Raw genomic sequence first — 55,642 nt, 5'->3', positions numbered from 1 at the left:
TGGTGTCCGAGCTGGGCGACCAGATCGAGAACTTGGACCTCGGAGCCGACAGCGCGGCCATCGACGCGCTGGAAGCGCAGCAGCAGCGGGCCGAGGCCGAGCGCGAGGCGATTGAGCAGACCCTGCAGCAGATCGACCCGCGCGATCTGCCGCTGGCCGGTGCGGTGGTGTATGTCGATCAGCGCGGCGAACTGGCCGTGCTGCGGGGGTTGGTGCGCGTCGAGGACCGCAAGGCACAGGCTGCGCAAGGTGGGGCAGTGGCATCTGGCAGCGCCAGCACGGGCAGCGCCACCTCACCCAAGCCGCCCAAGGCCGAATTTTCGGAAAAGCTGCTGCGCCAGTTGTCGGCGCACCGGACAGCGGCGCTTCGCGCCATGCTAGCAGGTAACCCGAGCGTGGCGCTGCGCGTGCTGGCATGGCAGCTTGCATTGCGAACCGGCCTTGCATCCCTGTACGGCCGGGAAGACGATCCGGTCGAAATTCGTGCCGACGTGACGGATATGCGCAAGGAAGGTCCCGATCTGGCCGAGTGCCGCGCACAGCAGGAACTGGACGCTCACCGCCAGCGTTGGAGCGAGCGCCTGCCCCGCCAGGCGCAAGACCTGCTGGCTTGGCTGCTGAAGGCCAACGATTCGCAGGTGCTGGACCTGCTGGCCGTGTGCACCGCGTGCACGCTCAACGCGGTGCAAAGCCGCGAGGCGCCGCAGCCCATCGCGGACGCCATCGCCGCCGCCGTGGACCTCGACATGTCGCATTGGTGGATGGCCACCGGCGAGAACTACTTGAACTCGGTCCCCAAGGCCAAGGTCATCGAAGCGGTGCGCGAGGGCGCAGGCGCTGAGGCGGCGTCGGGTCTGGAAGGGCTGAAGAAGGGCGACGCCGTCGCGCTGGCCCAGCAGCGGCTGCAGGGCAAGCGGTGGCTGCCGCCCGTGCTGCGGGCCAAGGGCTGAAGCCGCGCCGGCCCCTGCTGCAAGACGGGGAGCTGGGCCGCCCGGAGATGCAGCCGGCCGCATAGCTCACCGCCTGCCGGCGCTGTCCAACGAGATCGATGTCACCGCACGCTTAAAGACGGGCAGCAACGCGCTCGAACAGCGCGTCGAAGTCTCGATGAATCGCTTGAGACCTCACTCCGTCTCTGGCCGCCACCGTGGCGCCAGAGGGCATCGTCAGCATAGCCTCCGCCCCTCCCGCACGTTCAGCGACATCGACCCGTTCGACACCCCGAAGCCACAGATATAATGGCGACAGGAACCGGGGGCGGATTTCTTAAAGAAACTTTATGCACTCGTTCCTGCATTCCCCGGTCATTGCCGCGCTTATCGAAGCGGCCGGCCTCGTCGTGGCGGCGCTCATTCCAGCCGTTGCCGGCGCACCATCTGCTACCCCTGCAGCCTTGCCGGCGCCCCCTCCCGTTGTCGTGAATTGTTCGCCTATGTCGCAGCAAGGCAGGCCGGCCGGGACGTAGTAAGGCGCGCTGTTGGCGTGCAGTTCCATGGACAGCTTCACGGCGCGATTGCTCGCCCGCTCGAGCTTGTCCGCCACCACGGCTTTGAACACGCTCAGCACCAACGGCGGCGGCGGCGCCGCCATGGCAGGCCACGTCCGCGCCAGCTCCTCTAGCACTTCGGCCGGCGTCAAGCTCTGCGGCTCCGAGTGGAAGACGGCGCCGCAGGACCAGTTGCTGATGGGCGTGAGCCGCGCCCCGACAGGAGGCCGCCGCACCCGCTGTGGCTGCAGGCGCTGGCCCAGAGTGCCGCACGTCAATCAAGGTGAGAGCCTCATCCAGATCGCCGCGCCACACCAGAGCCTGCGCATCGTAAAGCTCATCGGCTACGACTGCGGCCGCGCAGATTTGCGCCGCTCGCACAAGGCGCCGGCCAGCGACCGCAATTTCGACTACCTGCACCTGCTGCAGTTGATTGGCTGGCACCGCCAGGATTGCGTGCGCGCGATCGTGCAGGTGCTGGGGCCGGCGATGGTGCCGATCAAGTCGGCCTGCTTGATGTGCCCGGCGTCCAAGGTCTGGGAGCTTTGGTGGTTGGCCGGCAAGCATCCCGAGCTGCTTGAGCAGGCGCTGCAGCTGGAGCGCAGGGCGCTCACGGGCAAGCACTCGCGCTTTGATGAAGTCGAGTTCGGCGCAACGTGGGACGACTTGGTGCGCAACGCCGACTCGTTCCCGTCCAGCAACACGACGGTCGGGCTGGGTCGCAGCTTTGCGTGAAATCAATGGGCACGCGTCAACGAAGTGGTCGATAGCGACTTCCGCGTGCGCCGCGACAAGCGTGCAGCGTTCTTGGCCATGGCCGAGAGCCTGCGCAATACAGACAACGCCCTCGATGCTCGCAGCGGGAGTGATCTAGCCAGCGTGCAGGCCTCGCCCAGCGCCCGCCGTCCGCACAGCATCAACGTGGCCGTACTTGCCTAACAGGCCCACATGGGCCGGCATCGCTGGTCTAGCACGCTTGGCAGGCCCGCACTGCGCCCTACTGGTGCCACGGAACTCCGAAGGAACACCACTCGATGCAATCCGCCGATGACGCACTGATCTGCGTGTTTATCGGCGCTCTCCTTGAAGGTCAAAACGTAATAATGCCGCCCACAATGCAGTCCCCCAAAACCCTAAAAGCTCCCCGACAGGTCGCTGGCGCTGCTGAGCCAGTCGTCACGGCTCCAGCAGTCGAGCCCGTAGAGTTCCCGCACTTGCATCCCCTCCCGGGGATCGAGCTAGTGCTTGCTGACGCGCTCCAGTGGATGGCTCAGCGCGACGAAAACTCCGTGCACGCCATCGTCACCGACCCTCCGTATGCCCTGGTCGAGTACGAGGACAAAGACCACGACAAGATGCGCCAGGGTCAAGGTGGCCTCTGGCGTATCCCGCCCTCGTTCGACGGCTCCCAGCGTAGCCCACTGCCTCGCTTTACTGTCCTCACGCCCAAGGAACGCGAGAAGCTAAACACCTTTTTCAAGGCGTTTGCGTACCAAACTCAGCGCATTTTGGTGCCTGGCGGTCACTTAGTTATTGCTGCCAACCCGCTGCTTTCAACGACAGTGTTCTATGCCTGTGAAACCTCAGGCATGGAGAAGCGCGGCGAACTGATCCGTATCGTCAAGACACTGCGCGGTGGTGACCGCCCCAAAGGCGCTGAAACCGAGTTTTCCGACGTTTCGGTCATGCCTCGCTCCAGTTGGGAGCCTTGGGGACTGTTCCGCAAGCCCATTTCCGAAAAAACCGTAGCCCAGAACCTGCGCAAATGGGGCACGGGTGGCTTTCGCCGTATCTCTGACGATGAGCCCTTCCGCGACATTTTTGAGGCTGCACCAGCACGCTCCCCAGAGCGTGACTTAGCCCCGCATCCTTCGCTCAAGCCACAGAAATTGATGCGCTACATCGTCCGTGGCGTTTTGCCGCTATCCCGTGGTGTTGTCTATGACCCGTTTTGTGGCAGCGGCTCAACGCTTGCAGCGGCTGCTAACCTCGGCCTTTCCGCTATCGGAACCGAGCGCGACGTACAGTACTTAACCATGGCCCACCAAGCCATTCCCAGGCTGTCGCAGATCAAAATCAGCACCTAATAAAAAGCAACGTGTCCACCGCCGACGAGATTTTTGAAGAAGTAAGAAACAGCTTTCTAGAAACCAACAGTCGGCGACGACGGCGTTTCCTGCCAGGCCTTCTCATTGCGATGATGAACCTCGTTCGTGGCGTTCGCGGCCACGACGGCCGCTTTTCATCAATGGCCGAGTTCTACGCTGCATATCCGCGCCAGACGGTCACCGCTGATGGGGGTCGGGCTAATACGCTCATCATTTCCATACCAGGCGAGAACCGAACGCAAAGTATTCGCCCGTACTACGAGGCTTTCGTTCGGTGGCTTCGCATTGACAATAAGCGGCTGGATTACCCAAAGGCAGCGCCTCATGCTACGCAAGCTTGGGGTGACTATCAGCATTGGTTGGAAAGTTTTCTGCCAATGACTGATGAAAGTCTAGATACGTTGGAACAACGCGTCAAAGCTTTCGTTTTAGAGCAACTACCCGCACACGTTCGCGATACTTCTGCGCTACGCAGAGAACCACTGCGTTTCTCATTATTTCTTCAAAATTTTGATTTATCTACTAGCCGCCACCGTGGTGAGAAAAGCGGCGCAGCATATCAAGGCACAGTTTTCGGCTATATCCGCGCCGACGCCGCACACCTGCAGATTGAAACTGCCCGGGTACGCAGTGCAGGCAAGCGCGAGGGGCGCATCGGCGACATCGATGCACTTAACGGCCAACAGTTGGTGATTTCCGCTGAGGTCAAGCAGTACATCATCAAGGAAGATGAAGTGCCGGATTTTGAAGATTTCGCCACACAGGTGGCGAATGAGGGAGCGCTTGGCCTAGTGGTTGCCTTGGACTTTACGCCTACCGCTAGGACGGCTTTGAAATCTATGGGGCTGGAGCCGCTATCGCGGTCCGATATGCAGAGCCACGTGCGGCTCTGGGACGCGCTTAAGCAACGCGTGGCCGTCGAAGCGCTGCTTTACTACGTCACCCGCATCGAGCAGAACGCTCCGCTCCGAGACCGCGTGATGGCCTTCTTTGCGGACATAGAGGCCCAAACTGCAGCTGCAGCAGCGGGAACGGCTGAATTACCAGAACCAACTGCCGACTTGGAAGTAATAAGTGAACCCGCTGCAATTGAAGCGCCGGCCGTTACTGCCGAACCTGCGGAACAGCCCCCCAGATCTGAGCAAGGCTGAACGCGCTGGTCGAGAAATGCCTTAATTTCGGGCAGCGATAAAAACTCCTGCCGATTCAGCCACTTGTTGCGAGCCACGGGCACTTGCAAACAGACCTGTGCACAGGATTTTGGGGGTAAGTAGGTGGGACAGGTAAGGCGGTGCCAGCCAACGCACCAGCCTTACACAGCACCCGCCGTCTGCGCAGGAAGCAGTGCGGCCATGCTGGCGCGATTCGCTGTTCTGGTCTGATGTTACTGGTCTAGCATCCGTCTCTGCCTCTCCGCCACCACCGGCCATTACCGGGAGTTTCTTCATGGCATCCGACGACTACTCCAGGCTTCAGCCGCCGGTCACGATGACGCTGCAGATTCCCGCAGAGCAGGTGGCCGAGTTCGAGCAACTGCTGAAGGACTTCACCAGCGGCAAGGTGCGCGCAATCGCACCAGCATTCGATTTCGACGCCCACGACTATCGCGGCGCGGCGCAAGCCCTGGTTCACGACCCCGATACCACCTATGCGCTGCGCACCCGCATCCTCGAAGACGATAAGCGCGATCCAGCCGCGGCGCTGGCCGACGCCGAGCAGCTACATGCGCTACAAGCCAAGCGCTTCGCCGAAGCAAATTCCACCGCTTCGGTGGCCGACCGGCGCGAGGGCTTGGAGGACGTAGGCATCCAGGCGCTGCAACGCCTGTTCAAGACCGCCAAGGGCAACTCAGGCCAGTGCGGCCGCGTCGCGCGTTTTTTGCTCGGGCTCTACAACGGCAGCCGGTTCCAATTCGATCTCACACTGCTGCGCGGCGTGGACGAAGCCATCTTCGAAGACTGCGTGCGCGTGCTGCGCATGGACGCGCTGCTGGTGCGCCGGGAGGTCCACGAATACCTGGCCAACGGCGGCGCCGAGTTTGAGCGGCTGGTGGAAACCTGGCACATGCTCGACGTGTACAAACTAAAGTGCATGGTCAAGGAGCTCGGCTGGCACACCGCCGATGGTGAGTCCCATGCCAAGGCCGTGGACGAGGTTGTTGAATACGTCGAGAACTACCACTGACGCCGCCACACCGGACTGCTCTCGCATGTTCCAGAAAAGCCACGGTTTCATACAAGCCATCGCCTGGGTGAACTTCGCCTTCAAGGCCAACTCCGCCGGCCTAGTAATGCATTACAAGAACATGACGACATAGGAGGGAGCCGTGGAGTTGACAAGCATTCGACGCTGGGCTCGTGCCGCAGCTGCCCTTGCCGCCACCGTGCTCATGGCCGCCTGCGGCACGGGCAGGCTCGTCGATGGCGCCGCGCCGGTGGACCGCCTCACGCCGGGCGTCACCACGGTCGCAGACGCCACCGCGCTGCTCGGACCACACACCGCCGAAACGGGCTACCCGAACGGCCAGCGACTGCTGCAGTGGGGTGCGGTTGCGGGCTCGCCTTCAAGTCCTGCTGCGCGCCGTGTCGCGATCCTGTTCGGTGAGGACGGGTGCATGGTGGGGGTCATCCACGCGGCAGCACAGCAGGAAACGCAATAGGGCTGGAAACGGCTTTTGGTTTTCCCGTGCAGCGGCACGTTGCTTGTTTTTTGAGCAGCCCTGGAAAATTGTTATGTATCAACGGCTTGCGAGCTGCTGCGGTGGCTTACTACCAGACTTGCCCACAGAAAACGGGGACAAGCAGCTCAGACCGAATTGCCCTCGTTGACGGCTGCATTGCTTGCTAAGAACCTATCCCATTTGGATGAGTCTAAGCCGTAGGTTTGGCGTCGGAGGTCAGTATGGGACTCGTGACGAAGGACGACGGCTGGCGTATCAGTGACGAGCTGTGGGAAAAGATTGAACCTCTGTTGCCACAGCGACCATCTCATCCTCTTGGCTGTCACCGCTCACGTGTTCCGGACCGGGCTGCAATGAATGCCATTTTGTTGGTACTGCGCACGGGTATGCAGTGGAATGCTTTGAGCGCCACGGGAATCTGCTCTTCAAGCTCGGCCCATCGACGTTTTCTGGAATGGACTGAAGCTGGCGTTTTCCGGGAATTCTGGCGACAGAGCTTGTTGGATTATCAGGTCCTCAAAGGCATTGACTGGGACTGGCTGGCCATGGACGGCGCAATGACCAAGGCGCCCTTGGGCGGGGAAAAAAACCGGCCCCAACCCTACGGACAGAGGCAAAGAAGGCACCAAGCGCAGCACGCTCACGGACGCAGCAGGCATGCCCATCGCGATGGAAGTAGCGGGAGCGAATCGTCACGACATGAAGCTGACCAGGGCGACGTTGTCGGCGATCGTGATTCCACGACCCATACCTATTTACGATGAACCCCAGAGGCTATGCCTGGACAAGGGATTTGACTACGACGAGGTGCGTGACATTGTGCTTGAGTTTGGATTTACTGCACATATTCGCACTCGTGGTGAGGAAGCCAAGGCCATGAAGAAACAAGCTGGTTTCAAGGCGCGCCGCTGGGTAGTCGAGAGAACGCACAGTTGGCTCAATCGATTCCGCCGGCTATTGGTACGTTGGGAAAAGCGGGCTGACACTTATCTGGCTATGCTGCATCTGGCCTGCGGCCTTGTTGTTTGGCGGTCCAATTCCCTAATGGGATAGGCTCTAAGGCAGGTTCGACGATACCGCCTTGCTGCTGACAGATTGGCTCGGCCAATGGCGCCGCCAGCTGCAGCGCTTCATTGGCGCTTGATGTGGGTGGGCTTCTTTCATCACGAGGACAGTCGACGTTCTCGTGCGAGGCAAGCTGGCTTGGCCGGTTGGCGGAAGTGAGGGAACGTTCCCAAGGCTTCCAAGTCGAATTGACGCAATATTTACCGAGAAATACATGCACAAAATTGAAACTGAAATTCTTCTGGACAAAGAAAGTCCACTATTGTCGGCAGAAACTAGCAATGGAGGTGTCCATCCAAAACTAAAAAGCGACCTAGATCTTTACATAATTTCTTGCGCAAAGGCGCTGACAACTATTATATCGTCGACAGAGAAAACAAAGCTTTCTCTGTCGCTCCTAGACGTGAGCCACGTAGAATTATTTAGCGAGACAGGTCAATCAGATGAGGCATACATAGAAATGCTTGTTGAAAATTGCATTATAAGAGTCCAGTCAATTTATGACAGGACTCTGATTTTTGTCAATAGAATACTCGATCTAGGTATTAGCAACGAATCCATAAGCCACAACATTATGGTTACGAATGAGCATGTAAAAAAGTTTAAATTGGACGAAAAGCTCAAGAATATCAACAAGGCCTGCAATGGATATAGATTAATCAGGAATACCGTGATACACCATGGTCGCCACTCTGAAGACCAGCTTGATAAACTAAATTTGATCATCAGTGCAGATCGCCTATCGAAAGAAGTTGGCAAAGGTTCATTCATAAAGCCGGAGGAATTGAGAATTATAAAAAAATCTTACTTAGAAACAAAAAGGGAAGAACTTGGCATATATTTAGGCAATATTGAGGAAAAGCTTTTTCAGCTTTATGACTCCATTCTCCCCATATACACCTATCAGAAAGATAAATTGCGTGCGAGATGAATGCAAAAGTTGTTCAAGTGAACCCAGCGCCCGTTAAGGTAGTTACCGCCTGACGTACGGCGAGCGTCAACGTACCTGTCGCCTGGAGTATGCAGCCAGAGACAGGCTATTCGGGGTAAGCGAGTGCGTCTCAACGATGGCCTCGCGTTCGGGGTTGAGCTGGAAAGGCACGGCGCCAATGAGCGTTCAGTTGCGAGTGGTCCTCGACCAGTGCGATGAGTTGCGTTCAACCGCAGCGGTGTAGACGGTGTGGCGAGCAGCCAGGGTGTCATAGTAGGCATATAGCTGCAGCTCGGATGCACACGAGGCGCGTATTGAGGGCTACTGCGTGGCCCTGGCCCGCGCGGCACGCCGCGCGGGTGCGCGACCAGCCTCACCAAAGGCGTCGGCCCTTTGACGCTGGACGGCGAGACCGGCACAGTGAAGGTCATCGTGTGGCGGTCCCTGCGCGAGCCGCGGCGCCGGGAAATGCCGCATGTCACTTTCCGGCATATAGGAGCCGGCCTTTTTCGGCATATAGGAGCCACGTCGAAGGGCTCTTTTGGACACCGGTGACGGCCTCAAGCTTGGGCGGCCTTTGAGCCGCTGGCAAGCCGGTTGTGGATGACGGTAGGGAGTTGCCGCGGTGCGCGGTAGCTCGTGCCGTCGAGCACCAGGCAGTAGGCGTTGTGGCGCATGCGGTCCAGCGTGGCGCTGGCCAGCAGCTTGTTGGCCGGGAACGCCTGGTCCCACTCCTGGAAGTCGAGGTTGCTGGTGACGATGGTGGCCACGCTCTCGTAGCGCTCGGCCATGAGCTCGTGCAGGTCCTCGTCGGCCGGCGGGCGCAGTGGTTTCAGGCCGAAGTCGTCAATGATCAACAGTGGCACGCGCGCCAGGTTGGCCAGCCGGCGCTCGTAGCCGCCGGTGGCGCGGGCGGCGTTGAGCGAGGCGGTGAGCTGGCTGCAGGTCATGAAGGCCACGTCCACGCCCTGGCGCACCGCGCAGTGCCCCAGCGCCTGGGCCAGATGACTTTTGCCCGTTCCACACGGGCCGACGATGAGGACCGGTGACTTCTCCTCCAGGTAGCGCCCGGTGGCGAGCTCGTGCACCAGGGCGCGGTTGAGCTCGGGCAGCCGCTCGAAGTCGAACTGCTCCAGCGTCTTGCTGCTGCGGAAGGCGGCGCGTCGCAGCCGGGTGACGAACTTCTTCTGCTCGCGCCGCGCGACCTCGTCCTCCACCAGCAAGGCGAGGAACTCGGTGTAGGCGAGCTTGGACTCGATGGCCTGGCGGTTGCGCGCCTCCAGCGAGTCGAGGATGCCCGAGAGGCGAAGCTGCTTCAGGTGCGGGCTCAGCACTGGCATGGGGTTCATGGCAAGCACTCCACAAGAGGAAGGTCAGTGACGCGGAGCGTCGGGGTCGAACAGCAGCTGCGCACTGCGCACGAAGCGTGCGCCGGGCGCGTGCACGTGGCCAAGCTCGGCCACGCTCAGCGGCTGTCGGTCGTAGCCGCCGGCCAGGATGGTCTTGACCGTGCGGTAGAACGGGCTGGCATGCAGCAGCGCCCGCGCGCAGGCGGCTTCGAGCCGCTCGGCGCCGTAGGTGTCGCGCATGCGCAGCACGCCTTGGGCGGCGCGCAGCCGCTCCAGGATGCGGTCGGTGAGCATCTGCTCGATGAGCTCGGCGCACGCGGTGCCGATCTCGCGCGCCTGCTGCAGGCACCAGGCGCGGTCGTGGGCGAAGAAGAGCTGGGCCTCGGGCGGGAGGTGATCGCGCACGCTCACGCGCTCGCCCGGGCGCTGCGCGCGCCGGTGCGTGGCCACCAGCTGGTGCTCGTGGTAGACGAACACCGCGGTGTCGGTGGCGCGCAGCCACAGCGTCTTGCCCACCAGCGTGAACGGCACCGAGTACAGCGCGCGCTCGTGGGCGACGTGGCAGTCGCGGTGCACCGTGACGCGGTGCCAGGTGCCCAGGTCGGGCGCGACGGCGGGCAGCTCCAGCATGTGCGCCCGGTCCAGCTCGAACAGCGTCAGCGGCTTCTGACGTGTCGTGCCGTGCACGCGCTGGCCAGCCTCGTTCATCACCCAGCCGCAGGCCTGCGCGTTGAGGTCAGCCAGGTCGCGGAACTCGCGCAGCGGCAGGAAGTTCATCTTCACGAACTTGACCCCCGCTTCGACGATTCCTTTTTTAGGGGCGTCGCCTGGGGGACAAGGGTCTATCCGGAAGCCCCAGCCCTCGGCGCACTCGGCGTAGGCGCGCTGCACCACCGGGTCGTGGATACAGGCCTTGCTGATGGCGCACTTGGCGTTGTCGATCACCAGCCGCCTGGGCACGGCCGTGAACCACTCGAAGGCGCGGCGATGGCAGCCCAGCCAGGTTGCCACTGTCTGGTCCCAGACGAACTCGACGTACTGGTGGCGGCTGAAGCACAGCGTCATCACGAACGCCCAGGTGCGCCGCACGCTGCCGTCGGGGTGCAGCAGCTTCGGCCCGGCGCCGAAGTCCACCTGCGCCGCCTCGCCCGGTGCGAACGCCAGCGGCACGGTGGCCGCCGGCGGCGTCTCGCCGCGGATGGAGACGATCATCCGGTACAGCGAGGAGTAGCTGCCCGGGTAGCCGTGGTTGCGCTTGAGCGCCGCCAGGATCGCGGTGGCGGGCACCGACTGCTCCAGCCACTCCTGGATGCGCTGGCGGTGCGACTCCAGGCTCGAGACGGTGCTGGCGGCCTGCTTTGCCGGCTCCAGCGCCGCGGCGATCTGGGCCTCGTCCGGCAGCGGCGCCTCGGCGTCGAGCCAGCCCTGCATGGCGGCCAGCGCCCGGAACTCGGCGAGCTTGCGCCGGCCCATGGCGTGGCTGCGTGCGAGTTCGCGGTCGGAAGCGCCGCGCCGGATCTGCGCCAGCACGGATCGGTACTGGAACATCTCGAACCTCCTTCGGCCCATCGCTGCCTCCGTGCTTGCCTGGATGGCACGCACTTCAGCACCGACGCGGCCGGGCTCAGATCGAGGTGCCCGTCAGCCCTGGGTGGCTCCTATATGCCGAAAACGAAGTGGCTCCATTACGGCGGAAACCGCGTGGCTCCATGACGCCGAAAACGCCGTGGCGCCTATACGGCGGAAAGTGACAGCCGCACTCCGGGCTGCTGGCCGTCTACAGCGTGTGGTAGCGCGAAGGGTAAGTGCGGTACCTCATCGCCCGGCGGCTGTAAGAACTTATGCCGCTACTGGGACGATGGAAACCGAGAGCCGGGATTTCAAGTAAGCCGTCGCGAATTCATCCAGTGCATGGCGTATGAAAGCGCGCAGCCTGGAACCGCCGCCCCACCCATGGCCGGTCACATCCGGCTATTATGGCAAACCAGACAGCTAAGCCAAGCCAGCCTTTATCACAACCGCTAACTCCTGCGGTTTCAGGACAAGCCAGCAAGTAAAAACCAAGTCAAGGAAAGGAGACAAGCGTGCCTTCGCCACTACAAACAACAAACGACGACATCAAACTTCTCAAGGACAGCCAACTCGTGGAGTTGCTATGGCGGCTTGTTAACTTAGAACTCTCGGCGAATCGTATTGAAAAATATGACAGCCAAGTTCCACTTTCCATATACATCAAGGACGGTGGCATTGACGGTTTAGCGCGCTGGACTGACGGACCGGATAAAACTACCATGTTACCGGGCCGAATAGTCGGCTTTCAAGCAAAAGCCACGGACATGAGTGAGGCGGCATGCTCGTCTGAGGTCCGAAATAAGGATGGAACCTTAAAGCCACAGGTCCGAAAACTAGTCGAGTGCGGAGGTGCTTATGTTTTGTTTTTGGGCCGAGACTGCGTAGGCCAATCAAAAGATCCTCGCATAACTGCTCTCAAAGAAGCCATTACAAGCGCTTCTGAAGTTGCCGAAGGAGAAAAGCTTACGCCCGGTGACGTCTACATCTATGACGCAACAGACATAGCGGGTTGGGTTAATACATATCCGGCAGCAGTTGCCGCCGTATTTGAGTATTTGGGCAAACCGGGCGCCGGGGCGCTCACTTGGTCTGAGTTATCTGGATACCCGTCGTTCGAAGTTCCTTTTGCTGATGCAGAAAAAGCGCGAGTCGAAATTGTTAAGTCTCTTCGGGTGGCGGCAACAGAAGAGCGGAGCATCACTCGCCTTACTGGCGCGTCGGGCTTAGGCAAAAGTAGGCTCGTCTTTGAAGCATTCCGTCCACCGACTGATCCAGCGGCTAACCCAGAACAGGCCAGGCTTTCAAGCCGGTTCTGCTACCTGAATGCAGCACGAACAAGTGACATTGAAGGGATAGTGCGTGCTTGGCGACGCGTAAACTGCATTGGCACAATCGTGGTCGATGACTGCCCGCTGGAATTGCACGAATTCCTCGCTGAAGAAGCTCGTCGCGCCGATAGTCGCTTAGCATTAATTACCATCGGAAATGATCTCGATTCGTCTGCGTACGCTGGCACTCCGACAAGGTTGGTACGTCTTGAACCGGCAAGTACGGATTTGATACAAGGCCTGCTTGATATTGCTTTCAAAGATCTCACACCGGACGATCGGCGTTTCATCGCTAACGAACTAGCGCAGGGGTACCCGTTGATGGCAATTCGGACCGCTGAAGCTCGAGCAGATAAAGCCCCACTATCAGCACGTCTTACGCCGCAAGTTTTAGCAAAGCTCCTTGGAAGACATGTCGAGGTGGCGTCACGTGCGGCCAAGGTAATAGCAGCCTGCGCGCTATTCGAAAACATAGGATTTGATGGCGACACCACACCAGAAAGGGAATTCGTCCGATCTATTTTTTGTCCAGAAGTATCGACGGATGACTTCTATGCCGAGCTTGTCGAATTTCAGAAAAGTGGAGCAGTCACAAAATACGGGCGTTTGATCCAGGTTCGCCCTAGGCCACTCGCTATCCGCCTAGCCGCAGACTGGTGGGAAAAATGCCCTCCAGAGCGCGCTGCTGAGATTGTCGCACTCCCATTTCCTCCAGCACTCGCTGATGCGTTCTGTGAACGAATCCGAATGCTCGACTTCGTTCCGGCCCTATCAGGCTTAACCGAGAAGCTTTGTGGGAGGACAGGCCCTTTTGGCCAAGCGAAAGTGCTCAGTTCTGATCTGGGTTCGCAGCTCTTTCGCGCGATCGCTGAAGTGAACCCGGTGCATGCCGTCGCAGCACTTGATTACGCCTTTGGCGATTGGAAAACAGACGACCTTCGGACCTTATCAGGCACTCCCAGACGGAACCTTGTATGGGCCTTAGAGAAGCTTGCATTTCGGGAGGTAAGCTTTCCGCGAGCAGCCCGGTTCTTATTCAAACTTGCTTGTGCCGAGAACGAAACTTGGTCGAATAATGCCACAGGGGTCTTGACCCGGCTTTTCATGGTGTTGCTCTCCGGGACGCAGGTTCCTCTCGATCTACGATTCCCCTTACTGCGCCAGATGGGGCGCAATGAGGAAATTGACGCTAGGCGCATTGCAATCTTGGCGCTTGACAAGGCCTTAACTACAGATAACTTTTCCGGTATGTCGGGCCCGGAGTATCAAGGTAGTTCTGGTCCGCTGCCACAGTACCGGCCGAAAACATGGAAGGAAATTTTTGAATACTGGAGAAATTGCCTTGAGGAACTAGTTCGGCTAGCAAAAGAGCCCGGTGACATCGGCGAACACGCTGTAGCGATCATCGCTGCACACATTAGAGGGCTTGTTCAGCATGGACGGCTAGATGATGTCGAATGGGCCCTCGGTGACGTCATTAGTGATCTTCGCGCCCAAGGTAAGGTTTGGGTCCAAGCGGTAGATGCTGTCAAGGATGTACTTAAGTATGATTTGGATGGGACACCGGTAGGAACGGAGCCACGGGTGCAATCTTGGCTCCAAATATTAGCTCCGGCAGATATTCCTCAGCGGCTTAAGCTTTTAATAACAGAGCCGCCTTTTGAGCATACTGAAAGTAGTGACGGTAGCTGGATTGATGTTGCCGCAAGAGAGGCTGAAGCACTTGGGCAAGACTTTGGACGTAACTGGGAAACAGTCGTCTCGCACCTAGACCTCGTCCTACAGGGCGAGCAACGGCAGGCATACGCTTTCGGTCAGGGCTTAGCACGCGGTAGCCGTATGGCGCAGGCGCTTTATGCGGTCATTCTTTCGCGACTCACCGACATCCCATTTGAACGTCGAAATAGCGCACTTCTCAGTGGCTGGCTATCAGTGGTTGCTGAACATGACGCAACTTCATGCGATGCATTGTTCACTGCACTCGCAGAGAGTCCTGCTCTGCGACAATCGCTGCCAAGCATTGCTCGTGGTGTGGGACTTAACAATAATCGCACAGCTGTACTGCAAGGCCTTGTTGAAGCTGGTCACATAGAGGTGAATCTGCTGTACGGCCTCTCAAATGGGCAAGCGATGGCAGGGGTATCTGTTGAGCAGATTTCTAAGCTAAACCGGGCACTCTTGCAGAAGGGTATTGATGGAGCTTGGATCGCTCTAGACATTCTTTTTATTTATAGCCACGGACAGCCAGAAACTGTTGAGGCACTTCACCCAGATTTCAGCGCAATTCTCTCTACGAGAGGAATGCTCTCATCAGGCCGAGCACAGCGCGATGCGCATGAGTTTGAGGTTGCAGCCAGTCGGCTAATACCACAATCGGCTGAGATTGCACAGGTCTTGACCCAAGAGCTCTGTCTTTCGGTTACGGGTGAAACTCGTATCTCTGATCATCTCGTGGAGAAGCTATTTCGTTCCCTCTTCGAGCAACAGCCCGAGGTCTCATGGCCCATTGTTAGGCAGGCTCTCACTCAGAGTGGCAACATTGCTAGGTGGAAGCTTGGCGAGGCGCTGCGTGCTCGGAGAGCGGGGGGAGACAAGTCAGGTGCCATCGACAACTTGGATTTGCGTTTTTTAAAGGAATGGTGCAACGATGACCTGGCTCTCGCTCCTACGTTAATTGCACGCATTGTCAAGGCCATCGAAAAGGATGAGGCTGATGTATGGCATTTGTCAGTAGCAGCCATGATGCTGATTAATGATTATTCGAATGTTGATGGCGTTTTGGATTCTCTCGGCGCAAACTTGCATACGTTCTTTTGGTCCGGTTCACTCGTTCCATTCTACGATCGGCTTATCAGTGTGGTAACGCCCCTCCTTGATCATGATCACGAAAGAGTGAGAGTTTGGGCACAACACATAATTGACGAGGCAATCCAGAGCAGAACTAGGGAATCGTTGAAAGACGAAGAGAAGCGGGCGGGCAGATGGTAAAAACCAATTGACAAGCTGCAATTGTCAAAAGGAATGTTTTCATAAAACAAAACTTGCCGTGGGTTAATTTTCGGGCACGGGTGAACATCCGCTCTTGATTTGGACGGCAGGCGGCTCAGGGCACGCAGCGGATTCTGGGTGTGGCTTCGACTCCACCGCTGCACACCGTCTGTCTGCTTGGCGTTGTTGTTCTGCCGGCTGATGTAACAAGGAGCATTCAATCTGAAGGCAGCTGTTGCCGGGCTGGAACCGGCATCGGCGCAACAGCCACCGCCACGAGGAGATCCAGCGCCCGCTGCGCCATGTCCCGCGGCACGAAGAGGTAGTCGTGGTGGAAAGTCGCCACGGCGTTGCACGGGATGCCGGCGTCGGCCAGCACCGCGGAAACTGCCGCCAGGAACCCCACGGCGTCCAGCGAGGAGTGAATCGTGAGGGTGATCAGGCCCGACTCGAACTGGTAGGGCACGCCGGCGCGCTGGGCGTCGTCCAGCGCGAGGATCGCGCTGAGCCCTTCGGCCTCGCGGAACGTGGCGATGGGAGCCAAGCCGGCAGGTACCTCTTCGCCCGAAAAGCTGCAGAACACGAAGGTGCCGGGCTGCAACTGCGGCGTCATGTGCCGCAGCAGCTTGCGCAGATCCCGCTCGCCGGTCATGGCGTCGCCTCTTTCCAGAGGGCGTCCGAGACCGGCCAGCCATCGGCATCGGTTGTCGCCGGTGCTGCAGGCCGTGCTGGCGGTGCTGATGCCAGCGAGCGGTAGTCCTCGTGCTGCGTCGGTGCCTAGCCCTGGCGTAGCGGCTGCTGCGCGCTGCTCACGGCCTCGCGCTTGCGTTTTGCGTGGTACGGAGTAAGAACCTGACCTGCGATCAGGTCCAGCGCAGGCCGAGGTTGATTCTCACGGTCAATCCAAACCTTTGGCGTCAGCGTGCCCGCCAGCGACACCGCATCGCCGTCCGAGAGCACCAGCAGTGCCGCCTGGGCGGTGGCGTCGAAGGCCAGCACATTGACGAACAGCGATTCGCCGCCGCTGGTGGCGGCGCGGACCTTGGCCACGGTGAAGACCTTGCCGGTGCTGTTGCTCGTGCGCTGCTCGGGGCAGCCGTACACCTTGCCTGCGACAAGTCCTTCAATCACGACCGGCTCCTTCCGTGTGGCTACCCGGCGCCAAGGCGCAGCTCGGCACCCTCACGCACGCAGTTGTACGCCAGCTGTCAGGACCACGGCGCATCGGCGGCTTCCACCGCCGGCTCGGCACACGATGGTGTCCCGCCTGCGCCCTGCCCTAACAACCTGAGCACCCTCGGCCGCCGCGGCGCCAACACAATCGTTTGTCTCTCCCATGCCAGCGCGCCGAGGCCCCGATGAGTTATGACTACAGCTCCGCCAACGCCACCCTGGAGCTGCCCAACCCGTATCGAGTGCAGAACAAGCTGCTGTTCGCCTGCGCCGCGCTCATGGGCGCGGCGGCCCTTTTCACCTTGTTCGAGCACCGTCAGTCGCTGGAGCCCATCGCCGTGGCCGTCGGTCTGGGGCTGCTGTTCGCCAGCGTCGTGACGGCGGCCACAGGCGCCAAGCGGCTGCGCTTCTTCTTCGGCCGCGGCCGGCCGGCCTCGCTGGCGCCGGAGCTGCCCAACGCCATGGTTGGCACCTCGGACCAAGCCTCGACCATCAAGCGCATCCTGCGCGACGGGGCGCTGACCTACCCGGAGCCCGCCCGGGCCATCGAGGGCGTGCTGTACCACTGGGTGCCTCGGCTCATCACCGCCCCGCTGGCCATCCAGGAGCAGGCCAAGATCGCGTTCTACAACCTGTGCGCGATGCTGGTGACGGCCGTGAGCTTCGCGCTGGCCTGGGGGCTGTTCGGCACCGAGGCGTCGCGCCCGCTGCTGAGCATGGCGTACTTCGCCTTCGGTGTCTTCTTCCTGCTTCGCCCGGTAGTGGCTGCCTCCACCGCGCGGCTGACCACCGCGTCGCTGGTGGCGTTGCTGGCCGTGGCGATCCTGGGCCCGGCGCTGGTGGGGCTCGTCTCCCGGGCGCTGCCACAGGTGCCGCAGATCTCGCTGGCGCCGCAGACCACGATGCTGCTGGTCTCCGGCCTGGTGGCCGTGGCGCTGGTGCTGGCGGCCACGCTGGAGCAGGTGCAGCCGCCGCCGCCCACGCAGACCAGCGCGCGCCAGAGCCGCGTCTCGCTCAACGTGCCGCCGAGCCTGCTGCTCGACGAGCTCGAGCGCCACCTGCAGGAGCAGTGGGTCGAGCGCATCCCCAACCGCCGCTACTCGCGCATCTCGCCGGTGATCGACCCGCAGCTGCACGCCGGCCCGTTCGCGGGCGAGCTGCTGGAGGAAACCCAGCCCATGCCCATGGCGCACACGGCACCGGCCACCATCCGCCAGGCGCTGCAGTCCACGCGCCACCGGTTCCTGACGCTGCTGGACCTCTACGCCGCGCTGCTCATGGTGGTGGCCGTGGGCTGCGCGCTGGCTTTCGTGCGCTCGGTCGAAGGGGGTGGCGAGCTGCCGCTGCGGCTGCTGGGCGCGGCGTCGATCTTCCTGGTAGTGGCAGCGTTCGGCTTTCGCGCGTCCAGCCGCCTCTGGGGCCGCTTTGACTTCGCCTCGGTGCTGACCTGGGTCGAGATGGAGGGCACCTACCAGACCGCGAGCATCGGCACGGGCAACAACTTCACCGGCAAGGTCCAGAGCTCCAACCAGATCGTTCGCACCGAGTCGATGACGCTGCGCGTGTGGCGCGCCCGCATCGAGTCGGTGGTGTTCGGCAAGGACAGTGCGCGCCAAATCACGGCGATGTTCTCCACCGACGCCGAGGCCCAGGCGCTGGCGGACCACCTGATCCAGTTCGGCCAGACGCGCGCCAGCCTCGTGGCGCCGGCCAGCGAGGAGGACCTGGGCCGCATCCAGGCGCTCGCGACTGCCGAGCGCGCGCTGCAAGGTTCAATCGCCTCGCCCGCGCAGGACCGCATCGCCGCCGACGTGGCGGCGGCGCTCGGCCGCCCGGAGGCCGGCACGCCAGCGCCGCAGGCTGCGCAGGCCAAGCCCAAGTTCTGCCCGTCCTGCGGCCACCGGAATCCGGGCAATGCGCGCTTTTGCATGGACTGCGGCGAGAAGTTCGAAGGTTGAGCCTGGCTCGCGTGACTGTGCAGCGTCAGGTCGCCGCAGTTGCAGTGCCAACGAAGTTGTAGGCCAGCGACTTCGGCCACGCCACGTAGCCGGCCTCCATGTTGGCGGAGAAGCCCGCTTCCGCCAGCAGCCGGGGTATGTCGCGCGTCAAGTGGCAACCGCCGGCGATCCGGCTCCAGTACGGCTCCAGCCTCCTTTGCCAACGCGCCACGGGCTCATCGGGCGCGAGGCCATGCTCTGCGAACAGCAGCTTGCCGCCCGGCTTCAGCACCCGGCGCATCTCGCGCAGGGCCTTAGACGGGTTGGTGATGGAGCACAGGCTGTAGGTGCAGGTCACGGTATCAAAGGAGCCAGATTCCGCAGGCAACTCCTCGGCGGAAAGCTGCAGCAGTTCCACTGGCAGGCCCAGCTGTTGGCTACGCTTTCGGGCCAGCGGGTGCATCTCTGCTGCCGGGTCCACGCCGACGACCTTCTCTACCTTGCTGCGATCGTAGAAGGTCAGGTTCAGCCCGGTGCCGATCCCGATCTCAAGCACCCGCCCGGCCGCCTGAGGAATTACCTTTCTCCGCTGGCGCGCGATAGGCGCAAGGCCGCAGGCACAGTCCAAAAGACGCGGTAGCAGGTAACGGTCGTACCAATATGGAGAAAGCGGCATGACAAGCACGGGAAGCTGACGCGGAGACAGTACCCTGCCCTGCCATGACGGCCAAGCCCAGCATGCATGCGCCGGGCCCTCTACTGACGGCTTGGACGTGAACCAGCAGCTATTCTTCACAGAAAAAATATTCCTCACTGATCGTCAAGCAAATAACTGGGCAAGAATAGAAGTTTGCCGGCCAATTAACCATAACACCAAGATAGCCGCTTGCGGTCAGACATATATTCGCGATAATCATTCGTCCGCACATTTTATTCCGACGCATATCGAACTGAGGGAAGGCAAACATGAGAATTCGGTGCATTATTGTAGCCGCCTCTGCACTTCTCGCGAATGCTTCAACTGCCTTGGCCCAGAGTGGGAACAAAAACCACTGGAGCATGCAAATTGGTCCAGCACGCATTGATTTTCATGAGTCAGCGGCTCTCGCGGTTGCCGGTGCACCTGTACCCGGCGCGGGAGCAAAACTCCAAAACAACACGACTCTGGCTGCGGAAATCTCGCACCACTTTACGCCCGCTTGGTCTGCCGGGCTAACCGTCGGCGTGCCGGCTCGCACACGAGTTATCGGCACTGGCGCAGCCGAGGCTTTCGGAGAAATGGGAGCAGGCCGCTACGGTCCGATGGCGCTAACAGTGAGATATGCGTTCAACGACTTCGGGCGATGGCATCCCTATATAGGCACAGGCATCACGTATTTCGTGATGCTCAAGGAATACGATTCTTTCATCAAGGATCTAAAAATCGACAACGCCTTTGGCGGCGTTATACAATTCGGCATCCATTACAATATTGATTCCCACTTGGGTCTTTTCATTGACGCAAAAAAGCTGTTCGTCAAAACTTCGGCAACCGGAAACCTGCCTGCTCTCGCCGGCGCGCCACTTAATACAAATGTCAAATTAAATCCTGCGGTGCTTCACGCGGGAATTTTATTTCGTTTTTGACAGCGCAAGCAGCGCCTTGTTGCAGAACATATGCACTGGACTCGCAATAATAGCCTAGCTTTTGGCAGTGGAGATATTGATGGACCTGGATACCTCCAAGTGGAGCCTCAAAGAAATCGTGGAACTCCTGAATCTTTTGGTGCTTGCCTGTATATTGGCCTACTTCATCGTCAGATTTTTAAGCAACCTTCAGGCGGCATGGTCAAAGCGCAAACCCGGTGACGGCCCACTTGATGTATTGAAGATCATTCAAGAAGAGAGAGATCTTTACGCAAGCAAGCCAGAGAAATGATGTTCGGCAGCAAGGCTTGGTATATTGCATCCTATCCATTAACGCTTGTCGTACTGCTACTTTACACTCAAGCAATGGCTTCTGACGCTGTTTTCTATAATTTCCTCAACATATATTTTGTTGCAGGCATTGGGATAACTATTTTCATGCGCTTTAAAGACAACACCCAATGGGAAAAACTGAGCTTCGCAGACAAGGGTTACTTTTACGTCGTGCATGCTTGGTACTGGCCGTGGTCGATATTAAGACATTTTCGCGGCCATAATAATAAGTGAGAAGTCAGTCTTGACAACTAATTTCTTTATGTAGCGTTATTTGCAGTCTGGAATCCGCCGGTCTATGACCATGCGCCACAGAGGCGGAAGGATCGCCAGCCAAGTCAAGCCGAAATAGCCTACCGGCATGGTAGGGGCGCCTGGCAGCATATTGAGATGCTGGTAGGGCACAGTGATGTTCGCGTGATGATGACTGTGCCGAGTGATATTCAACGTGATGGCATTGGTGAGCCATCCGTTGAAGTTCCACGAGTACCGCAGCGAGACAGGACTCTTATTAGTTCTCTGCAAGCCGTAGTGTTCAAAATATTGGATCGTTTCCACGACAAACATTGCCATGAGTGCTTGAAACACAAACACGCTAAGCCCGACCCATCCCCATGTGACAAGGAACGTGGCGCCTATGAGAACGCTTAAAGCGTGCTGCTGAATGACTCGGTTGCTCCATAAAGATAGATGTTTAGTGCTTCTGCGAATTTCCTCAATCCTATAGGCGTTGCCAAAGCTGAAACGCAAATTACGCAAAACAAATTTATAGAGAGATTCCCCCTTGTAAGGCAGAGTACCGGCCTCGGCGATGCCAACCGTTCTGTGGTGGTGAAGATGCTCAACCACAAATTGGCCGTAGCAGCAAATCGCCATAGTGGTTCGACTGAGCCAACGGTCAAACGCATTGCGGCGGTGCAGCAGCTCATGCGCTGCGCACGTCGCAAAAGCACTGCTCAATCCCGTTGCAACGAGCACCCCAATGAGTTCCGCATTATGAACTGACTGAGTTGACACAAGCCAAGTAGCCCAGAACAGGCTTGCAATCCAAGCCGCGACATAAAGGATGGGCACCATGTACAAGTAGCCGTTCCATAAACCATTTCGTCGATCGCGATTGTCAGAGGCAGTTTGGTCATCACCCAATATCAAGTCAAGCAGAGGAACGGCTACGAATATAGCGAACGGAGAAAGCCATGGGATGCCAGCACTGTAGCCGATGGGCCCAAATGCCGGTATAAGCAGCATCAGAGAAAAACCTGCATTCTTCAGCACAAATGCTTTCCGCTCATTGCTTTTCATATCAATCCATTAGTGCTGACTGCACATCACCGTCATTAGGCGCCATATTATTGGCACCATGAATTAAAACGTCAACAAATTCCGTGAGTGACTGAGGCGCATTGGAGTTAGATTTCCTGCTTGGCAGCCGTTGCGGTCGCGGTGGCCAGCTGCATTGCCACGACATGCCTTGCGCTAATTACAGCGCCATTACCAAATAATCCGACAGGCGCGTTGCCTGATCTTGTCGTGTGGTTACCTGCGCCGGCATAGGCTGGGAGCATCGCTGAGCGCAACCCTTCGTCCGCTCTGCGTCTGTATCGCGTTTCCAAGGGGAATACCGGTAGGGTTGCCCTGTGCTCCTTTGGTCAAGTCAATGGCGGATCGCTTCTCGGGTAAACCCTGAGTCCCCTCGCACGACTAACCTTTTGTTAGAACACAAATACTACGTTACACGCTTTTACGACCTTTGACACAACTGCGGACGCCACCTACGTTCCGTCGCATTTCCATGGACGGCCAGCGTCAACCAATTCCCAATTTCGAAATGAGTACTGAAATTTCCAACCTCTGTATTCAGTGCCCGCATTGCGAGCACGAAGCTGAAGACTTTTTCGAAGTGCTTGATCCTGATGTGCTCGATGACATGCGCTGCGAGAACTGTGGCCAACATTTTTCCTTTGCTTTGATGGAATGCCATCGCTGCGCTAACGAGCAGGTATTCACTTGGCCTCATGAGCCCTCTGAAACGGCATTGAACATGCTGACGTGCGAGGCCTGCAAAAGCACTTTCAGGTATTGCGATGAAGCAGAGCAGAATCAAAAGCGTTGGCTTGGCTGACAGGAAACGGCATATCTCCAGCCAAGATGGCCGGTTGAGTTTTGTATTGGCGCGATCACGAACCGGCGTACATGTTCAGCGTTGTGAGAAGGTAGACGAAGGCTCGTATGCGGGAACGGTATCTCTACAGATGCTGTTCACGACGGAGGGCGAGTTTGATCTCTTCTGCCAAGCCGACAAGATTCGGTTCACACAGCCTCTCGTATATCAAGCGTTGATCAGGGAGTTCCATGACCTCCTCTACGCCGACCCGTAATACTCCTCGTTGCTTGAGCGATGTTGTAAACGCGCAGGGCTTCGCAGCACGCGCTATCGACGTGATTCAACACGTTCAAAACGTAGCCGATGACGCAGAGATGGTGGAGCTGCTCAAAGAGGCGAGAGATGCCTTGGGGGCAGAGCAAGCCGTTTTCGCCAGCTTCATTCGCGACGATGATTCGCATGAGAGCTTTGATTTCATAAATGCCGCCCATCCCGCCTGGTGCCTGACGTATGAGCAAAAAGGTTGGTACGCCAAGGACCCGTGGTTGCTGTACGCCATGGTGGGAGCAGAGCCAGTTTGCGACAGTGCCATTCCGCTACGCACCAAGTCACAACGTGAGGCCCGCGCGCTGGCTGCGCAGTTCGGCATGGTTTCGGCCTATATCGTGCCGGCGCCTTCTGCAGGCGGAGTTTCGAGACTGGGCGTGCTGATTCTGGGGTCTAGCGTTCCCGGATATTTTGAAGACGCTGCGACGGCTCGTATTCGTGTCATGGCTCAAGGGCTGGCCATGAGCCTGCACGCATGGTGGCTAAAGAAAGTTCGAGCCAAGATCGTCGCTACGTACCGGCTCACCAACGAGGATTTGCAGCTCATCAGGCTGGAGCGCGAGGGCAAATCGACGAAGGAGATCTCAGTTTTGTTGGAGATTACGCTGGCGAGTGTGGACAGCCGATTCCAGCGGCTGAATGCGAAGTTCAATCAGCCCAATCGTCGGGCCACGGCACTAATCGCCGCTGAGTACGGGCTACTGCAAGAATGAAGCGCGAAGAACTGGTTCATGGCAGCGGCTATCTGCTCATCCTCTTGCCACCAGTGCTGATGGCCTGCAGTACGGTGCAAGGGCTGTTGGTCTTGCCTTTTGTCTGTCTGATCTTTGTCGCGCCGCTACTGCGCTTGGTGCTCGGTGATGCACCGCCCAAGCAACCGGAGTGGAGCGAGCCCGCCGCAATGTTGCTGGAACTGCTGCCCATGACAGCAGCTGTGGTGTTTCTGCTCTCGGTGGGCTACAGCGCCTGGGCCATCGGCCAACAGGAATTGGCAGCCGGGGAATGGGTGCAGTACGGGTTAAGTCTCTGGGCCGTCGCCATCTTTTCGTCCTGTTATGCCCATGAGCTCTTGCACCGGCCGCGCGCGCCGGTGTCCAAAGCCCTCGGTCGGCTAGTCAGTGGTGCCATGGGATACCCGTTGCTGGAGCACGAGCACCGGGAGCATCACATCCAAAGTGGCGATGTGGTCGAGACGGATTGGGCACGCGTAGACGAGTCGTTGTGGAGCTACACCGCTCGGCGGATGAAACGCGTGGCTTTTGACGCATGGGAGGGCGACCAGCAGGCCGCAGCTTTGAAAGGCCATCGGCTGGCCGGTGGGCTGCCGATGGCCGTGGCCGCGATGTTGGTGACTGGGGCCCTGTTCTATGCAGTAGCTGGCCTGCCCGGATTGACGGTGTATTGCGCTGTCGCAGCGGGTGTAGCTTGGACGCTTCAGGCCATGACGTACGTTCAGCATTGGGGTCTCGGGCCTGATGCCGTGCCGGACGCCCAGGAAGGCGACTATGCCTGGGAAGATGGCTGTCGGCTGCAAGCTTGGCTGTCGCTGTGCATCAGCTACCACCAAGCCCACCACCACCAGGCGGCGGTGCCCTACTACCGTCGGGAGATCCTTCCCGGATCGCCTCGACAGCCAGCCGGCTACATCGTGCTGCTGTTCGCAAGCATGGTGCCGCCGCTGTGGCGTTCGCTCATGCTGCCAGCGCTCAAGGCGTGGCAACGGGAGCCGTACCGGCAGGTATCAGCAGGCCGGCGGATTTTTTGTCTAAACCGCTGACGGGGTTTTGATAGTGGCCTGGACTATTAAACCTTTGGGCCTTAGGGAACTCTCCGAAGCAGAGGTGACCTCATGCTAATCACGGTCCAGATAATGGATGAAGCCGGTGAGGTGGTCGCGCAGGCACACACAGAGATAAATCCCACAAACCTGATTCTTGTGCAACGGTCAAGAGAAGCACTCGCGCGGGAAAAGGGCGCTCGCTGGACAATGGGCGCCCTTCCGTTCTTCGGAAAAATGTTCAAGGAAAGTTACGGCGTCGAAGGCAAGGAAGATGATGCCGACAAGGCCATGATCCAGATGGCTGGGTCTGCGTGGCTCTATGACCACGTGTATTGCGGCCTCACGGAGCAGCAATTTATCGACAGCGACTTGGTCTTCAAAATCTATCCAGATGCAGCTGTGGTCTGCACTCGTAATCAGGTTTCTTGATCATCTGGAGCAGCACGCAAATCGCCCAAGTAGCTTCAAGTAAATTTCTCGGCCAGTTCGGTCGCCACTTCAGCCAGTCGCTCAGGCCTCAACGAATCGAGCTCAATCCGGGGCGACTCGTCAGACGCCTTGTAGTTGCGCTTGGTGGACCGCTCGTAGCAGAGGTCGTAGTGGTGCGTCATGACACGAGCGAAAAGTTCGTCCACGCGTCCGGTGTCGGCCATTTCGCGCCAGAGTTTCAGTTCTTCGCCACCTACCAGCGGCTTCAGGGGCTCCAGCAGATTCACCAACATGACGGGATCACTGGCCAAGTGAGGGTAATCCTCTCGCCAGAGCCGCACGCGCTCCTCCATCGGCGCCGTAACGTGGATAGGAACCGTCTGGTGCATGGCCTCGAACAGCGCATCGGGCAGTTGCACGTTGCCGATCTTCTTTGACTCGGCTTCCAACCACACCGGGCGATTCGGATCGAGGCCGCGCATGTACTCCAGCAGCAGCGAGTCGAACCACTTCTGCGTCGGCTGGGACCTGCCGGGCAGTTTCCCAAGCAGCGAGCCGCGGTGCGACGCCAGTTCCTCGAGGTCGATGATCTGTTGGCCAGCGGCAGCCAGCGCGTGCAGCAGCCGCGTCTTGCCACAGCCGGTGCTGCCGCTGAGCACCCGGTACTCGAAGTGCCGGGGCAGCACCTCCAGGCTCTCGCGGACCCAACGCCGGTAGTTCTTCCAGCCACCCTTGATCACATCGACGTTGAAGCCGATGGTCCGCAGGTTGTCCGCCCAGAGCTTGCTGCGCTTTCCGCCCCGGAAACAGTAGACCAGCATGCGGTCACGCCGGTCGAACTTGGCGATCAGCGGCTTGATGTGGTTGGCGATGTTGCGCAGTGAGTACTCGACACCGATCAGGTACGCCGCATGGGTGTCGGTCTTGTGCAGCGTGCCGACTTCTGCGTATTCCTCGTCATTCACGACTGGCAGGTTGACGGCCCCCGGTACATGGTCCTCTTGGTACTCACGAGGCGAGCGAGCGTCGATCACCAGCGCGTACTGGCTCCAGTCTGCGACTTCCAGCTGCAAGGGGTTGGGCAGGGAATCAGCGATAGGACCTGATTCAGTGTTTTGCATACGCTACTATTTGTGAAAATCCGCTGAATTTCGACCGAAATTCATCGGCGGATATCGGGGAAAACGGCCATAGAGTTTGCCTCAAGGGTGGCTTGCGGCCCCAGTCGCTAGAAAGCGTCAAGGTTGCGAGACAGGGGATTTCCCTTGCTGCAAATGCGCCAATAAAACTCAAAGTCGAGTTGAGAGCGCAACAGAGCAAGCCAGTAGTTGAGGCGTGCTGTGAAAGCTACGTTTGGTTCTGAGTGTATTGAGGAACGTTACTCGGCCACCGATCCCCTCACGGGGCAGCCCATGGGTTTTGAGGCTTACGTTCCCATGCACCATCTGATGCAGCGTCTTGCCGACGACTACATGCGCGAAACTCCGGACGGTGTGTTCTACCGGAGTCGCAAAGGCGGCCTGGTGTACGTCCCCTGCGAGATTCCGCCGCTGCAGCCTTCCGACCAAAGGCGCACAGGCATGCCCAAAGGCTGATGCGCCACGATGCCTGGGAAACGGAACCGGCTCAGCGCGCCGGCCTCCGAATGGTCGTGAAATGCCGCTCCAGCCAATCGGCCCACTTCACGGCCTTGAGCATTAGCTCGGCCCGGTATACCCGGTTGAACTGCGGCGTGCGCGAGTGGTAGTTCGCCGCCTTCGTCCAGAGGTCGCCCTGGTCGAGCTTGATGTGCATGCGCAACCGCCAGGCTGCGAGCTGGTACGGGTAGCAGCCCCGGGCGGCAACGTCCTGGGCCGTGATGCCGTAGCGAGCGAGGTCGCGCAGGTAGCCGGTGCTGAACTGCATTGGCCCCACGTCCACCGCGCCGTTGGGATGGCGCACCCATTCGCCCGGCTTGCCGCCCTCCTGCTCGGCCACGGCCAGCATGAGGTTCGCCGGGATCTCGTATTTCACTGCCGCATCGATGGAGCACGCCACGCGCTTCTGGAACTGCGGCGGGAGGTCAGCGACGGCGGGCAGCATCAGTTCCACCACATGCCGCTGCCCCGACCGCCGGCCGCATTCTCGGCAGCGATGCGGGCCTGGTACTCGGCCAGCGCGCGGTCGTAGTCCGCAGCCTCCACCCAATACCCTCCGCGCTCGGGCTCGCCCACGTAGCGGGGCAGCGTGCCGCTCTGCTGCCATGTGTCGTAGGCGTTGAAGAAGTAGATGCTGCACTGCCACGGGAACTGATTGCTGATGACGATCCGCGCCACGCCGGTGTACGGATCGACCACCTCGTAGCCCATGGCGTTGAGGGTCTGCAAATCGCAGTACCCCGCGCCGCGCGAAATCGCATAAATCAGCGACTGCATCTGAGGCGTCTGCGAGGACACCGGGCACAAGCTGAGGAAGTCACGCCGGGCGTTCATCGTCTTGCTCAACGTGCGGCGCCTGATGTCGAAGTAGCGCCGCAGCGACGGCATGCATTGCCCGGGACGGATGCTGGAAGACAGGCACAGCGTGGCTTCGCAGGCCAGCCGCGTGTCACCCTCCAGGTAGTGGAACTGGCCCACGTCCGGCTCTTGAGCGAACACGGGACGGATCAGGCAAGCCACCACCGCAGCGACAAGAGCAAGATTCAGCTTCACAGGGTCACCCTTTTTGGGAATCGAACATGCCTTCGTCGTCCACGGTGCCCTGTGCCGGCCAGGCCGGCGGCGCCGGCTCCGCGCCGGCGGTGAAGGCGGCGACTTCAGCCTCGGGGTCAAACACGTTGTCGTCAGCGCCGGGGGAGAGGGAATCGGCACCGAAGATCGAGCTGTCATCGGCCGCGCTGGTGCCCAGGCCGTTAGCGGCGCGGATCGCCTGGGCGACCTTGGCGCCCGGGGTTTCAGCCACGCGCTCAACGAAGGACGCACCCGATTCACGCGCCCGGTCCGCCGCCACGCTCTGCGCGCCGCGCTTGAGCTGCTCGCTCACGGCGGCCATGCGCTGCCCGAAGCTGGGCCTGCCGCCGGCGCCAGCACCGGCGCTGGTGGACTTGCCCGCCGCGCCCGTGCCACCAAATCCACTACCGAAGCCGGCTGCGTTCGCAAAGGGGCTGCCGCTGCCGCCGCCGTTGCTTGGGTTGGGGCTGCCGCCACCGCCAGAGCCGCCGCCGCTGCCGCCGGTCCACCCGAGGCCAGGCATCCCACCGCCGCCAGAGCTGCCGGAAGCACCAGAAGCGCCGCCAGCGCCAGTGCTTCCGCCGCCAGCACCGGCACCGGCACCCCCGCCAGTCGCCTGGAAGGCCGCCTGCAGCGCCTGAAAGCCGCCCATGGCATGCGCAGCCGCCGCGCCCATCAAAGACGCGCCTGCAGCGGCTGCAGCCAACCCCATGCCGGCGCCACCCATCAACGCGCCAGCCCCCACACCACCCAGGCCCGTGCCACCGACAGGGCCGCCAGAGGCCACGCTGGAGAGAAGCGGCGGCACCCTGTTGACCAGCACCAGCAGGATCAGTGATGCAACCAGGACCACGGCCAGGTCCGTGATGCGCGTACTGCCGCCCAGGTCCCTGTAGTAGTCATCCAAGAAGGTTTTGCCGATAGCTACCAGCAGAACCATCGTCATGAGCTCGATGCCGACCTTGAGTGCCGTGCGGTAGTAGCCGATGGCCATGTCGGAGGTCCACCGCCCGCCGCCGAAGCCCAGGTAAATAAGACCGCCGTAGGTCAGCATCCAACTGCCGATCAGCACGAGCAGGATGTTTGTGCCCACCATGACCAGCATCACCAGGATGACGATGCCCACCGCCATGCCGACAAGACTGTCAATCGGCGCCCAGCCCGAGGACTCGGCACAGATTTTGAAGAAGATGGCGAAACCAATGTCCACCACACCCGAGGGCGTCAGTGCGCCGCTGCTAAGGTTGCCAGCCTGACCGGCAAGCTGGCGCAGCCCGTTCAAGATCCGTGGCACGAAATCGGTGGCGTTGACCATGAGCCACAGGAAAAAACCCGTGGTCATGATGAAGCGCACCAACTCGGTAAAAAACTCGCTCAGGTCGGCCCGGCGCAGCAACATGAAGCCGAAGGTGAAAGCCAGCGAGATCGCGGCCAGCGCCCAGAACAGCCAGGTTGCAGCCGTCATGAAAACATCGGCCCATCCAGACGCTGCATCACGGAAGCGGCCCAGCACCCTGTCCAGCACACCGGCACTGGTAATGGCCGCGTGCGCATCGAGCGCGTAGAGGGCCAGCGCCGCCAGCACCAGGAAGGCAATGGGCCGGTGGGAAATGGACAACTTCATCGCGGCTTACCAGTGGCGGGGAGGGCTGGGGCTGAAGGTGCCCGAGCGAAAGCAGCGGGAGGCGAAGTCCTCACGGATGCGCTTGGGCAAAGCCTTGATTGCCTCGGGGCGGCAGTTGGCTTCGTTCACCTCGGGCAGCGCGTCATCGGACGGCGGCGTCTCGGTACGCGGCGAGCACGCTCCGAGGAACGCCGCCGCCGCGATGGCCAGGGCCAGGGCAGGACGGCGCATGGGCATCACCACTCCTTCTTCGGGCTTGGGGTGAAGGTCCCGCGCCGGAACTCGGCGCCGGCCACCGCCTCGCGCGCTTCCCGGTCGGTCAGCGCCTGCTGGCGCGTCACGAGCGCCGTGTTCTGCGAGATCAAGATGCCGCGGATCTGCAGGAGCTGGTGGGATTGCTGCGCGGCCACCTGGGTGGCTGCATCGATGGCTTCGCGCTGCCCTTGCGCGCTTTGCGCGTTGCGCTGCAGTTGCTCCAGGCGCTTGGCGTCAGCCACGAGGGCGTCCTGCTGCTGATCCACGGCGCGGATAGCCGCCTCGTTCGCCCGCTTCTGTGAGCCCAGGAGGGCAGCCTCGCGCTCGTGTTCCTGGTCGCGCTGTGCCTGCGTGCAGCCGTTGCCGTTGAAGCACGGCGAGTCCCTGTAGTCGTGCACATCGTTGAACTGCCGAAGGTAGAAGTTGATGTCGCCCATCTGGCGCTTGTAGAAGGCCAGGGTGTCGATAGCGCCGCGCAGCTGATCCATGACCCGCGTGGCCTGGTCCCAGATGTAGGCGGCCGGCGCAGCAGCGTCCTTGAGCTGCTGCGCGTACTGCTGAAGCTGGGTCCGGTATTCCTCGACCTGCTTCATCGTCTGCTTGATGCCCTCCTGCGCGTTGATCGTGCTCTGGATTTGGGTTATCCCATCGCCAACCGGGATGCCCTGAGCATGGGCGGGGATGACGGTCGCAAAGGCCAGCGCCATCGCAGCGCCAATGCTGGTGAGCTTGCTCATTTCGCTTTCCTCTCAGGGCTGCCCTCGCGCCACTGCATCGGCGGCAACACGGGAACGCTCGGGACCGTGCAGGGCAAGTCGGATTGCTTCCCGCTGCGCGCCAGCAGGAGGTGGTGCTCCATGCACATGCGGTAGACGTCGATTGCCATCTGCACCGTCGTGGCGTACAGAACCACCGTGCGGTTGTAGGCATCGACCGCGGCAGCGCCGGTGAGCTCATGGGGCGCGCTGGGCGCCCCTGCGGCCATTTCCCGGGCGTACTTGGGGACCGGGTAATCGTCCACGGTGTTGACGCCATATGCGTGCGCGCCGGCGGAAGCTGCGAAGAGTGCGGCGGCAACGATAAGGAAAAGGCGTGCTTTCATTGAATGCTCCTGGCGGGCTTGCCTTGGTAGGGACCGGGGAATCGCAGGTCCTTGGCAACGACAACGACGAAGCGGAACCCGGGGCGAATCTCCAGGGTTGGAGAAAGGTTCATGTTCTTGCTGAGCAGCTGGCTGGTGGCCAAGCCGAGTTGCTGCCCCACGGCTTCGCTCATCGCGCCACTGAAGGTCGGCACGCCGTTCGGGGATTGAGTGGTGTGCTGGCTCATGGAGATGCCAGCGGTGATGCCGCTCAGCAGGAACGCCGAGGCGAAGAGGCGCACGTAGTGGTTGTTCACCCGGTCGTGCAGGCCCGCGTAGCCCTCGGGATCGGCCGCAGGCATCCCGCCGATGTCCAAGGTGCTGTCGTCGGGGAACACGAGGCGCTGCAGCCCAACCAGCACCCGTGCCTGTCCGTAGGCCACCTCGCTGCTGTAGGCCCCGACCACCGTAGTGCCCTGCGGAATCAGCAGGTGATCTCCCGTGGCCGTGTCGAAGATGTTGCGCGTCACGATGCCCGTGATCTGGCCGGGCAGTTCGGAGTTGATGCCCTCCAGCAGCGTCACAGGGATCTTGGCCTTGCCGGCGCGCAGCAGGTACGGTGTGTCGGCCACTTCGACCTGGGAATCCAGGCGCCAGCGGTCGCCCCCCTGGCGGTTGTCGAACTGCGCCATGCCGTTGCGCGCCGGCACCGGCTGGGCCGCGCCCGCCCGGGCATCGCCAAGGCCGCCAGCGGCCCCGGGACCGCCTTGGAGGGCCGCCACGCGCGCGCGATAGACGGTCATGGGGTCTTGGCTCTCACCGCCGGCCGATGCAGCGGCCTGTTCGGCCTGACGCATGCGCGCGAGCATTTCCTCGCGCGAGCCCGGTGCGCCGCCCGCGCCGGCTGCCGCGCCCGTGCTCGGCTGCTGGCCCTTGATCGCCAGCGGCATGTTGGTGTTGGCGCGTACGGCTTCCATGAACTGCTGCGCCTTGATCTGCGCCAGTTGCTGGGCCTGCTGATCGACCGGGGGCTGCTGCTGGCCCGTGCCCGCGCCGGTGTACTGGCCCGCGCCGTTGCCGGCGGCGGTGCTGGTACTGCCCGGGGGTAGGGGCGGCCGGTCCAAGTCCTCGGGGGAAGGGCGCGCCACGGGTACGCCGCTGGCGGCCGAGGCGGGCGCCGCCGCGGGCGGGGGCGCGTCTACCCTCGCCTCGATAATCGAGCGGTTGGAGTCGCCCGCGATGGTGCGTGCCATGGCCAGCGCACTCGTGGTGCGCTTGGTGTTGGGCTCCATCTCCTGGGCGCGCTGCTGCTGCTGGTCAGCACGCTGGTAGGCGACTGTCCCGATGATCCCAACGAAGCCGAGCAGGGCCGAGCCCAGCAGGTACAGCGGCACGTTGTTGACGCGGCGCACGCTGGCTTTGCCAGGCGTGGCATCGGGCGACATGAGGTCCTTGTCGGCCATGCCCTACTCCTTGCGCATCCAGGGTCCGGCGGCAGCCTGGTTGGCGTAGGCGCGCGAGATCGAAGTGCCGCCCACGGTCACCATCACGCGCACGAGGCCGCCGCCGAGCTGGTCGACCACGTAGCGCAGCGGCAGCGCGCCATCGGTGCCCTGCGCCGCCTTGGCGCCCTCCTGCACCGCGTAGCCGCTGGTGCGCAGCCCCTTGAGCAGCGCCGCGCCGAAGGGATCGGTAGTGGGCTGCGCCAGCGCCAGCCGCGTGCGGGCCGGGAGGTAGAGGACCTGGAGCTGACGCAGCGTGTCGGCTGCCAGCCACTGCTGCTCGACGGACTGCGGCAGGAAGTTGCCCTGCGGCACGCCCTTGGGGGTGGAGGCGCAGCCGCCCAGCGCCAGAGACAGCACCAGTGCCGCGGCTCCCTGAATCTTCGTGGCGGCCATCACTTCTTCCCCCCACGGGTGATCTCGACGCGCAGCTGGTTGCGGCCCACCCCGGAGACGAGGACCGCCTTGTCAAAGAGGCCGTCCACGATGTAGCGGCCATTGACGAAGCGTCCGTTGAGGCGGTCCTGCTTGTCGTCGCTGAAAAGGCCGCCTTCCTCGCGCAGCACCACCAGCGACAGCAACTCGCCGTTGGCCATGTCCGGTGGCATCTCGACCACCGTCTTGCTGCCGTTGTTGTAGACGCGCGTGGGGCGCAGATCCTTGGGGCCGTTGTCGAACTTGTAGTCGAAGGACAGCCTATCGAGCGTGTCGCCGCCGGCGCCCGGGATCGTCCGCTCCTGCGTGCGCTGCTGCTGGGCCTGCACCGCGGCGAGCTTGCTGCGGTCATCCTCCGGGTAGGTGAAGGCCACCAGCGGCATGTTGTGCTCAAGGTGCGAGCGCAACACGATGTGGTACGTGCGCCGATCGGTGTAGAGGAACAGCGAGGCGCGCAGGCCCACGTCCATGGGCTTTGCCACCAGGTGCACCGTCAGATCGGGGCCGACCGGAACCACGACCGGATCGACGTTCCAGAGCTTGTTGGTGAGCTTCATGTCCAGAAGCTGCTCACCGGGCTGCAGTGCAATGTCGCAGCCATCGAGCACGGCGCACACGAGGTTGGGCTGCTGCACGCCGAAGGAGAACACGATCACGCCGTTGGGACCGGGCGCGGGCGCCAGGCCCGTGGCCGAGTTCCTGGCCCAGCGCTTGGCGATGGCCAGGGCGTCTTTCTCCTGCTTGGTCAGCGTCGGGTTGGCCGAGTTGAAATATTTGCTGGCCATGGGATCGGCCGCGAAGGACGGGAGAGCCAGCAGCGCAACGGCCGCGGCGAGCAGGTGCCTTTTCATGGGAGGCTCACTTGGTTGCGATCTGGGTCCAGGAGCCGTCCGTCACGAACACCCGGGCCGGGTTGAGGTCCATCTCCTTGGCGGAGGTATCGGCTGTGGGCTCGATGTGGCGCACGGTCAGCATGGCCCGCCACAGCACGGGCTTGCCCACAGGGGCGCCGCTGCGGTCGTGGGTGGTTTCCTCCCAATCGAGCTGCACCGTGTCCTTGCTTTGCCAAACCCCGGTCATGCTCTGCGTGTTGACGACGACCTTCTCGGCACGCTTTGCCGGCGTGTTCTCCTGGAACCAGCCGCTGAACTTGGCCGTTGCAGCGGCGTCGGCGATCAACTTGGAATAGACCCGTTCGATGGCCTTGTTCTGCACCGCGACGTCGGGAGTCACGAGGCGCCAGTCCTCGACAAAGCGCTTCATCTCGGCCATCTGCACGCCCGGGTCGGTGACCGACACGAGGTGCGCCGGCCCCAACGCCTGCACCTCGTTGGCGCGGTTGACGGCGTAGAGGTAGGGCAAATATTTGGAGCTCTTGGCGAGGTCGTACATGCCACCGACGGCGCCCAGGCCAATGAGCATGCCCAGCAGCCCCATGATCTGCCACACGAAGCGGCTGTAGATCGCAGCGCCCACGTGCAGATTCCAGGTCCTGCGGGCGTTGAGGTAGGGGTTCTCGGTGTCGGTGTCGGGCCTGTTGATGAACAGGTACTTGATGCGGCTGGCGGTCACGCGCGCACGCACGACGGCGTCTTTGAAGCTGCTCATGCGGCCTCCAGGTAGTCGTCCAACTTCAGGTTGCGGCTGGCGAGCCAGTGGTGCACCCACTGCTCACCGTGCTGCACCTCCAGGCGCTGGATGGTTGCGATGGATTCCTTGTCCGTGGCGCCGACAAAGGACAGCGCCAAGGGGCCAAGGTCGAGGGAGAACATCCGGCGGTGCCCCTCGTTGGACATGAAGTAGTAGTCCTGCTTGCCGACCGCGTTCGCCAGGTTGTCGATCTGGCGGTCGTTGAGGCCCATGCGCCGGTAAAGCTCGGTCGCCTCGGGGTCGCGGGCTTCCGGGTTGGGCAGCAGGATCTTGGTGGCCGTGGACTCCAGGATCACGTCGAAGATGCCGGACTTGGACGCATCGCTGACGTTCTGCGTGGCCGGGATGACCGCGCAGTTCAGCTTCGCCAGGGTCTTGAGCCACTTGCGAATCCACTCCTTGAACACTGGGTGCGACAGCATCAGCCACGCCTCGTCGAGGAAGATGACGGTGGGCTTGCCGTCGAGGCTGCGCTCGATGCGCCGGAAGATGTAGAGCAGCGCGGGGACGGCGTACTTCTCGCCCATCTCCATCAGCTCGCCCATCTCAAACGTGTTGAAGCGGCTGAAGTTCAGGCCGTCTGTCTCGGCGTCGAGCAGATGGCCCATGGCACCATCGACCGTGTACTGCTGCAGCGCTTCTCGCAGCACCTCGTCCTGCAGCCCGTTGAAGAACTCGGACATGGTGCGCGACCCGGTGTCGCGCATGCCCACCAGCGTCTCGCCGATGGCGTTGCGCTGCTTGGGCGTGGTGTCCACGCCGTTGAGCAGCAGGATGCGGTCGATCCACCGCATGGCCCAGGCGAGGTCAGAGCGCTTGTCCAGGTGCTGCAGCGGCGCGAATTGCAGCCGGTCGGCGTCCCCGCCGACCACGTAGTGCTGGCCGCGCAGTGCCTTCGTGAGCGGGTAGGCGCTCATGCCCGCTTCGAAGAGGAAGATGCGCATGCCCTTGTAGCGCAGGAGCTGTGCGGCGATCAGGCCCAGCAGCGTGGATTTGCCCTTGCGGGTCGGGCCGAAGATGAACGAGTGCCCCAGATCCTGGACATGCAGGTTGAAGTGGAACGGCGTGCGCCCGTGCGTGACGCACTGCATCAACCTCGGCGAGCCCTTGGGGTACAGTGTGCTCGTCGTGCGCTCGCTGCCGGTCCAACTGCTCGACATGGGAATGAAATCGGCCAGGTTCGCCGTGTGGATCAGCGGCCGGCGCAGGTTCTGCACGGCGTGCGAGGGCAGCGTTCCGAAGAACGCGTCCATGTTGTTCACTTCCTCGATGCGCGCGTTGAAGCCCAGCGCCTCGATGACCTTCTTGATCTGATTGGCCGCGGTGTCGAGCGTGTCGCGGTTCTCGTGCCGCAGCACGACCACGCTGGTGTAGAAGCCGCCCGACACGAGCCCGCTTTCCAGCTCGGCCTTGGCCGCCGAGGCATCGGCCTCCATCATCACGGCGTCCTGGTTGATGCCGCCGAGATGCGTGTTGAACATTTGGTCGAAGATGCTGCGGAACTTCTGCTTCCACTTCTTTCGGAAGTCCTCCATCAGCGCCAGCGCCTGGTGCCGGTCAAGGCAGATGAAGCGGTTGTTCCAGCGGTACTCCACCGGCAACTCGGCCAGCGCCTGCAAGATGCCCGGCGAGCTCTCCAGCGGCAGACCATCGATGGCAACGCACTGGATGTACTTGCGGCCGATCCTGGGCGTCGTGCCGGGCACGAAGTCCTGGCAGCCGATCACCGCGTCCAGGTAAGCCGGGTTCTTCGGCAGCCGGATTGGCTGGTGGATGCCCGTGATGCAGAACTGCAGCCAGGACAGCAGATCGTCCTGGGTGTAGTCCTGGTCGAATTCGTCCTGCAGCTTCTGCCCGCGCAGCCGCGTCATGTTGAGGACGGTCGAGAGACTGTTCTCGATGGACGCGATGTGCTGCTTGTACTGCTCGATGAGCAGGTAGGTGCGAGTGGTGTGGTCAGGCCGCACGGCGTCGTCATCGAACATCAGTTCGGCGAACCTGGCCTGTGCCAGCATGGGTGGCAGCCACGTCAGGCTGATGACGAAGTAGCCTTCGAAAAGCGTGCCCAGCTTGGTGAAGTGGCGCCGCCGTTCCTCATCGATCGCGCGCGACACGGGGTCCGGGAAGTGGGACTCGGCGGGCGCCGTGTAGCCGGGCGCTTCGCGGCGCACGGCATCCTGGCTCACCATCCAGCCGTTGCCCAGTGGCGCCAGCGCCCGCGCAAGATGCATGGACTGCACGTTGCGCTCGTCGTCGCTGGCGCTGGCCATGTCGGGGCAGCGGTACAGCCATGACGCCGTGAACGACCCGTCCTTGCCGACGACGATCCCGTCATCGACCTCGGCCGCGTAGTTCAGCAGATCCACGAGGGCTGCATCCTTGGAGCGGTGCCGCTTCAGCCGCAGTTCAGCGTCGGCCGCACGCAGGCGGCCCACGAGGACAGCGACCGTTGCCAAGCCTGCGGCAGCAGTGGCAATGGCCGTGGTTTCAAAACCGATCATCGGTACTGCTTTCCTTGCGAGCGGGTGTTCTTGCGGAATGGGGTGGACCGGGCGAGGTAGATGCGCTGGCGGTAAAGCCGGCTGCGCATGTAGACCTTGCGCATCAACGGGTCCTTTTTCGCCATCCAGCGCAGACCCCACAGCGCCAGGAACCAGCCCCCGATGCCGTAGATCAGGGCCGGCACGGTCATGACAGCGAAAACCAGGGTGAAGGCGATCACCCCCGAGAACATGGTCATTTCGCGGTCGCCGCCCATGAAGAGGTTGGGCCGGTTCCCGGAACGCCGCACGGGAATCTTGCGCAGCGTCATCGCATCACCCCATGAGCATCTGCAGGGGAGCCATCGCGATCTCGGCGCCACGGCCGAAGGTGCCCGCCAGCCAGTTTTGCGCCGCGATCAGCACCGAAATGATCAGGATGATCAGGACGATGAAACGGAAGAAGCCGTTCAAGTCGGAACCAAAGATCAGCACGCACGCCCCGATCACGATGCCGAGCAGCGACATGACGTAGGCGAACGGACCAGTGACCGACGCGCGGAGCTGGTCGAAAGGGCCTTCCCACGGCATGCCTCCACCGCCACCAGCGGCGGCATGAGCATGTTGCGGAATCAACGCAATGGCACTCAGGAGCAGCAGCGCGACCAGATTGAAAAGCATCCGCTGCGAAACGAATGGGCGAGCTTGGGCCTTGGAGGTCATCAGAAATGCTCCTGTCGGAAGAAAGAGGAAACGGGGGTTAGAGAGGCCTGGTGATGTAGTGGCCGTCCCTGGGGCTGTAGCCGGACACCTCCAGGACTTCCTGGATGCGGCGGCCTTCCGGCGTCTTTTCGATGTGCACGATCAAGCCCACGACCTGCGCAATGAGAGGCTCGACCGGCTTCGGGGACTCGGGGTGCATGCTCACCGCCAGCTTGAGGCGGCTGAGGCAGGCGTGTGCGTTGTTGGCGTGGATGGTGGCGAGGCCGCCCTCGTGCCCGGTGTTCAGCACGATCAGCAGGTCCAGCGCCTCGGCGCCGCGGACTTCACCGACGATCACGCGGTCAGGCCGCGCGCGCAGTACATGCCGGATCAAGTCGCGCATGCTGACGGTGACGGTGGTGTGCCACTGCGCGTGGTTCTTCGCGCGGCACTGGATCTCGCCCGTGTCCTCGATGATGAGCAGGCGCATGTCCGGGAAAATCGTCGCCAGCTCCAGCAGCATCGCGTTGACCAGCGTGGTCTTGCCCGAACCGGTTCCACCCGAGACGAAGATGTTCTTGCGGGCTCGGATCGCCGCCACGATGGCCTGGCGGTGCGCTTCGCTCAACTCGCCCTTGGCAACGTAGTCGTCCAGCGTGAAAACCTCGATCGGGTGCTTGCGCAGCACGAAGGACGCGTGGCGCACCACCGGCGGCAACTGCCCGGCGAAGCGCGCATGCGACAGCGGCCACTCGCACTCCAGGATCGGCTTGTCCTTGGTCACCTCGCGCCGATGGATGCCGGCGACGGTTTCCAGGATGGCCTGCGCCCGCTCGGGCTTCATGGTGCCGATCTGCGCCATGGGCTCACCCAGCCGCTCCAAGAACACCGTTCCGTCCGGGTTGAGCATCAGCTCCAGCGTGCGGGGGTCGTTGAACGCCGCGAGGAGTTCCGGTCCAACGTCGCGCTCCAGCTTCGCCTTCGCGCGATCCTCAACGGTGACGGAAGCCTGATCCATCGGTATATGCCTTCAACAACACCAGCACGGTGTCATATCTACGTTATACCGATGACAGAAACAGCGCAATAGCTCTACTATTCGCCCTCGCTTCGTAGGCGTTTCCCAGCGCCCACTTCTCGCTCAAGGGGAGGCCTGATCCGAGATTTCCTTGGCCCAGTTGTTGACGATGAAAGCTTGGTAGTCAGCAAGAACAACCGAGACCCTGGCGTAGCCCGGTGCAACGCTGCTCACCGGCGCAACGGCCCCCAGCTTGGGCAGCACCTCCTGCGGCAGGTCGTTGCACTCCAATAGAAATGGCAGTGGGGTGCGCAATGCGTTGGCGATCTGCTCCATGGTCCCCACCGAGGGGTTTCCCTTGCCCGTGGTGATGTCCGAAATGAAGGACAGGGATACGCCGGAAAGTTCGGAGAGCTGCTGCTTGGACATGCGCTGCTCCTCCAGGATGCGCAGCACATTCGTGAAGAAGTTGAGGTAGTAGTACAAGCCCCGCTGCTCCTGCTGGTTTAGCGGCTAGAACCGCCTTTGGTCGGATGCCTCTAAACTGCGACCGCTGATCTTACTTGCCGGCGATGCTGCTCTTGGCACGCACTGAAGGAAGAACGCCATGCGACACCCCACGGATGAACCGCGCGACGCGAGCGGCCATGGCGCCGGCCGCGACCGGGAGTCGGGCCTCCTCTGGGCGCTGCTCGTGGGCTACTGGCCCTTCGTGCGTTTCGTGCTGGGCTTTTGCTCGGTTGTGGCGCTGTTCATTGGCCCGCCGGGCTCCTTCCTGCTGACCTTCGGCCTGCTGTTGTTTCTGAGCTGGAAGGTGCTGCAAGCGGCCGACGCGAGCAAGCGACGCTGAAGCTGCCGCCCCCGGGATCTGCCGGCGGGCGGCTTTTCTTTGGCTGGCAGGCCTGTTTAGCTAAACCAATGAGACAAACTAAGCGCCTGACACCGGAGCAGTTCGAGCTCGCGGCGAGGGACTTGAACGTGGGGGAGAAGACGATCTACATCGCCGAGGCGGTGCTGGTGCAAGGCCGCCCGCAGACCGAGCTTCGCGACGAGCTCAAGCTGTCCAAAGGCGCGGTGTCGCAAGCCGTCGACCGCGTGTGGCAGGCCGCCCAGCATCTGCTGCCACAAGGACTGCTTCGCATCACGGCCACCCTGCCCCTTCACCAAGTCCGCATCGTTCGTCAATGGGAGAAGCAAGCCATGGAGAAAAGAGGCACCAAGCCATGACAAGCCTCGTTGTCGCCATTCCGAGGGGTGGCCAATGCAAGAAGGTAACCCGACCGGCCGACTGCGTGGCCGGGAAGATGGAGACTGCTTGATGCCCGCCAAGACAGCGCGCACCGCTGCCACGAAGCCGGCGTCCGGGCTTGGGCTCGGTGAGACCGGCGGAGCCTCTTACCTCCCGGGAACCCCAGCGCCCTCGCCCGCCGTGCCCGTCGGCGCCCCGCTGGAAATCCCGCTGGACCTTATCGATGAGGACCCGAACCAGCCGCGCGGGGCCGACAACCCGGGCTTCTCGAAAGAGAGCATCGCCGAGTTGGCCGCCAGCATCGGCCCGAAGGGGATCAAGACGCCCATTTCGGTCAAGGTGCATCCCACCGCGTCAGGCCGGTACATGTTGAATCACGGCGCGCGCCGGCTGCGCGCGACGCGGCTCAAGGGATTCCCGACCATCAAGGGGTTCATCGACAACGACCACAGCAATGCGGATCAGGTCATCGAGAACCTGCAGCGCGCCGACCTGACAGCACGCGAGATTGCCAACTACATCGGCCGCGAGCTGGCTGCGGGCCTTAACCAGCAACAGATCGCTGCGAAGCTGGGCAAGTCCAAGGCATTTGTCTCGCAGCATGTCACCCTGCTCGATCTTCCCGAGCCGGTCGCTGACGCCTTCAACAGCGGGCGCGTGACGGACGTGACGGTAATCAACGAACTGGTGCGAATCCACAAAAAGGACCCGGCCACGCTGACGCGCTGGCTCGCAAAACCCAGTCAGGAAGTGACGCGCGGCACCGTCCAAGCATTGCGCGCCTTTGTGGAAGGTATCAGCACCGCGCCAGTACCCTCCCCCGCTGCACAGGGCGCCGTGCCTGTGCGGCAGCCCGCGCATGCTCCAGCACCACCGCCAGCGGCCACCAGCGCGCCAGCCTTCACACCCAAGGCGGCTCCGGCCACCCGACAGACAGCGAGTCGTGATGTCTCGGCCAGTGACCCCGGCATCATGGTCACCGTTGGAGGCCGCACCGGGCGGCTGCTGCGCGCCTGGGTTCGATTCGATGACGATGGCCAGGAGGCCGAGGCCGACCTCGCCGATCTGAAACTGGTCTCCGCTAATGAGGGCTGAGCAATGAGAAAGCGCGTGGTGGTGCTCAACGGCCAGAAGGTGCTGCAGGCCGAAGAGGGTGCGACCTGGACAAACGAGCGCGTCGAGAAAGCCGGGCTCCTGCGCCCCGGCCTGTACGAGCTGTTTACGGCCCAGCAGTCCGACCGCAGCAGGTCCACGGCGGGTGCTCTGCTCATCGTAGATAGCGGGATGCTCTACCAAGCCACGAACACCGGCTTGGTCGCGCACAACTGCAGCGACTTCGATGCCCTGCCTGCCGTGGGCGCGCACGGCACCGTCATTTATGACGCCGATTGCCGGGCCAGCTTCGACGTCCAGACGCCAGCCCCTGCCCCTGCCTCCCGCAGCCGCCGTCCCACGCGCACGACTCGCTGAAGCGGTTTAGCCGCTAGAACTTTGACTGTGCGGCAGGCCGCACGACAGCCTGCATCACGCGGCCCAGCTCCTCTTGTTGGGCCGCAATGCGCTGCAGCAGCGCCTCGACGGTGTCGGCGTTGAAGGCTGCCGTCCTTGGATCGCACTTGAGGTACAGCTTCAACAGTCCCCCGAGCCGGCCCATGTCGCCATTGATCCGCGCCATCTTCTGCACTGCCTCCATGTCCACGGTGCTCTTGAGCTGGTAGCCCCGGCCGACCTCGCGCAGGTAGCGGCCGACACTGCGCTTGGCGGTACGTGCCTGTGCCTGCAGATCGGCTTTCTCTTCGTCGTTTACCAGCACCCGCAGGCAGTGCCGGCGCACCTCGTGCGCGGGCTTGCGCTGGCGCGACTGCACTTTGAGGACGCGGCGCTTGGTGGTCTTGCTGGCAGGGGGTGGCATCGACAACTCCACAAGAAACACCGGCGGCAAGAGGCAACCGCGCAGCGCAGGATGCCCCGTCGAGCGCAGCGAGTAAGGGGAAGTGAACAGGGTCAGGTCGCTCCGCGACATGGCCATGTTCACCTATCCTGCCCAGCTTTTTCGGCTGGGTAACTCCACTGTAGTCTAGCGCGCATCTACGATTTATCACCTATTGGTGCGCGGGTGACACACTGCGATTGCGCTGTTGCATCTACGATATGTCGAATTCATCAGCGGTAGCGATGCAATGCGGCATGAACAGCGAAGCGACAGCGCAGCAGTAGCGGTGCAACCCACTCCAGGCGCGCGGAGCTGTTGCGATGCGGCAGCCATCGTCCATTGCGGGCGCTGAGACAGGCATGACGAAGCCCGCCCCTACCTATGTCGAGCAGTTGGCGGCCTGGGTTCGCGAGAGCCCGGCTCCTCGACCCCGCCAGGACAAGAACCTCGCGGCCTTCCTCGCCGTGAAGGCCGATGTGCAAGCGGCGCTCGCGGCGCGCTTCCCGGCCAAGACGATATGGGCGCACCTGCGCGAGACCGGCCGGATCAAGTGCCGGTACGAGACGTTCCTGACCCACGTGAAGCTGCACACCACCGAGCAGCCCGTGCCCCCCGAGGCTGGCGCGCCGACCGGGAGCTTTGCTTCTGCGCCAGCGCCTCTTCCCGAAACCGGGCCGCACCGTACGGAGGCATCCGTGCCGGGCTTCAACTTCAAGCCGGCCCCCGACAAGAAGGACCTGATCGGATGACCACCATTCACGCAATGCTGCAAGGCAAGGGCGGCGTGGGCAAAAGCATGGGCATGTCCGTGCTGGCGCAATACAAGACCGACAAGGGCGAGCGCCCCCTGTGCATCGACACCGATCCCGTCAACGCCACCTTCGCCGGCTTCGCGGCGCTGGACGTGGCGCGGGTGGAGATCATGGAAGGCGACGAGATCAACCCGCGGCTGTTCGACCGGATGGTGGAGCGGGCGTGCGAGTCGGCCTCGGACGTGGTGATCGACAACGGGGCGTCATCGTTCGTTCCGCTGGCGCACTACCTGATATCCAACGAGGTGCCGGCCATGCTCAAGGACATGGGGCACGAGCTGGTGATCCACACGATGATCACTGGAGGGCAGGCGCTGCTGGACACGGTATCGGGCTTCGCGCAACTCGCCAGCCAGTTCCCGGCCGAGGCGCAGTTCGTGGTGTGGCTCAACCCCTTCTTCGGCCCCATCGAGCACGAGGGCCGCGGCTTCGAGCAGATGAAGGCATACCGGGACAACAAGGCCCGGGTAACGGCGTTGGTTCAGGTGCCGAACTTCAAGGCCGAGACGCACGGCCACGACTTCGCGCAGATGCTGCAGGCGCGGCTGACATTCGCGGAGGCGCTGGCCTCGCCGGACTGGCCGCTGATGACGAAGCAGCGGCTCACGCTGGTGCGGCGACGGCTGTGGGAGCAGCTCGACGGCGCAAGGGTGCTGTGATGCCGGCCGGCGACCGCATCGAGCAGATGGTGCGGGAGATCGCAGTTCGCCACGGCGTGGCCGTGGGCCGCGACGACCCGATCCTCATGCTGCTGACGATCAACGAGCGGCTGGTGCAGGACGGCGAGATTGCCCAGCGCGCGCTGCTGGATCAGTTCAAGTCCGAGCTGGAGGGCATGACGCGCCGCGTCGGCGACGAGGCAAAGACCCAAGCGGCCAGCGCGCTGCAGGCGACGCTGCAGGCGGGGCAGGCGGCGCTCACGCTGGCGGTGCAGGAGAGCTCGGCGGCGGTCGCTGAGGTCGTGCGCGCAGAGGTGCAGAACAGCGCCCGCGCCGTGCAGGCGCAGCTGCGCGATGCCCGCCGGGTGTCGTTGATGAGCATGGGCGCCTCGCTGCTGGTGCTGCTGGCGGCGTTCGTGGTGGCCTGGGGAGGGCGCTGACATGGCCCGGGCGCAGTACGCGGGGCTGTACGTGGGCGCGGTGCTGTTCTGCGTCTCGCTGGCTTTCGGGGCCTCGCTGCTCTCGGCGATCTTCTGGGGCTTCGGCGGTGTGACGGGCTTCATGGGCGCCCGGCTGTGGTGGCTGGGCCGACGGGTTGCGGCCATTCGCTTCGTGTGCGGCTACCTGATCGTCGGCCTGCTGCTGATGGCGATTTCCAGCCGCTGAACCGACCCGAGTGCGCCGCCGTGATCGCCAAGCATGTCCCCATGCAGAGGCTGCACCGCAGCAGCATGGCCGACCTCGTGGGCTACCTGGAGAACGATCAGGGCACTCTTGAGCGCGTCGGCGAAGTGCGGATCACGAACTGCGCGGCCCATACGCTGAGCGCGGCGGTGGCCGAGATGCTGGCCACGCAGCACCTGAACACCCGGGCGCGCGGCGACCGCACCTTTCACCTGATCGTGAGCTTCCAGGCCGGCGAGCAGCCGACGCCGGAGCAGCTGCGCACCATCGAGGAGCGCATCTGCCAGTCGCTGGGCTTCGCCGAACACCAGCGGGTGAGCGTGGTCCACCACGACACCGACAACGTGCACATGCACGTCGCGATCAACAAGATCCACCCGACGCGGCACACGATGCACGAGCCTTACCTGGCGTACCGAACGCTCGCGAAGGTATGCGCTCGGCTGGAGCGCGAGCTGGGACTGCGGGTGGACAAACACATCCCGCGACGCACGGTCAGCGAGGGCCGGGCCGGCGACATGGAGCAGCACGCCGGCGTCGAAAGCCTGATGACCTGGGTGCGGCGGGAATGCCTGGGCGCGCTGCAGCGCGCGGACTCGTGGGCAGCGGTGCACGAGGTGCTGCAAGCACACGGGCTGCACATGAGCCAGCGCGGCGCGGGGCTCGTCATCGAGGCGCAGGACAGCACGCGCGTGAAGGCGTCCACCGTGGACCGGGGGCTGTCGAAGGCGGCGATGGAGGCCCGGCTGGGCGCGTTCCAGGCGGCGGCCGGCGCCAGCGCCACACAGGCCAAGCCGCGCAGGACCTATGCGAAGCGGCCCACGCGCAGCCGCGTGGACACTGCAGCGCTGTTCGCCCGCTACGAGCGCGAGCGCGAAGGCCAGGCCGAAGCGCGCACGGCGGAGCTCGCCGCGGCGAAGCGGGCCAAGGACCGTGCCGTCGAGGGCGCGCGCCGGCTGTACCGGCTGCACACTGCCACGCTGCGCGTGGTGGACGGGCGCGGCATCGACAAGCGGCTGCTGCACGCGCAGGCCAGCCGGCAGCTCAAGGCGCGGCTGCAGGGCATCCACGAGGACCACGCTCGCGAGCGCGCCCGCATTCTGGAGCGGCACCAGCGCATGAGCTGGGCCGACTGGCTCAAGGCCGAAGCGCTGCGGGGCGACCAGGACGCGTTGGCGGCGCTGCGCGCGCGCGCGGCTGCCGAGAACCTGCGCGGAGCCACCGTGCACGGGCAGGGCGGCGCGGCTGCTGGCGCTGGCCAGGGGCCCGAGATCGACACCGTCACCAAGGCTGGCACCGTGCTGTACCGGGCCGGCGCCAGCGCCGTACGCGATGACGGGCAGCGGCTGCAGGTGTCGCGCGAAGCCGACCAGGAGGCGATCCGCACGGCGCTGCGCCTTGCGCGCCAGCAGTACGGCGACCGTATCAGCGTCAACGGCTCGGCCGCCTTCCGCGCAGCGGTGGTGCGCGCCGCCGTGGACATGAACCTTCCGATCGCGTTCACCGACCCGGGTCTGGAGCGTCACCGCCAGGCCCTCATGCAGAAGGAGCGACCCGATGCCACCTCCCCGCAATCCCAGACCGGGCGAGCAGCAGCTCAACGAGGCCCTGGCGGGCTTCACGGACTCCGACCTGGAGCTGCAGCGGCTGGACATGCCAGCGGCCCCGTCCGCGCCAAGCCCAACCCTGGCCGCCATCCCTATCAACCGCCGCCCGCACCCGGGCACGGTCTGCGAAACCTGTCCGCAGTCGATGTGGATGTGCAGCGAGAAGGGCGACGTGCAGTGCTACTGCCGGGTGATGTTCGTGGTGATCTGGAGCACCAAGGAACCGCGCCCCCTGACGCACTGCGACGGGCCGTTCATCGGTCAGGAAGAGGACAAGGTCGAGAAGTAGGTCAGGCGCCGCCGCCGGTCGCGCGCAAGCGCACCAGCAGCTCCAGCGCCGCGCGCCGGCCGCCGGCGGGCAAGGGGCAACCGCCCCAGGCCCGCGCCGCGCGCGCGCAGCAGGCCCCGCAGCCGGGCAACGGCAAGGTGTTCGTGGCCGCCGTGGGCACGAAGCCGCCGCCGGCCGCGCGCGCCCGAGTGCGCCCGTTCTCGGCCCTGGACGCCGGCCCGCTCGGGTGGGGCCACCCGCTGCGGCAGGCGGCGCCAGCGCCGGCTCCGGCCGCTTCCTGGCAGATCCCGGGGGCCATCTTCACGCCGGCGGCCTACGCCGCGGCCGACGCCTACATCGCCGAGCGCGAAGGCAAGCGCGCGCTCGGCCTGGCTGTGCCGCGGCACAGCCGCTTCAGCCCCGGCGCTGGTCCGCTGACCTTCGCCGGCACCCGCAACAAGTATGGGCAGTCGCTGGCGCTCCTGAAGCGCGGCGACGAGGTGCTCGTGATGCCCATCCACGCGACCACCGCGCAGCGCCTGACCCGCACCGGGCTGGGCACGCCGGTCAAGGTCAACGCCAACGCCACGATCAGCACAGGCGCCGGACGAGGACACAGCAGATGACCACCACGACGATGAACAACGCGGTCGGCCCGCAGGTGCGCCAGCGCCGGCCACCGCGCAAGAAGCTGGTGCCGGCGATGGCCGCTGGCTCGCTGCTGGGCGGCACCTGGGCCGCCACGCAGCACTTTGCGCACACCTTCGACTACCACTACACGCTGGGGATGCACATCGGGCACGTCTACCTGCCTTGGCACGTCCTGGGCTGGGCCTGGAAGTGGCACGGCGTCTACCCGCAGGAACTGGTGAGCTCGGGCAGCGTCGGCGTCGGCGTGGCGGCGGTCGGGCTGCTGGGCACGATGGTCACGCAGCAGATCCTGCGCAACGCGCCCACGGCGAACCAGTACATGCACGGCTCGGCGCGATGGGCCACCGAGAGCGACATCAAGGCCGCAGGGCTGCTGCCGCGAGGAAAGCGCAACTGGCTCGACCGGTTGCGCCAGCACGCGGCGCCGGCATCCATGGCCTGCTTCGTGGGCGGCTGGCTCGACAAGCAGGGCGTGCTGCGCTACCTGCGCCACAACGGCCCCGAGCACATCCTGTTCTACGCCCCGACCCGGTCCGGGAAGGGCGTCGGCCCGGTGCTCATGACGCTGCTGTCCTACGTGAGCAGCATGATCATCTCCGACCTGAAGGCCACGCTCCACGCGGCCACGGCCGGCTGGCGCAAGCTCCACGCCAGGAACAAGGTCCTCAAGTTCGAACCGGCGGCGCCGGACAGCACCCACTGGAACGCGCTCGACGAGGTGCGCGTGGGCACCGAGTACGAGGTGGGCGACGTCCAGAGCATCGCGCTGATGGTGGTGGACTCGGACGGCAAGGGGCTGCAGGGCGACCACTGGCGGGAAACCGCCTACGCGCTGCTGCAGGGCCTGATGCTGCACGCCCTCTACAAGCACAGGAACGGCCACGGGCCGCGCGCCTCGCTGCCGCTGATCGACCACCTGGTGACCAACCCGGACCAAGCGGTGGCCGACCTGTGGGTGGAGATGACCACCTACAAGCACCTCAAGGACCGGCCGCACCCGCTGGTGGCCGCGTCCGCGCGCGACCAGATCGACCGGCACGAGGAAGAGGCCGGCTCGGTGCTCTCCAGCATGAAGACCCACCTGTCGCTCTACCGCGACCCGGTGGTGGCCGCCAACGTGGCCGACAGCCATTTCCAGATCGAGGACCTGATGCACGGCGCCGACCCGGTGAGCCTGTACCTCACGACGAAGCCCCGGGACAAGGCGCGCATGAAGCCGCTGACGCGGCTGTTCATGACCATGGCGATCCGGGTCCTTGCCGATGGAATCGGGTTCAAGGAAGGCCGCCCGGTTCCCAAGTACAGGCACAGGCTGCTGATGCTGCTGGACGAGTTCCCGTCCTTCGGCAAGCTGCCCGGCTTCGAGGACGCGCTGTCCTGGATGGCCGAGTACGGCATCAAGGCGTTCATCCTCGTCCAGGACATCACGCAGTTGCGCCATCCCCAGGAGGGCTACGGCGAGCACGAGACGATCACCTCCAACTGCCACGTGCAGGCCGCCTTCCCGCCTAACCGCGTCGAGACCGCCGAGTACCTGTCACGGTGCACCGGGCAGACCACCATCGTCAAGGAAGCCGTGACGGTCAGCGGCAAGCGCTCGGCGCTGATGCAGGGGCAGATGTCCGTGACGTTGCAGGAGGTCGCGCGCAACCTGCTCACCGCCGACGAGGCCATGCGCATGCCCGGCCCGGTCAAGGACGCCAACGACCAGATTCTGGAAGCCGGCGACATGGTGGTCTACGTCGCCGGCCGCCCAGCCATCTACGGGCGGCAGATGCTCTACTTCAAGGACCCGGTGTTTCTGGCCCGCGCGTCGGTGCCGGCGCCCAAGCACAGCGACCGGCTGCGCGCGCCGAAGATGCCTTCCCTGGCAGTGGCAGCATGAGGCGCAGGATCTGGATCGCGGCCGGCGGCGGCGCCGTGCTGGCGCTGCTGATCGGTGCGGGCGTGGCGGGGCTGCGCTTCAACTCCACCCGCAGCATCGCGCAGGGCTTGTACCGCGTCACCGAAGAGCCGCTGCGCGCGGGCGCCTACGTCCTGGCCTGCCCGCCACCGGTGCAGCCCTTCCTGGAGGCCCGCGCGCGGCTCTACATCGGTCCCGGCATCTGCCCCGGCCGCATGGGCTACCTGATGAAGCGCGTCGTCGCCGTGTGCGGCGACCGCGTCGAGCTCACCGAGGCCGCCGTGGTCGTCAACGGCCGGGCCGTGCCCGGCAGCGCCCGGCTGCCCGCCGATACCGTCGGCCGCCCCCTGCCGCAGCCCACCAGCGCCAGCACCGTCCTCGGCGACGAGGTGCTGCTGATGGGCGATGTCAGCCCGCGCTCCTTCGATGGCCGCTACTTCGGCCCCGTTGACCGCACGCACATCCTGGCCGTGATCCGGCCGGTGTTCACCTGGAACTGAGAGGAGCCCACGCATGAACCCGATGGAAGAACTGCTCGACGGCGAGGAAGTGCCCAACCTGATCCACGCCACGCCGGCGGATGTGGCGCGCGCCAAGGCCAACGACGTGGGCGAGCCCGCGCTGCTGGTGGCTTTCACACAAGCCGAGGCGCGCGCGGCCGGCGCCTTCGCGGAAACCGCGCTCACCGAGGCTGACGCGCTGGCCAGCGCGCGCGGCGAGGAGGCCTGACGCCATGCAGTCGAAGCGACCTTTCGCAGACGCCGTGGCCGAGAACGTGATCGGCGCGCTGCAGTCCGGGCTGATGCCCTGGCAGCGCACCGATGCCGGCGGCGCGCCGCTGGCGCTGCCCATGAACCCCTTCAACAGCCATCGCTACAAGGCCGCCAACGCCGTGCACCTCGCGGCACAGGGCCGTGACGATCCGCGCTGGCTCACCTACGACCAGGCGCAGCGCATGGGCGCCCAGGTGCTGCTGGGCGAGAAGGGAACCCGGGTGCAGTACTGGCGCTTCCACGACGACAAGGGCGCCAAGCTCGACAAGCCCGAGTGCCTGACAGCGGTGGTGTTCAACGCCGAGCAGATCGCCGGCATGCCGGCGCTGCAGCCGCATCAGCGCCCTGACGCCACTGAGCGCGCACGCCACATCTTGGAGGCCAGCGGCGCCAGCATCAAGGAACACGCCGAGTACCGTCCGGCCTACCGCGCCAGCGCGGACAAGATCCAGCTACCCACGCCCGAGGCGGCCGGTGGACAGGAGCAGTTCTGCAGCGTGGCGCTGCGCGAGCTGGCCCGCTGGAGCGGCCATGAGTCGCGGCTGGGCCGCGACGTGGACCACCCCTTCGGCAGTGACGGCGCTGCGCGCGAGGCGCTGCGCGCGGAGATGGCCGGCGCGCTGCTGGCCGACACGCTGGGCATGCGCTACACGCCTGGCAGCAGCCCGTACCACGACGCCTGGGCACGCCTGATGGAGCAGGACCCGCTGGAGCTGTTCCGCGCCGCGGCCGACGCCGAGGCCATCCACACCTACGTCATGCAGTTCGACCACCCGCGCCAACAGCAGGGCGTGCGTCAGCAGGCCGCGCCCGCCATCCAGCTCGGCTACGAGCAGGCCGCCATTGATGCGCAGGAGAGCCGCATGGGCCAGCACTTGGACCAGGAGAACGCCCGCATCGACGCGGCACTGGCCGAGGTGGAGACCCCGGCTCGGCAGGCGCTGCAGACGCCGCCAGCGCACCGGCCGCCGCCGGTCGATCCGCGCCCCGAGTTCGCCAGCGCCATGCGCGCGCTGGGCTGCATCGTGGACGCTGACCCCAAGGTGGCGCATCCCGTGATGGACGGACTGCCCCACCGGGTCAAGACCGTGGGCGACCGGGGCGCGGAGAAGTCGGGCTTCTACGTGGGCCACCTCGATGGCACCCCGGCGGGCTACATCAAGAACAACCGAACCGGCCTGGAGGAGCGCTGGAAGGCCAAGGGCTACGACCTGAGTCCCCAGGACCGCCATCGCTTGGCAGCCGAGGCAGCGGCGGCCACCGCAAAACGTCGCGCCGAAACCAAGGCCCGGCATGCCTTGACGGCACAGCGCGTGATGCACCAGGCCTCGCGCCTGAAGCCGATCTCGCCGGACAAGCCCACGCCCTACTTGGCTGCCAAGGGCGTGCAGCCGCATCGCGGCGCGCTCACCGATGCCGCCGGCCTTACCACCTTCATCCCGGCCCAGGACAAGACCGGCAAGGTCTGGACGATGCAGTACATCGGGGACAACGGCATCAAGCGCTTCGCCAAGGATTCGCGCAAGGAAGGCTGCTTCCACGTCCTGGGCGGGATGGAGGCGCTGAAGCAGGCACCGGTAATCGTGGTGGGCGAGGGCTACGCCACTGCCGCCACGCTGGCTGAAACGCTCAAGCACGCCACCGTGGCAGCCTTTGACTCGGGCAACCTGCAGCCAGTGGCGCGTGCACTGCGCGAGCTGTTCCCGGACAAGCCGCTCCTGGTGGCCGGTGACGATGACCGTGCCGTGCTGCTCACGCAAGGCTTCAACCCGGGCCGCGAGAAAGCCGAGGCCGCGGCAGCGGCTGTAGGTGGCAAGGCCATCTTCCCGATCTTCGCTCCCGGCGAGAACACCTACCCAGCGACTCTGCCGCCGGTCACGCCCGCCACCTTCCGCTCCCACGCCAATGCCGAGCTGCGGCTGCAGCAGGGTGGCTTGTCACCGACCGAGGAGGCCAAGGCGCGCGCCGAACTGCTCAAGCCTGAGCAGTTGCAGGCACTGGACAGGATGAAGCAGCACACGGACTTCAATGACCTGGTGCAGCGCAGCGAGCTTGGCCGCGATGCCGTGCGCCGGCAGGTGCACTCCGAGGCGCAGCAGGCGATCCGGGTCACCGAGGCCCGAGTCCGGGAGCAGGTCCAGGAACGGACGCAGGCGCAGCGCCAGGGCCAGACCAGGGGAAAAGGCAATGGCCATGGGATGCGGGCCGGCTGAGAGCCGACCGGGGCCGCAAGCAATCCACTGCCATGACTGCCCCTGCTAACCCAGGCGCTGGATCGACTCACCACCGCCCGGCGCCACAGCTTCAGAAAGGACCGGGACCAATCAGAAGCGACTTCTGAACCCCGCAAAGAGAAACGCCCCGGGATTGCCGTCCCGAGGCGTCCTCCGTGATGCGCGATCCCTGGCCGAAGCCGCGATCACTCCACATCGCTGTAGCAAGCATGGAGTGTACGGACGGCGAGGGAATCCGCAACACGCGGGTGAACTCGTCCCTGCAGATTCATGAACCTGTCTGTTTCAGACCAGGCGGGCGCACGCGCGCCCTCGCCTTCTTGCCGCCGCTCGCGCGACCTCCCTGACCCCATTCACGAGGCCCATCTGCGGCTTGGGGAACAGATTCACCGGGGCGAACTGCGCGGCCTGCCTGCGCGGGCCGAGGCCGTGCTGTACGAGTACTTGGCCAAGGCCGACCTCAGCCGTGTCGATGACGGCGGCCGGCGCCGCGTGTTCGACACGGCAGTGCGCGAGCTTCAGGAAGCTACGGACTATTGCCGGCGCAGCATCACCGGCGCCAACGCCGACTTGGTGGCATGGGGCCTCATCGAGCGCCCGCCTCAGGAATTGCATGGTGCACGTGGTCCCGGCACGCCTATCGGGAAGACCTGGCTCACGCCCTACGCCGACGCCATGTTCTTCGGCCCGCGTGCGCAAAACGTTGCGCAGCCAGTAGATAAAGAACCAAACCCTTCAGGGGGCGAAGGGGTTGCACCCCAGGCCGCTGAAGAAGCGGCCGATACCGAAGCCCCGAGGCCACCAGCGCCTGCTGGAAGTCGAGCCGTTCACGTGCGCGACGACCTGAAGCCGCTGCTGCAGGTGATGCAGCCGGACGACGTGCGCAAGGTGTTGGCCGTGGCGCGTGCACACGACGTGTGGGTGCAAGACGTGATGGCGCACCGGTTGCCGGCCATCCTTGCCGCCCGTGAGCCCGTCGGCTACCTGATCCACCTGATCCACAGCGGTGAGGACTGGCAGCGACGCGTGACGCCTGTTGGCGGGCACAAGGAGGCCGCAGTGCAGGGGTCCGTCAAGGGCCCCAACACGCTGGCCAGTGAACGCGAAGATAGGGAGCGCGAACGTGAGTCGGCCGAGCACCGGGCGCAATGGTCCAAGCCGAGGATTGAGCACCTGCAAGCCTTTTCGGTGCTGAAGTCGGCGGCGAAGCTGCGTGGGCTGCAGGCCGCGAGCTGAATCGATGCCGAGCACCATCCGTGCCGTTCAGGGCTGGGGTGATAGACCGTTTGTCGGCCCTTGCGGATCGGGCGCACTGCCAGGCGCGGCGGTGAGACGGTTGGACGGTTGGCTCGCAGTCCGGGGTGCTAGACCGTCTAGCACCCAGACCTTCAGCCGCAGACCGCGATGGCAGCGTAAGGTCCCCCGCTCCGCTAGACGGTCTAGCAGCGCGTCGAGGCACACCGTCATGCGCAGCATGGTGTGACAGCTCGGAGGCGGGGTGATAGACGGTCTAGCACTTTGAGTTTGCAGACGCAGAGAGCGGGATCAGCCTACGCTGGCATGCCGTGCTAGACGGTCTAGCACCCACCGTCCGGGACGCAGCCAGCACGTCAGCAACAAGTGTCTCTGGCGCGACAGGCCGCCCAACGGCATCCCCGGTCACAGGCTGCTGTGCGTATCTGCGCCGCGACGTGCGCGGGAGGCAATCCGGCAACAAAAAGGGCAGGGGACCGAGCACCCTGCCCCTCGACGGTCAAACGGAGACACCGAGCCGCGTTAGTCCAACAGCGCCTTCAATGCCGACTCGAGCGCCTTCCATTTCTCCGGCGGCAGAACACCCGGAGCGATCTTCAGGACCGTATGGCCTGTGTCGTCCACGACGATGGTGGCCCGCCGCCCCGCGCCCAGGTTGAACTTGCGCTCAGGTAGCGGCGCCGCCCGCGCCGGGCTTTCGCGCCTCAGGCACGCGGTGAGCTTGCGGAACACCTCCGGCGCGGGCAGGCGATCTGCAGCCGCCTGCTTCGCCGCGGCGAGCACGGCCTGTTCATGCTGCGCGACCGCCTCCTTCAGATCCGTGGCCCAGCGGAACTGGATGTCGTTGGGGGAGGGAAACGCCTCCAGCACGGCGGACGGCAGCTGCGCGATCTGCGTTGCCTTCACGACATCGCTGATCGCGCGGCCAATGCCTTCGGCGAGCTTTCTCATCGAGGGAAAGAGCCCCTCGTCCAGCGCGCGCCGGTACATGGCCCCCTGCTCGTAGGCCGACAGGCTCTGGCGGTTGCGGTTCTCACGCTCCATGTGCGTGAAGAGCTCGGTGTCCGACAGGGGCTGCACGACGGCCAGGACGGGCAGGCCGAGCTCCAGGCAGGCGCGGTGGCGCCGGTGGCCGAAGACGATCTCATACTGCGGCTCGCCGTCCTTGGCATCCGGCCGGGGCCGCACCTTGATCGGCTGGACGTTTCCTCCCGCGTCCTGAATCTCGGCCCTCAGCGCCTCGAACTCCGCGGTGATGTACGAGTCCGCGTGCCGGTTGGCCCAGCGGGACGCGGTGATCAGCGCCGGGTCTATCGGCTGGGCGCCGCGCTCCTTTTCCAGCTGCGAGACCTGCTGCGTGAGCCGGTCAATCTCGGCCTTCGTCCTGTGACCGTCCTGGAAGAACCCGGAGATCTTGCCGATGCCCGTCGGCGCTGCTGGCCGCGCGGGTGCGGCAGCCGGGGCCGCGGGTGCCGCCGGCGCGGCGGTGGCCGGCTCCAGGTTGTCGAACGTGATGGCGGCAGCCCTCTTGGCAGGATTAGTCATGGCGGGCCTTTCGTTCGGCTTGCTTGCGCCAGTACTTCTGCATCTCGTCCTCGATCATCTCCGTCACCCGCTCGTAGGCGGCGGTGGCCCGCTTCACGGTGCGAGGATCGCCGGCGGAGGCGTCGAACACCGTGCCGAACGCCGCCGAGGCGGCGCTAGCGGCAACGGTAGTCGGTACCTCCACGGGCAGGAGACGCTCGGCGTAGGCGGCGGACATCCACTTCAGGACACCGGTGGCCGACTGGTCCGTGGACTGCACCTTGGTCGGCAACACGCTGATGAACGAGAACGTCTTCTCGGCGCCGCGCTGGGAGACCATCTGGTCCGTGACGTCCTTGAACATGCGCCAGAACTGCGCCGAGCTGGCGAAGTCCAGGGCATTGGGCGGCAGCGGCATCACGATCCCGTTGGCGGCCATCAAGGCATTGATCGTCACGTAGCCGAGCGAGGGCGGCGTGTCGATCACGATGACGTCGTACTCGCCGCGCACGTCCTGCAGGCCCTCGTCCAGCACCCGCCACACCTCGAAGTCCGCGCTCTCGGCTTGGCGCGATGCAAGCGCGAACTCGGCCGCGAACAGCACGGGCGCCGCCGCCACCAGGTCGATCCCGTCCCAGTAGGTCTGCCTGATGGACGGCCGGATGGACGCCTCGCTGCCGGAGAGCAGCGGCAGGATGGTGTCCGCCTCGTGCACCTCGGTGTCGGGCAGGATGCCGAAGAGCGTGGTGAGCGAGCCCTGGGGATCGCAGTCGATCACCAGCACCCGGTGGCCGCGCAGCGACAGGCCCTGCGCCAGCGTGAGCGCCGTCGTGGTCTTCGTCACGCCGCCCTTGAAGTTGCCGATGGCGATGGTCGCGGCCGCGGCGCCCTCGGGCCGGAGCTCGCCGCCGCGCGCTGCACGCACCCACTGGCGGGCCTCGGCCAGCGTGAACTCGCGTTTGGCGCCGCTCGGGCTGAGCTTGCCCGTTGGCAATTCGCCTTGCTTGATCCAGTAGTCGTACTTGGCCTTGTCCAGCCCGGCCAGCGTCTGGATCTGGCCAGCGTTGAAGGCCGGCGCCTGCTTGCGAACCTCGGGTGCCAGCATCTGGGCGCGCACCTGCGACACGACCGCATGCACGCGGTCCGCCTGCATGCCTACATCGGCCATCGTGATGTCGTCGTCGACGAACTTCAAAAGCACCTCCGGTTACGCTTGTTTTCAGACGCAGGATCGTAGCATTGGCGCCTGTTCCTGCCTCTGACGTTACGGCTTGCTTCTGATCTTTTGGTCTGCTTGTCGCACCGCCGCTACACAGATCGCCTGCACGCTCGGGGCAGGCAAAGCCTCACCCTCACCGGGACGCCTTTTTCCTCTCGACCCAGTCCAGCACCGCGCGCAGATCGGCGGCTTCCTTGCGGC

58 protein-coding genes (2 of these 58 cut by a window edge) are annotated in these 55,642 nt (G+C 63.5%); 32 read left to right on the top strand and 26 right to left on the bottom strand.

Annotated features, from left to right (window positions below; genetic code table 11):
* The 8 genes from HHL10_RS18840 to HHL10_RS30620 all read left to right on the top strand — a co-directional run.
* Window positions 1–950, top strand: partial view of a ParB/RepB/Spo0J family partition protein gene (locus tag HHL10_RS18840; protein WP_169161939.1) — the 3' portion only. The gene continues 649 nt to the left of window position 1, outside the view; only the last 950 of its 1,599 coding nucleotides appear in the window; its start codon lies beyond the left edge, outside the window; its stop codon occupies window positions 948–950.
* Between the two features lie 542 nt (window positions 951–1,492).
* The gene (locus HHL10_RS18835) at window positions 1,493–2,221 is read left to right on the top strand and encodes a hypothetical protein (RefSeq protein ID WP_169161938.1); all 729 of its coding nucleotides are present in this window, start codon (window positions 1,493–1,495) and stop codon (window positions 2,219–2,221) included.
* Between the two features lie 299 nt (window positions 2,222–2,520).
* Window positions 2,521–3,573 (top strand): DNA-methyltransferase, encoded by a 1,053-nt coding sequence (locus HHL10_RS18830; RefSeq protein WP_235971626.1) that lies wholly within the window; start codon window positions 2,521–2,523, stop codon window positions 3,571–3,573.
* A gap of 11 nt (window positions 3,574–3,584) precedes the next feature.
* Window positions 3,585–4,745 (top strand): hypothetical protein, encoded by a 1,161-nt coding sequence (locus HHL10_RS18825; RefSeq protein ID WP_169161937.1) that lies wholly within the window; start codon window positions 3,585–3,587, stop codon window positions 4,743–4,745.
* Between the two features lie 295 nt (window positions 4,746–5,040).
* Entirely contained in the window at window positions 5,041–5,778 is a 738-nt protein-coding gene (locus HHL10_RS30250) for a DUF1949 domain-containing protein (RefSeq protein ID WP_205833116.1), read from the top strand.
* Window positions 5,779–5,920: 142 nt separating this feature from the next.
* Complete coding sequence (locus tag HHL10_RS18815; RefSeq protein WP_169161936.1) at window positions 5,921–6,253, top strand: hypothetical protein; 333 nt, start codon at window positions 5,921–5,923, stop codon at window positions 6,251–6,253.
* Window positions 6,254–6,495: 242 nt separating this feature from the next.
* Window positions 6,496–7,327, top strand: a protein-coding gene (locus tag HHL10_RS18810; protein WP_205833115.1) for an IS5 family transposase whose coding sequence is annotated in 2 segments (ribosomal slippage) — window positions 6,496–6,858 and window positions 6,860–7,327 — 831 coding nt in all. Because the reading frame shifts where the segments join, the coding sequence is not laid out codon by codon here.
* Between the two features lie 133 nt (window positions 7,328–7,460).
* Entirely contained in the window at window positions 7,461–8,270 is an 810-nt protein-coding gene (locus HHL10_RS30620; protein WP_169161934.1) for a Cthe_2314 family HEPN domain-containing protein, read from the top strand.
* Between the two features lie 560 nt (window positions 8,271–8,830).
* Here the strand turns inward: HHL10_RS30620 and istB are convergent.
* Entirely contained in the window at window positions 8,831–9,619 is a 789-nt protein-coding gene (istB, locus tag HHL10_RS18800) for an IS21-like element helper ATPase IstB (protein WP_169161933.1), read from the bottom strand.
* A 24-nt stretch (window positions 9,620–9,643) separates the two neighbouring features.
* Window positions 9,644–11,167 carry an IS21 family transposase gene (gene istA / locus HHL10_RS18795; protein ID WP_169161932.1) on the bottom strand — a complete coding sequence of 508 codons (1,524 nt, stop codon included), beginning with the start codon at window positions 11,165–11,167 and terminating at the stop codon, window positions 9,644–9,646.
* 536 nt (window positions 11,168–11,703) lie between these two features.
* Here istA and HHL10_RS18790 point away from each other — a divergent pair.
* The gene (locus tag HHL10_RS18790) at window positions 11,704–15,507 is read left to right on the top strand and encodes a hypothetical protein (protein ID WP_169161931.1); all 3,804 of its coding nucleotides are present in this window, start codon (window positions 11,704–11,706) and stop codon (window positions 15,505–15,507) included.
* Window positions 15,508–15,724: 217 nt separating this feature from the next.
* Here HHL10_RS18790 and HHL10_RS18785 read toward each other — a convergent pair whose 3' ends face one another.
* On the bottom strand, window positions 15,725–16,159 hold the full coding sequence (locus HHL10_RS18785; RefSeq protein ID WP_169161930.1) for an ACT domain-containing protein: 435 nt from the start codon (window positions 16,157–16,159) through the stop codon (window positions 15,725–15,727).
* Window positions 16,160–16,284: 125 nt separating this feature from the next.
* Window positions 16,285–16,638, bottom strand: coding sequence for a single-stranded DNA-binding protein (locus HHL10_RS18780; RefSeq protein ID WP_169161929.1), 354 nt, complete (start codon window positions 16,636–16,638; stop codon window positions 16,285–16,287).
* A gap of 227 nt (window positions 16,639–16,865) precedes the next feature.
* Between HHL10_RS18780 and HHL10_RS18775 the strand changes: the two genes are divergently transcribed.
* The gene (locus HHL10_RS18775) at window positions 16,866–18,638 is read left to right on the top strand and encodes a zinc ribbon domain-containing protein (RefSeq protein WP_169161928.1); all 1,773 of its coding nucleotides are present in this window, start codon (window positions 16,866–16,868) and stop codon (window positions 18,636–18,638) included.
* Between the two features lie 25 nt (window positions 18,639–18,663).
* Here the strand turns inward: HHL10_RS18775 and HHL10_RS18770 are convergent, their stop codons facing one another.
* Entirely contained in the window at window positions 18,664–19,293 is a 630-nt protein-coding gene (locus tag HHL10_RS18770; RefSeq protein WP_169161927.1) for a class I SAM-dependent methyltransferase, read from the bottom strand.
* Between the two features lie 383 nt (window positions 19,294–19,676).
* Here HHL10_RS18770 and HHL10_RS18765 point away from each other — a divergent pair, with 383 nt between their 5' ends.
* From HHL10_RS18765 to HHL10_RS18755, 3 genes are all read left to right on the top strand, one after another.
* The gene (locus HHL10_RS18765) at window positions 19,677–20,243 is read left to right on the top strand and encodes an OmpW/AlkL family protein (RefSeq protein WP_375138963.1); all 567 of its coding nucleotides are present in this window, start codon (window positions 19,677–19,679) and stop codon (window positions 20,241–20,243) included.
* A gap of 79 nt (window positions 20,244–20,322) precedes the next feature.
* Window positions 20,323–20,535 (top strand): hypothetical protein, encoded by a 213-nt coding sequence (locus HHL10_RS18760; protein ID WP_169161925.1) that lies wholly within the window; start codon window positions 20,323–20,325, stop codon window positions 20,533–20,535.
* Window positions 20,535–20,810 (top strand): hypothetical protein, encoded by a 276-nt coding sequence (locus tag HHL10_RS18755; RefSeq protein ID WP_169161924.1) that lies wholly within the window; start codon window positions 20,535–20,537, stop codon window positions 20,808–20,810. Before HHL10_RS18760 ends, HHL10_RS18755 begins: the two co-directional genes overlap by 1 nt.
* A 36-nt stretch (window positions 20,811–20,846) precedes the next feature.
* Here HHL10_RS18755 and HHL10_RS18750 read toward each other — a convergent pair whose 3' ends face one another.
* Window positions 20,847–21,878 carry an alkane 1-monooxygenase gene (locus HHL10_RS18750; protein ID WP_169161923.1) on the bottom strand — a complete coding sequence of 344 codons (1,032 nt, stop codon included), beginning with the start codon at window positions 21,876–21,878 and terminating at the stop codon, window positions 20,847–20,849.
* A 490-nt stretch (window positions 21,879–22,368) separates the two neighbouring features.
* Here HHL10_RS18750 and HHL10_RS18745 point away from each other — a divergent pair, with 490 nt between their 5' ends.
* The 4 genes from HHL10_RS18745 (at window position 22,369) to HHL10_RS18730 (ending at window position 25,216) form a co-directional block, all read left to right on the top strand.
* Entirely contained in the window at window positions 22,369–22,698 is a 330-nt protein-coding gene (locus tag HHL10_RS18745; protein WP_169161922.1) for a hypothetical protein, read from the top strand.
* A gap of 230 nt (window positions 22,699–22,928) precedes the next feature.
* Window positions 22,929–23,720: an autoinducer binding domain-containing protein gene (locus tag HHL10_RS18740; RefSeq protein WP_169161921.1), complete on the top strand. Its 792-nt coding sequence runs from the start codon at window positions 22,929–22,931 to the stop codon at window positions 23,718–23,720.
* Window positions 23,717–24,784: a fatty acid desaturase gene (locus HHL10_RS18735; RefSeq protein ID WP_169161920.1), complete on the top strand. Its 1,068-nt coding sequence runs from the start codon at window positions 23,717–23,719 to the stop codon at window positions 24,782–24,784. The genes HHL10_RS18740 and HHL10_RS18735 overlap by 4 nt, the downstream gene beginning before the upstream one ends.
* A 72-nt stretch (window positions 24,785–24,856) precedes the next feature.
* Entirely contained in the window at window positions 24,857–25,216 is a 360-nt protein-coding gene (locus HHL10_RS18730) for a hypothetical protein (protein WP_169161919.1), read from the top strand.
* A 35-nt stretch (window positions 25,217–25,251) separates the two neighbouring features.
* Here HHL10_RS18730 and mnmH read toward each other — a convergent pair whose 3' ends face one another.
* Complete coding sequence (gene mnmH / locus HHL10_RS18725; protein WP_235971623.1) at window positions 25,252–26,289, bottom strand: tRNA 2-selenouridine(34) synthase MnmH; 1,038 nt, start codon at window positions 26,287–26,289, stop codon at window positions 25,252–25,254.
* Between the two features lie 363 nt (window positions 26,290–26,652).
* Between mnmH and HHL10_RS18720 the strand changes: the two genes are divergently transcribed.
* A complete protein-coding gene (locus HHL10_RS18720) occupies window positions 26,653–26,811 on the top strand; it encodes a hypothetical protein (RefSeq protein WP_169161917.1) in 159 nt (52 codons plus the stop codon).
* Window positions 26,812–26,842: 31 nt separating this feature from the next.
* Here HHL10_RS18720 and HHL10_RS18715 read toward each other — a convergent pair whose 3' ends face one another.
* From HHL10_RS18715 to HHL10_RS18645, 15 genes are all read right to left on the bottom strand, one after another.
* Window positions 26,843–27,298, bottom strand: coding sequence for a lysozyme family protein (locus HHL10_RS18715; protein WP_235971621.1), 456 nt, complete (start codon window positions 27,296–27,298; stop codon window positions 26,843–26,845).
* A complete protein-coding gene (locus tag HHL10_RS18710; RefSeq protein ID WP_169161835.1) occupies window positions 27,298–27,852 on the bottom strand; it encodes a TrbM/KikA/MpfK family conjugal transfer protein in 555 nt (184 codons plus the stop codon). Before HHL10_RS18710 ends, HHL10_RS18715 begins: the two co-directional genes overlap by 1 nt.
* Window positions 27,853–27,910: 58 nt before the next feature.
* Window positions 27,911–29,548: a P-type conjugative transfer protein TrbL gene (gene trbL / locus HHL10_RS18705; RefSeq protein WP_169161916.1), complete on the bottom strand. Its 1,638-nt coding sequence runs from the start codon at window positions 29,546–29,548 to the stop codon at window positions 27,911–27,913.
* A 6-nt stretch (window positions 29,549–29,554) separates the two neighbouring features.
* Window positions 29,555–29,779: an entry exclusion lipoprotein TrbK gene (gene trbK, locus HHL10_RS18700; protein ID WP_169161915.1), complete on the bottom strand. Its 225-nt coding sequence runs from the start codon at window positions 29,777–29,779 to the stop codon at window positions 29,555–29,557.
* Between the two features lie 5 nt (window positions 29,780–29,784).
* Window positions 29,785–30,540, bottom strand: coding sequence for a P-type conjugative transfer protein TrbJ (gene trbJ / locus HHL10_RS18695; RefSeq protein WP_169161914.1), 756 nt, complete (start codon window positions 30,538–30,540; stop codon window positions 29,785–29,787).
* Window positions 30,537–30,905: a hypothetical protein gene (locus HHL10_RS18690; RefSeq protein ID WP_169161913.1), complete on the bottom strand. Its 369-nt coding sequence runs from the start codon at window positions 30,903–30,905 to the stop codon at window positions 30,537–30,539. Before HHL10_RS18690 ends, trbJ begins: the two co-directional genes overlap by 4 nt.
* Entirely contained in the window at window positions 30,902–32,347 is a 1,446-nt protein-coding gene (locus HHL10_RS18685) for a TrbI/VirB10 family protein (RefSeq protein ID WP_169161912.1), read from the bottom strand. Before HHL10_RS18685 ends, HHL10_RS18690 begins: the two co-directional genes overlap by 4 nt.
* A 3-nt stretch (window positions 32,348–32,350) precedes the next feature.
* On the bottom strand, window positions 32,351–32,782 hold the full coding sequence (locus HHL10_RS18680; RefSeq protein WP_169161911.1) for a conjugal transfer lipoprotein TrbH: 432 nt from the start codon (window positions 32,780–32,782) through the stop codon (window positions 32,351–32,353).
* The gene (trbG, locus tag HHL10_RS18675) at window positions 32,782–33,672 is read right to left on the bottom strand and encodes a P-type conjugative transfer protein TrbG (RefSeq protein ID WP_205833114.1); all 891 of its coding nucleotides are present in this window, start codon (window positions 33,670–33,672) and stop codon (window positions 32,782–32,784) included. Before trbG ends, HHL10_RS18680 begins: the two co-directional genes overlap by 1 nt.
* Before the next feature lie 7 nt (window positions 33,673–33,679).
* Window positions 33,680–34,429, bottom strand: a complete 750-nt coding sequence (locus HHL10_RS18670; RefSeq protein ID WP_169161910.1) for a VirB8/TrbF family protein — start codon at window positions 34,427–34,429, stop codon at window positions 33,680–33,682.
* Window positions 34,426–36,972 (bottom strand): VirB4 family type IV secretion/conjugal transfer ATPase, encoded by a 2,547-nt coding sequence (locus tag HHL10_RS18665; protein WP_169161909.1) that lies wholly within the window; start codon window positions 36,970–36,972, stop codon window positions 34,426–34,428. The genes HHL10_RS18670 and HHL10_RS18665 overlap by 4 nt, the downstream gene beginning before the upstream one ends.
* On the bottom strand, window positions 36,969–37,283 hold the full coding sequence (locus HHL10_RS18660; protein WP_169161908.1) for a conjugal transfer protein TrbD: 315 nt from the start codon (window positions 37,281–37,283) through the stop codon (window positions 36,969–36,971). Before HHL10_RS18660 ends, HHL10_RS18665 begins: the two co-directional genes overlap by 4 nt.
* A gap of 4 nt (window positions 37,284–37,287) precedes the next feature.
* Complete coding sequence (locus HHL10_RS18655) at window positions 37,288–37,674, bottom strand: TrbC/VirB2 family protein (RefSeq protein WP_169161907.1); 387 nt, start codon at window positions 37,672–37,674, stop codon at window positions 37,288–37,290.
* A gap of 37 nt (window positions 37,675–37,711) precedes the next feature.
* Window positions 37,712–38,671, bottom strand: a complete 960-nt coding sequence (trbB, locus tag HHL10_RS18650) for a P-type conjugative transfer ATPase TrbB (protein ID WP_169161906.1) — start codon at window positions 38,669–38,671, stop codon at window positions 37,712–37,714.
* A 123-nt stretch (window positions 38,672–38,794) separates the two neighbouring features.
* Window positions 38,795–39,157, bottom strand: a complete 363-nt coding sequence (locus HHL10_RS18645; RefSeq protein ID WP_169161905.1) for a helix-turn-helix domain-containing protein — start codon at window positions 39,155–39,157, stop codon at window positions 38,795–38,797.
* Between the two features lie 121 nt (window positions 39,158–39,278).
* Here HHL10_RS18645 and HHL10_RS18640 point away from each other — a divergent pair, with 121 nt between their 5' ends.
* The 4 genes from HHL10_RS18640 (at window position 39,279) to HHL10_RS18625 (ending at window position 41,390) form a co-directional block, all read left to right on the top strand.
* Window positions 39,279–39,521, top strand: a complete 243-nt coding sequence (locus tag HHL10_RS18640; RefSeq protein ID WP_169161904.1) for a hypothetical protein — start codon at window positions 39,279–39,281, stop codon at window positions 39,519–39,521.
* Window positions 39,522–39,589: 68 nt separating this feature from the next.
* Entirely contained in the window at window positions 39,590–39,898 is a 309-nt protein-coding gene (locus tag HHL10_RS18635; protein WP_169161903.1) for a TrfB-related DNA-binding protein, read from the top strand.
* A gap of 91 nt (window positions 39,899–39,989) precedes the next feature.
* Entirely contained in the window at window positions 39,990–41,015 is a 1,026-nt protein-coding gene (locus HHL10_RS18630) for a ParB/RepB/Spo0J family partition protein (RefSeq protein WP_169161902.1), read from the top strand.
* Window positions 41,016–41,030: 15 nt separating this feature from the next.
* The gene (locus tag HHL10_RS18625; protein WP_205833113.1) at window positions 41,031–41,390 is read left to right on the top strand and encodes a KfrB domain-containing protein; all 360 of its coding nucleotides are present in this window, start codon (window positions 41,031–41,033) and stop codon (window positions 41,388–41,390) included.
* 13 nt (window positions 41,391–41,403) lie between these two features.
* Here the strand turns inward: HHL10_RS18625 and traJ are convergent, their stop codons facing one another.
* Window positions 41,404–41,949 carry a conjugal transfer transcriptional regulator TraJ gene (traJ, locus tag HHL10_RS18620; RefSeq protein WP_235971619.1) on the bottom strand — a complete coding sequence of 182 codons (546 nt, stop codon included), beginning with the start codon at window positions 41,947–41,949 and terminating at the stop codon, window positions 41,404–41,406.
* A gap of 263 nt (window positions 41,950–42,212) precedes the next feature.
* Here traJ and HHL10_RS18615 point away from each other — a divergent pair, with 263 nt between their 5' ends.
* The 10 genes from HHL10_RS18615 to HHL10_RS18570 all read left to right on the top strand — a co-directional run bounded on the left by HHL10_RS18615 (window position 42,213) and on the right by HHL10_RS18570 (window position 52,680).
* Window positions 42,213–42,602, top strand: a complete 390-nt coding sequence (locus tag HHL10_RS18615) for a TraK family protein (protein ID WP_169161900.1) — start codon at window positions 42,213–42,215, stop codon at window positions 42,600–42,602.
* The gene (locus tag HHL10_RS18610) at window positions 42,599–43,324 is read left to right on the top strand and encodes a P-loop NTPase family protein (protein WP_169161899.1); all 726 of its coding nucleotides are present in this window, start codon (window positions 42,599–42,601) and stop codon (window positions 43,322–43,324) included. Before HHL10_RS18615 ends, HHL10_RS18610 begins: the two co-directional genes overlap by 4 nt.
* A complete protein-coding gene (gene traM, locus HHL10_RS18605; protein WP_169161898.1) occupies window positions 43,324–43,764 on the top strand; it encodes a conjugal transfer transcriptional regulator TraM in 441 nt (146 codons plus the stop codon). Before HHL10_RS18610 ends, traM begins: the two co-directional genes overlap by 1 nt.
* A 1-nt stretch (window position 43,765) precedes the next feature.
* Complete coding sequence (locus HHL10_RS18600) at window positions 43,766–43,990, top strand: hypothetical protein (RefSeq protein ID WP_169161897.1); 225 nt, start codon at window positions 43,766–43,768, stop codon at window positions 43,988–43,990.
* Window positions 43,900–46,509, top strand: coding sequence for a TraI/MobA(P) family conjugative relaxase (gene traI / locus HHL10_RS18595; RefSeq protein WP_310734627.1), 2,610 nt, complete (start codon window positions 43,900–43,902; stop codon window positions 46,507–46,509). Before HHL10_RS18600 ends, traI begins: the two co-directional genes overlap by 91 nt.
* On the top strand, window positions 46,506–48,419 hold the full coding sequence (locus HHL10_RS18590) for a type IV secretory system conjugative DNA transfer family protein (RefSeq protein WP_235971617.1): 1,914 nt from the start codon (window positions 46,506–46,508) through the stop codon (window positions 48,417–48,419). Before traI ends, HHL10_RS18590 begins: the two co-directional genes overlap by 4 nt.
* Window positions 48,416–48,937: a conjugative transfer signal peptidase TraF gene (gene traF / locus HHL10_RS18585; protein WP_169161895.1), complete on the top strand. Its 522-nt coding sequence runs from the start codon at window positions 48,416–48,418 to the stop codon at window positions 48,935–48,937. Before HHL10_RS18590 ends, traF begins: the two co-directional genes overlap by 4 nt.
* Window positions 48,938–48,950: 13 nt before the next feature.
* Window positions 48,951–49,166: a hypothetical protein gene (locus HHL10_RS18580; protein ID WP_169161894.1), complete on the top strand. Its 216-nt coding sequence runs from the start codon at window positions 48,951–48,953 to the stop codon at window positions 49,164–49,166.
* A gap of 4 nt (window positions 49,167–49,170) precedes the next feature.
* Window positions 49,171–51,423: a zincin-like metallopeptidase domain-containing protein gene (locus HHL10_RS18575; RefSeq protein WP_169161893.1), complete on the top strand. Its 2,253-nt coding sequence runs from the start codon at window positions 49,171–49,173 to the stop codon at window positions 51,421–51,423.
* 291 nt (window positions 51,424–51,714) lie between these two features.
* Entirely contained in the window at window positions 51,715–52,680 is a 966-nt protein-coding gene (locus HHL10_RS18570) for a hypothetical protein (protein ID WP_169161892.1), read from the top strand.
* A 540-nt stretch (window positions 52,681–53,220) separates the two neighbouring features.
* Here HHL10_RS18570 and HHL10_RS18565 read toward each other — a convergent pair.
* The 3 genes from HHL10_RS18565 to HHL10_RS18555 form a co-directional block, all read right to left on the bottom strand.
* Entirely contained in the window at window positions 53,221–54,243 is a 1,023-nt protein-coding gene (locus tag HHL10_RS18565; RefSeq protein WP_205833112.1) for a ParB/RepB/Spo0J family partition protein, read from the bottom strand.
* Window positions 54,236–55,417 (bottom strand): ParA family protein, encoded by a 1,182-nt coding sequence (locus HHL10_RS18560; protein ID WP_235971615.1) that lies wholly within the window; start codon window positions 55,415–55,417, stop codon window positions 54,236–54,238. Before HHL10_RS18560 ends, HHL10_RS18565 begins: the two co-directional genes overlap by 8 nt.
* 157 nt (window positions 55,418–55,574) lie before the next feature.
* Window positions 55,575–55,642, bottom strand: partial view of a hypothetical protein gene (locus tag HHL10_RS18555; RefSeq protein WP_169161891.1) — the end only. It continues 310 nt past the right edge of the window; only the last 68 of its 378 coding nucleotides appear in the window; its start codon lies beyond the right edge, outside the window; its stop codon occupies window positions 55,575–55,577.

The organism is Azohydromonas caseinilytica (assembly GCF_012927045.1).
GTDB lineage: Bacteria > Pseudomonadota > Gammaproteobacteria > Burkholderiales > Burkholderiaceae_C > Azohydromonas > Azohydromonas caseinilytica.
The sequence above is the reverse complement of the archived record's forward strand: the minus strand, read 5'-3'. Positions and strand labels throughout refer to the sequence as shown.

Coding starts and splice junctions, on each gene's coding strand:
- HHL10_RS18660 (WP_169161908.1), bottom strand. CDS start 37,283: ATGACGCTGCGCAAGATTCCCGTGCGGCGTTCCGGGAACCGGCCCAAC.
- trbL (WP_169161916.1), bottom strand. CDS start 29,548: ATGAAGTTGTCCATTTCCCACCGGCCCATTGCCTTCCTGGTGCTGGCG.
- HHL10_RS18665 (WP_169161909.1), bottom strand. CDS start 36,972: ATGATCGGTTTTGAAACCACGGCCATTGCCACTGCTGCCGCAGGCTTG.
- HHL10_RS18580 (WP_169161894.1), top strand. CDS start 48,951: ATGAACCCGATGGAAGAACTGCTCGACGGCGAGGAAGTGCCCAACCTG.
- HHL10_RS18760 (WP_169161925.1), top strand. CDS start 20,323: ATGGACCTGGATACCTCCAAGTGGAGCCTCAAAGAAATCGTGGAACTC.
- HHL10_RS18720 (WP_169161917.1), top strand. CDS start 26,653: ATGCACCATCTGATGCAGCGTCTTGCCGACGACTACATGCGCGAAACT.
- HHL10_RS18750 (WP_169161923.1), bottom strand. CDS start 21,878: ATGAAAAGCAATGAGCGGAAAGCATTTGTGCTGAAGAATGCAGGTTTT.
- HHL10_RS18755 (WP_169161924.1), top strand. CDS start 20,535: ATGTTCGGCAGCAAGGCTTGGTATATTGCATCCTATCCATTAACGCTT.
- HHL10_RS18640 (WP_169161904.1), top strand. CDS start 39,279: ATGCGACACCCCACGGATGAACCGCGCGACGCGAGCGGCCATGGCGCC.
- istB (WP_169161933.1), bottom strand. CDS start 9,619: ATGAACCCCATGCCAGTGCTGAGCCCGCACCTGAAGCAGCTTCGCCTC.
- istA (WP_169161932.1), bottom strand. CDS start 11,167: ATGTTCCAGTACCGATCCGTGCTGGCGCAGATCCGGCGCGGCGCTTCC.
- HHL10_RS18615 (WP_169161900.1), top strand. CDS start 42,213: ATGACGAAGCCCGCCCCTACCTATGTCGAGCAGTTGGCGGCCTGGGTT.
- HHL10_RS18590 (WP_235971617.1), top strand. CDS start 46,506: ATGACCACCACGACGATGAACAACGCGGTCGGCCCGCAGGTGCGCCAG.
- HHL10_RS18600 (WP_169161897.1), top strand. CDS start 43,766: ATGGCCCGGGCGCAGTACGCGGGGCTGTACGTGGGCGCGGTGCTGTTC.
- trbB (WP_169161906.1), bottom strand. CDS start 38,671: ATGGATCAGGCTTCCGTCACCGTTGAGGATCGCGCGAAGGCGAAGCTG.
- HHL10_RS18830 (WP_235971626.1), top strand. CDS start 2,521: ATGCAATCCGCCGATGACGCACTGATCTGCGTGTTTATCGGCGCTCTC.
- HHL10_RS18565 (WP_205833112.1), bottom strand. CDS start 54,243: ATGACTAATCCTGCCAAGAGGGCTGCCGCCATCACGTTCGACAACCTG.
- HHL10_RS30250 (WP_205833116.1), top strand. CDS start 5,041: ATGGCATCCGACGACTACTCCAGGCTTCAGCCGCCGGTCACGATGACG.
- HHL10_RS18775 (WP_169161928.1), top strand. CDS start 16,866: ATGAGTTATGACTACAGCTCCGCCAACGCCACCCTGGAGCTGCCCAAC.
- HHL10_RS18670 (WP_169161910.1), bottom strand. CDS start 34,429: ATGAGCAGCTTCAAAGACGCCGTCGTGCGTGCGCGCGTGACCGCCAGC.
- HHL10_RS18680 (WP_169161911.1), bottom strand. CDS start 32,782: ATGGCCGCCACGAAGATTCAGGGAGCCGCGGCACTGGTGCTGTCTCTG.
- HHL10_RS18630 (WP_169161902.1), top strand. CDS start 39,990: ATGCCCGCCAAGACAGCGCGCACCGCTGCCACGAAGCCGGCGTCCGGG.
- HHL10_RS18765 (WP_375138963.1), top strand. CDS start 19,677: ATGCAAATTGGTCCAGCACGCATTGATTTTCATGAGTCAGCGGCTCTC.
- HHL10_RS18770 (WP_169161927.1), bottom strand. CDS start 19,293: ATGCCGCTTTCTCCATATTGGTACGACCGTTACCTGCTACCGCGTCTT.
- HHL10_RS18685 (WP_169161912.1), bottom strand. CDS start 32,347: ATGGCCGACAAGGACCTCATGTCGCCCGATGCCACGCCTGGCAAAGCC.
- HHL10_RS18610 (WP_169161899.1), top strand. CDS start 42,599: ATGACCACCATTCACGCAATGCTGCAAGGCAAGGGCGGCGTGGGCAAA.
- trbJ (WP_169161914.1), bottom strand. CDS start 30,540: ATGAGCAAGCTCACCAGCATTGGCGCTGCGATGGCGCTGGCCTTTGCG.
- HHL10_RS18735 (WP_169161920.1), top strand. CDS start 23,717: ATGAAGCGCGAAGAACTGGTTCATGGCAGCGGCTATCTGCTCATCCTC.
- traF (WP_169161895.1), top strand. CDS start 48,416: ATGAGGCGCAGGATCTGGATCGCGGCCGGCGGCGGCGCCGTGCTGGCG.
- HHL10_RS18690 (WP_169161913.1), bottom strand. CDS start 30,905: ATGAAAGCACGCCTTTTCCTTATCGTTGCCGCCGCACTCTTCGCAGCT.
- traJ (WP_235971619.1), bottom strand. CDS start 41,949: ATGGCCATGTCGCGGAGCGACCTGACCCTGTTCACTTCCCCTTACTCG.
- HHL10_RS18635 (WP_169161903.1), top strand. CDS start 39,590: ATGAGACAAACTAAGCGCCTGACACCGGAGCAGTTCGAGCTCGCGGCG.
- HHL10_RS18745 (WP_169161922.1), top strand. CDS start 22,369: ATGGACGGCCAGCGTCAACCAATTCCCAATTTCGAAATGAGTACTGAA.
- HHL10_RS18835 (WP_169161938.1), top strand. CDS start 1,493: ATGGACAGCTTCACGGCGCGATTGCTCGCCCGCTCGAGCTTGTCCGCC.
- HHL10_RS18575 (WP_169161893.1), top strand. CDS start 49,171: ATGCAGTCGAAGCGACCTTTCGCAGACGCCGTGGCCGAGAACGTGATC.
- HHL10_RS18570 (WP_169161892.1), top strand. CDS start 51,715: ATGAACCTGTCTGTTTCAGACCAGGCGGGCGCACGCGCGCCCTCGCCT.
- HHL10_RS18740 (WP_169161921.1), top strand. CDS start 22,929: ATGACCTCCTCTACGCCGACCCGTAATACTCCTCGTTGCTTGAGCGAT.
- HHL10_RS18715 (WP_235971621.1), bottom strand. CDS start 27,298: ATGCTGCCCGCCGTCGCTGACCTCCCGCCGCAGTTCCAGAAGCGCGTG.
- HHL10_RS18785 (WP_169161930.1), bottom strand. CDS start 16,159: ATGACCGGCGAGCGGGATCTGCGCAAGCTGCTGCGGCACATGACGCCG.
- trbG (WP_205833114.1), bottom strand. CDS start 33,672: ATGAAAAGGCACCTGCTCGCCGCGGCCGTTGCGCTGCTGGCTCTCCCG.
- traM (WP_169161898.1), top strand. CDS start 43,324: ATGCCGGCCGGCGACCGCATCGAGCAGATGGTGCGGGAGATCGCAGTT.
- HHL10_RS18655 (WP_169161907.1), bottom strand. CDS start 37,674: ATGACCTCCAAGGCCCAAGCTCGCCCATTCGTTTCGCAGCGGATGCTT.
- HHL10_RS18730 (WP_169161919.1), top strand. CDS start 24,857: ATGCTAATCACGGTCCAGATAATGGATGAAGCCGGTGAGGTGGTCGCG.
- trbK (WP_169161915.1), bottom strand. CDS start 29,779: ATGCGCCGTCCTGCCCTGGCCCTGGCCATCGCGGCGGCGGCGTTCCTC.